Raw genomic sequence first — 44,929 nt, forward strand, 5'->3', positions numbered from 1 at the left:
TCGGGCGGGCACCACGACCCGCCCCGCCCGTGTGACGGGGCCCACCCGGGGGCCGCGTGCGCGCATGTCCGGTGGCGGGGTACGCTGGTCCTACCGACGCGGGGTGGAGCAGCTCGGTAGCTCGCTGGGCTCATAACCCAGAGGTCGCAGGTTCGAATCCTGCCCCCGCTACCACAGGACAGGGGCCCTCACAGTGACTGTGAGGGCCCCTGTCGTATGCGCCCGGATCTGCGCAGTTGCCTGATCACGCAGTTGCCTGATCTCGTCGGTGACGTCCCTCCGGCGCCGACGTGGGTCAGGTCAGGCTCGCGGCAGCCTCCGGCGCTCCCCGCCACCGATCGCCCTCCGCGGTGGCGTAGTGCTCCCAGACGTATCGCCACGGGACGACGGCCACGACGATGACGACCAGCGAGCAGCTGAAGATCATGTCGCTCGTGGCCTGGTCCACGTCGCCGGCCACCAGCGCCGGCAGGGCCACGACCGACAGCCAGACCAGCTTCCACAGGGTCTCGAACAGCAGGATCGGCAGCAGCCGGACCGGATACCGCAGCCCCAGGAACGCCAGGAGCGACATCGCGGTGAGCAGGACGGCCACGGCGCCCTCGTACAGCGGCGTGGAGCGGTCGTAGCCGATGACCACCGGCCACTTCACCACGACGAGGCCGAGGCCCATCACCAGGTATCCGATCCGCATCAGGTGGAGGCGGTACAGCGGCAGCTCCGCGACGGCGCTGCGGGACGGGGAGGACCGTGCGCGTCGGTCGAGCTCCCCGGGTCCGGTGACGGGGTCCGGTCCGACGGCGGCGCGGGTCGTGGAGCGCTGGGTGAGTGGGTCGGTGGAGGTCATGCGTTGAAGCGTGCTGCCGGGCGCGGGGCTGCCACATCGGTCCTCGGTCGGCGCCTGCTCGACCGAAGACGAGATCACGTCGACTTCCGTCTGATGTGGCGGGGGGCTGCCCGGCCCTAGCCTCGGCTCGTGTCCACTTCGGCCGGGCCCCCGCGCCGCGCGCCCACCGCGACGCGGGCGACCTGGGCCTACCTGCTCTTCGCGGTGGTCGTCGGGGGGCTGAACTGGTTGACGACCGCCGGTGCCCAGTGGCACTCGGCGCGGGCGCTGTTCTGGACCGACCTGGCGCTCGCCGTCGCTGCACTGCTGGTCGTGCCGTTCCGCCGTCGGCGGCCGTTGCTCGTCACCACCCTGACGGTGGCCGCGACCGCGCTCTCGGCCGGCGCGGTCGGCGCCTGGATCGTCTGCCAGGGTTCACTGGCCACCCGCCGCCGCTGGCGGGAGATCCTGCCCACCGCGGGGCTGTCCGTCCTGACCAGCCAGGTCTACCTGGCCGTGGAGCCCGACCCACGTCAGACCTGGAACCTCGCCTGGGGCGCGCTCGCGACCGCCGTCGTCGTCGCCGTCGGCATGTACGTCGGTGCACGGCGCGACCTCGCCGCCGCGCGCCGCGACCGCGCCGAACGCGCCGAACGCGAACAGGTACTGCAGGTCGCCACCGCCCGGGCCAACGAGCGCACGCGCATCGCCCGGGAGATGCACGACGTGCTGGCGCACCGGCTCTCGCTGGTCACCCTGCACGCCGGGGCGCTGGCGTTCCGCACCGACCTCACGCCGGCGCAGACCCGGGAGACGGCGGGCGTCATCCAGGCCAACTCCCAGCGCGCCCTGGCCGACCTGCGGGAGATCCTCGGCCTGCTGCGGGACACCGAGCGCGGGATCGACGCGACCGGCCACCGGCCGCAGCCGACGCTCGGCGACCTGAGCGCGTTGCTCGACGACGAGCGCGCCGCCGGCGCGCACATCACCCTCCGCTCCGACCTCGCGGACCTCGACGCGCTGCCGGCGTCGACCGGCCGCAGCGCCTACCGGATCGTCCAGGAGGGCCTGACCAACGCCCGCAAGCACGCACCGCACGCCGCCGTGACCGTCGAGCTGACCGGCGGACCCGGGACCGGCCTCGACCTCGCCGTCCGCAACCCCCTGCCCGTCGGGCACCAGCACCGGGCCGACGTCAGTGGCGGTTACGGCCTGGTCGGACTGGCCGAGCGGGCGGCGGCCGGCCACGGCCGCTTGCAGCACGGCCCGACCGCGGACGGGCAGTTCCTCATCCGAGCGTGGCTGCCGTGGGACCGGTGAGCGACCGGCCCATCCGGGTCGTCATCGTCGACGACGACCCGCTGGTCCGCGCCGGACTCGGCCTGATGCTGGGCGGCGCGCCGCAGCTGGAGATCGTCGGCGAGGCCGGTGACGGCGCTGAGGGCCTGGAGCTGGTCGACCGGGCGCGCCCGGACGTCGTGCTGATGGACATCCGCATGCCGCGGATGGACGGCCTGGTGGCCACCCAGCGGCTCTCCGAGCGCGCCGCTCCGCCGAAGGTCATCGTGCTGACCACCTTCGACGCCGACGAGTACGTCGTCCGGGCACTGGCCCACGGCGCAACCGGGTTCCTGCTGAAGGACACGTCCCCGCCGGCCATCATCGAGGCGATCGAGAAGGTCGCCGCCGGTGAGCCGATGCTGTCGCCGAGCGTCACCGCCCAGTTGATCCGCAGGGTCGTCGACGATGCCGCCCCAGGCGCGGACCCCGGTCGGTCGAGCGCCGCGACGGCACGGTTGGGCGCCTTGAGCGAGCGGGAACGGCAGGTCGCCGTCGCGGTCGGGCAGGGCAGGTCCAACGCCGAGATCGCCGGCGAGCTCTACATGAGCCTGGCCACGGTCAAGGCCCACGTCTCCCACATCCTCGTCAAGCTCGAGCTGACCAACCGGGTCCAGATCGCGATCTGCGTCCACGACGCCGGCCTGGTGTGACCCCTCGCGGGTGACCTCACGGCCGGACCGGCCTGCGGCACACTGCGCGGGCACCGCCGGAAGGGGAGCGATGGACAGGCCCGTGCTGATGGCAGTGGACGACCCGGACCCCGTGCGGCCGGTGGAGGAGGACCTGCGCAAGCGCTACGGAACCGACTACGACGTCCGCTGCCCGACCTCGCCGGAGGAGGCGCTGCGCGACCTCGGCGACGTCCGGCACGGGGCGGTGAAGCGGGTGGCCTCCGCCGTCGGCGAGGGCGCCGTCGCCATTCGCATGGTCCACGACCACCTCAGCCCAGGGTGAGGTCGTCCCGCGAGGCGTGGCGCCCGGGTCCGGGGACGGTGTCCGGTCAGGCCGGTGACAGCTCGGGGTCGCGGTCACCGGCGCCGGAGCGGAGAGCGGCGACGGCTGCAGGCTTGAAACCCTTGACGGTCAGGTAGACGCCGAGCGAGAACTCCCAGACCGCGATGGGGAGCGCGGCGAGAGCGATCGGGCCCGTCCGGTCGACGACGCCGAAGAAGATCGCGATGTCGGCGGCCAGCAGCAGCGGGGCGCCGACGAGCCCGATGGTGGGCAGGATGCGCGGCACGAGGCCGGACCGGTACAGCACGTAGCCCAGGCACAGCGCGTTGAAGACCGGCGCGAGGCTCTGGCTGAGCAGGAACGTCCAGCCGTGGGTCGCGGCCAGGGTGTGGCCGGTGGTGACCAGCGACGCCGGGTCCGCGTCTGCGGTGCCGGCGACCTCGTTCCTCAGGGTGATGAGAGAGAGGACGCTGACGACGCCGACGATGATGAGCGCGCCCTCCACCACGTGGGAGGTGACGAACCCGAGGGCGGCGGTCTCGCTGACCCGCTTCGCCACCGGGAACAGCACCACGGCGGTGCCGATGCCGGCCAGGGCGACGACGACCTCGGAGAAGGCGCCCAGCAGCACGCCGGTGTCGCTGCCGGCGCCCAGGACGAAGGCGGCGCCGTTCCGCACCGGCTGGAACACGATGAGGGTGGGGACCGACACGAACGTGACGAGGTACAGGATCCCGGCGGCCAGGGAGGTCCGGCGCATCGGATCGAGCGACGGTCGGGTGGTGGCGGGGGTGCGCGCGGTGGTGGTCATGGCGCGTCCTTCCGGGGACTGGCGGGGTGGGTGGGAGGTGTGCGGTTGCGCTCGTCGAGCCGAGTGACTGCGAGCAGGGGCAGGCCCAGGTCGCGGACCTTGTGGAGCACCCCGTGCAGTGCGGCCTGGTCGAGCGCCGTACCGGTGAGGACGGTGTCTCCGTCGTCGTCGGTGAGGGTCATCCCGTCGAACCAGGCAGCCCAGCGGGGGTCGAGATGGCCCCCGACGCGGATCTCGTAGCGGCTGGAGTCGGCGGAGCGGCCGGTCGTCCGACTCGTCATCGAGTCCCCCTGTCCGGTCCCCGGGGTCTACGGGCAGGGTCGGTGTGTGTTCACCGCGCCGGCGCGGCCGGGGCCGGAGGTGCGGTCGCCGGCCCGCCGACGGGGGCGGGCGGCTCGGGTGTTGCGGGCACCGACCCGGGGTCGGTTCCGCCCTGGTCGAGCCGGAACGGCGGGTAGCGGTCGGTCATCAGCGCGGTGTACGCGGCCACCCGCAGCACCCAGCGGTCCACGCCCAGGATGAAGTCGTACAGCGGCTCGGGGTAGCGGCCGGTGAACAGCAGCACGATCGCGGCGATGCACACCAGCAGGGACAGCAGGCTGACGCTCGCCTCCCAGGTGCTGTCGCCGTCACCGGTCTGGGTGGCCAGCCAGATCCCGCCGCCGACGAAGACCGACACGATCAGGTAGTGGGGGATGGCCAGCAGCCACCACTTCACCAGCACCAGCCCGCGGGAGAGCCGCTCGGGATGGACGACGTCGAGGTGTGCGGGGTAGTCCGGCACGTCGGCGAGGGTGAACGGCGGGTAGCGGTCGGTGCCCAGCGCCCAGTACCCGTAGTAGTGCACCCGCCAGCTCCACCGGAGCACGCCGACGTTGAAGTCGAACAGCGCCCGCGGATAGCGCGCGGTGAACAGGATGGCGAAGAACGCGATCACGCCGACCACGTAGAAGGCCAGCCACAGGAACACCAACACGACGAAGTGCGGGATGAGCAGCAGCCACTTCACCAGCCACAGTCCTCGGGACGGCCCGTCCTCCGACGCATCGACGCGGACCGGGTACGGCGTTCGGTTCTCCGTCACATCTCCTCCTCACACGGCGTGTGCTGTCCCCCCGTGGCGTGCGCGGTCGGTCGCCGCGGGGCACCCCGGTCGTCACGGCCGGCGGTCCGGCGTGTGCCGGTGCGGAGAACGTAGGAAGGGGGGTGGGGAGAGCGGATCACCATGTCTGGTGATCCGGATGGTGATCCGGGACCGAGCGGAACGCGGTGAGCAGGCGGGAGCCTGCCTGCCCGGCAGCGAGCCGGACGGCCGCCGGTGTCCTACCGGTCGGAGCCGGCGGGCGCGGGGGAGCGGTCGTGCCGCGACATCAGGTCGAGTTCCTCGCCCCGGCGGACGGCCGCGCGGCGGTTGGTCACGCCGAGCTTGGCGTAGATGTTCTTGGTGTGGGTCCGGACGGTGTTGACCGACACGAACAGCTGGCGGGCGATGTCCGGGCCGTCGAGGTCGCTGCCGAGCAGCCGCAGCACGTCCAGCTCGCGGGCGCTCAGCGGGTCCACCAGGCCCACCGGGACCGCCGTCCGGTCCTTGCCCGTCTCCAGGGCCGCCAGGAGACGACGGGCGTAACCAGCGGCGCTGTCGGCTGCGACCGTTCGCAGCAGGACGCCCAGGCGTGGTCCCTCGTCGGTGAAGATCCGGAGGTGGCCCTGCGGTTCGGCCAGCGCCAGCGCGCGTCGCAGCGCCGCGAGCGCAGCGGCTACGTCGCCGCGCGCCTGCTCGGCGAGCGCCTGCACCACCAGCACGTCGAGCAGGCTGCCCGTCCTGCCGCCCTCCTCCGCCGCGTGTCGGAGTCGCGCCAGCAGCTGCACGACCACGGGGACCGACCGTTCGTCGCCCTCGGCGGCGTACCGGGCCACGAGCGCTCGGGCCAGCGTGAGGTGCTCGAACTCGTGCAGGTAGTCCACCTCGTCGGTGGCCGACAGCCCTCGCTCCTGCGCCCAGGCGAGCGCGTCGGCCCACCGACCGTGGCGGGTGAGGACGCGTGCGGTCAGTGCCGCGACCGGCCGCACCTCGGGGAAGTAGTCACCGACGTACCGGCGCTGCGCCTCGTCGAGCAGGGCCAGCGCCCCGTCGGCGTCGCCCTCCGCCTCACGGAGGCGGGCCATCACGACCCGCCAGCGGTACGGGTTCTGCGGCAGACCGGCGTGCTCGCCCAGGTCCCTGCTCGTCAGCAGGTGCCGCCGGGCGGCCTCGAGATCACCGCGCTCGGTGAGCACTCCGGCGATGCCCACGTGCATGTCCGCCGCGCCGCGCAGCACGGGCCCGGTCTCCGGGGTCACCAGCCGCAGCGCTCTCTCGAGCGTGTGCATCGCCTCGCCGAGCCGGCCCTGGGCGAGGCGGATGTCGGCCAGCGCGATCGCGCACCCCGTCACGTCGGACAGGTGCCCGCCCCTCTCCAGGCTGGCCGCGCCCTCGGCGTACCACCGGTGCCCGGCGTCCAAGTCCCCGCTCGCCCAGTACGCGAGGCCGAGCAGGGCGGCTGGGCCGCCGCGGCCGAGGTGGTCCCCAGCGTCGGCGAGGTCGAGCGCCCGCCGGGCATGCGCCACGGTGCCGGCCACGTCGCCGGACAGCAGGGCCTGCCCGGCCCGGTACATCGCGATCGCGTTGGGCAGCCGGCGGAACCCCGCGTCGTCCACCACCACCATCTCCGTGGCCGGCGTCAGGGGGTCGTGGCCGCCGTCTGGGGTCGGGGTCAGCCACCGTTCGGCGTCCCGCAGGCGCTCCTCGACGCGCCCGACCTGGCCGCTGACCATGAGCACCGCGGCGTAGCCGACGCTGAGCACCGGCCGGGCCCGGATCACCTCGTCCGGCAGCGCCTCCAGCCAGCGGCGCATGGTGGCCTCCTGGCGACCCTTCTGCAGCGCCGGCAGCGCCAGCTCCACCAGGTCCGCCGCGCGCGCGACGTCCCCGCCGGCCAGCGCGTGGCGGACCGCCTCGGCCCTCTCCCCGCTCCGCTCGTACCACTCGCCGGCCCGCCGGTGCAGGCCGCCGACGGCGTCGGGTTGCTCGGCCTGCAGGCGCACGTGGAGGACGTCGGCGAACAGGTGGTGGTAGCGGTACCACCGACGCCGGTCGTCCAGCGGTACCAAGAACAGGTTGGCGCGGTCGAGTGCCTCCAGCATCGCCGTGCCGCCGTCCTGGCCGGTGACGGCATCGCAGAGGGGGCCGGTCAGCCGGCTCAGGATCGAGGTCTGCAGCAGGAAGCTGCGGACCCGCTCGGGCTGGCGCTGCAGGACTTCTTCGGCCAGGTAGTCGACGATGTAGCGGTCGTCTCCGGCGAAGCCGGCGATGAAGCCGGCAACGTCGTCCCGGCCCCGCAGGGACAGCGCGGCCAGTTGCAGCGCGGCGATCCAGCCCTCGGTCCGCTGCTCCAGGGTCGCGACGTCCTCCGCCGTGAGGGGCAGTCCCATCGCGACGGTGAGGTAGGCCGCGGCCTCGTCCGCCGTGAAGCGCAGATCGGCGGCGCGCAGCTCGGCGAGTTCACCGCGCGCCCGGAACCGCGCCAGCGGCAGCGCCGGATCGGCGCGCCCGGCGATCACCAGGTGGACCTGCGCGGGCAGGTGTTCCACCAGGAACGACATCCCGACCTGCACGTCGGGCGCCTCGATGACGTGGAAGTCGTCGAGCACCAGTACGAGGTCGTCCGGGAGGGCGGAGAGGTCGTTGAGCAGCGGCGCGAGGACCGCCTCCGTCGACGACTGGCGCGACTGCAGGAGGGCCAGCGCGGCCGCGCCCACCTCCGGCGCCGCGGTCCGCAGCGCGGCGACCAGGTACGTCCAGAACACCGCCGGATCGTTGTCCCGCTGGTCGAGCGACAGCCACGCCACCGACCGCCCTTCCTCGGCGACGGAGGCCAGCCACTCCGTCAGCACCGTGGTCTTCCCGAACCCGGCCGGGGCGGAGACCAGCGTGAGCGCGGCCTCCGTCCCGCGGCTCAGGCGCTCGTGCAGCCTGGGACGCGCGACCAGGCCGCGTCGCCGCCGGGGCACCCGGAGCTTCGTCTGGAGCAGTGGGCCCACCATGACCATCTCCCTGAGCGGCCGGCATGCACCTGCCGTCGACCCGGCGCGCACAGCCAGCGACACAACCGTGGGCTCCCGGCTCATCGTGTCAGCGCGGCTGGTGGGTGTCGATGGACTCGGGGCCGCCGAACGCGCCACCCGGACCGGACCCCCTGCCGCCGGAGGAGCGGGGTCCTTGCCGCTGCCCGGGTACTCCGCGACAGTCGGGTGCGACCGGGCACCAGTCTGTGCAGGTCAGACGAGGGAGCATGTCGACGTTGACGCCTGAAACGGCCACCGCCGTCCGCCCGCCGTGGGCCTTCCTCCGAGGGGTGGCCGGCGCGGGGTTGCCGGGCGGGTCGGCGACCGCCGACCAGGTGACCGAGGCCGACCTGGTCGCGCTGCCGCCGGTGGTGGCGCGGTACCTGCGGGCGATGGGCGTGGTCGGCCGGCCGCGTGGCTGGTCGCTGCGGGCGCACTTCACCGGCCGGTTCCGCCGTGGGCCGGACCAGCCGTGGCTGCCGCTGGACGCCTGGCAGTACAACTCGGGCGTCGAGGTGACCCGGTTGTTCCGGATGCGGCTGCTGGTCGCCCGGGTGGTGCCGATGTGGGGCTGGGACACCTACCGGGCGGGCGTGGGCCGGATGCTGGGCAGGGCGCTGGGGTTGGTGACCGTCGCCGACGGGTCCGGGCCGGAGTTCGACGTCGGCGAGCTGACCACCTGGCTCAACGACGCGGTGCTGCTGGCGCCGGGCATGCTGCTGCACCCGCGCACCGCGTGGGAGGCCGCCGGGGACGACGGCTTCCGGGTGTCGGTGACCGACGCCGGCCGCACGGTGAGCGCGGAGGTGTTCCTCGACGAGGCGGGCCGGCCGCGGGACTTCCGCAGCGAGGACCGCTGGGCCGACCTGCCCGGCGGGCCGGTGCGGGCGCCGTGGAGCACCCCGGTGGCGGGCTGGACGGTCGTCGACGGCCGGCCGCGGATGACCGGCGGGGCGGCGGTGTGGCACCTGCCCGGAGGGGAGTACCGCTACGCCGAGATGACCCTGCGGAGCCTGGACCTCGACGTGCCCCCCGGAAGGTGACCCGCATGCTGCGTCCGCTCCTCCTCGCCGCCGGCGTGGCGGCTCTCGGCCTGCAGGCCCTTCACGCCCGCCGTCACTGGGGCGCCACCGCCGACGAGGTGGCCGCGGTGCTGCCCGGCGACGAGTTCGTGCCTGATCCGGCCGAGAGCACGACGCTGGCGGTGACCGTCGCCGCTCCTCCCGGGCAGGTGTGGCCCTGGCTGGTGCAGATGGGGCAGGACCGCGGCGGGATGTACAGCTACGACTGGCTGGAGAACGTCATCGGCCTGCACATCCACAGCACCGACGAGATCCACGAGGAGTGGCAGCACCTGGCCGTCGGCGACCGCGTCGTGGTCGTCCCCCAGGGCTACGGCCCGATGCCCGCCGGCTACGCCTTCCGGGTGGCGCGGGTGGACCCGCCGCGGGCGCTGGTGCTGCGCCAGGCGCCGCCGGAGCACCCGTGGAACGGCGTGTGGTCCTTCCACGTCGTCCCGGCCGGTGAGGGGCGTTGCCGGCTGCTGGCCCGCTCGCGCACCGAGGTGCAGCCGCAGGCCGGCCTGCGCCTCGCCACCCGGGTGGGAGAGCCGGTGACGCTGGTGATGGCCCGGCGGATGCTGCACGGCATCCGGCAGCGCGCCGAGCGGCGGGCCGCTGCCGCCGGCTCGTGGGCCCAGGGCAGGTCGGAGGAGGCCGGGCACATGATCTCGCGCCAGCCGTCCGACAGGTCCACGTGATGGCCGGCACGGGAACCGGCTCCGGCCGTTCCCGTGCCGTGGAGGTGCTGCCCTTCCCGTCCAGCCGCCGGCGGTCACCGCGGCGGTCCGGGCCGGCCGGCGGATCGTGTCGATGCACGGCCTGCTCGAGGTCGACGTGACCGAGGCCCGCCGCCGCCGGATGGAGAACGCCGCCACGGAGGTCGGTCCGTGACCCCACGTGGACGGGCACCGTCCCGACCGGCGTGTGACGCTGACCGGCGGATCCCGCCGGACGACGCTGGAGGTACACCGTGCAAGCAGCTCACCCTGCCGACGCCACCGACGAGCAGCGATCCCGGGAGGCGGTCGCGTTTGCGCCGCCCTACGAGCGGGACGGCGCGAGCGTGATCACCGCAACCGCGGTCCGCACGCACACCGCAACGCGAGGCGACGGCGCCGTCGCGAAGCGATCCCGGTTCGACGCCGAGATGTCCGGCAGCCGCCCGATGGGCGCTTTCGTCGTCCGCGACGGCCGGGTGCGCTGGCACCCGGCCGTGGACTGGACCCGCGTGATCACCACCGCGGAGGTCATGGCCGGTGGCGTGCTGATCGCCCGCCGCCTCGCCGCCCGGCCCAGCGCGGCGAAGGCCCGGGTCACGATGGGCCCCGGCGGGTGGGTCAGCATGAAGGGCGGGGTGATGGCCGTGCGCCCGGCCGAGCGCGGCTGGCGTCGGCGGCGCGCTCACCCACCGGCCGTCGTGCCGCGGACCCGACGGCCCTGGTGGGCACGTCTGCTCGCCGCCACGACCCTGGAGTCACTGCTGGGGTAGCGGAGAACAGCCGACGCCCACGGCGGCCACGCCGTCGGACCGCCCCACCGACCGCAGGGAGCCAGCGCATGCAGCCGCCCACCCTGACGTTCGCCTGTGAGCTGGACGTCACCCGACTCACGGCCCTGTTCGACGACCCCGCAGTGCTGGCCGATCTGCAGGCCCTGCGGGCCCGCGTCGTGCTCATGCTGTCGGACTACCACCCCCAGCGCGCCGGCGTCGTGGGGAGGCTCAACGACGCCGGGATCCCGGTCGTCGGGGTGCCGCTGCTCCCGGCCGACCAGGGCTACTACTTCACGCCGGACAACGTGCCCGAGGCTCGGGCCAGCTACGCCCGGTTCACCGACTGGACGAAGGAGCACGGTCTCGTCTGGGACGCCGTCGGACTCGACATCGAACCCGACGTCGCCGTCTACCGGCAGCTGAGCCGCGATCCCTGGGGGCTGGTCCGCGTGCTCGCTCCGCGGCTGACGGACACCACTCGGCCGGCCCGCGCGCGGGCCGACTACGCCGCCCTGGTCGAGCGCATCCACGCCGACGGCTGGTCGGTGGAGAACTACCAGTTCCCGCCGATCGCCGACGAGCGCCGGGCTGGCTCCACCCTGCTGCAGCGCGTGCTCGGCCTGGTCGACGTGCGCACCGACCGCGAGGTGTACATGCAGTACACCTCGTTCATGCGCCGGATCGGACCCGGGCTGCTGTGGAGCTACGGACCCGAGGCAACCGCCATCGCGGTCGGCACCACCGGCGGTGGCCCCGACATCCCCGGACATCCGCAGATGCCCACCCAGACCTGGGCGGAGTTCGCGCGCGACCTGCGCCTGGCCCGGCAGTTCACCGACCAGGTCTACGTGCACAGCCTCGAGGGCTGCGTCTGGCAGGGCTTCCTCGGCCGGCTGCGGACCTTCGACTGGACACCCGCGCACACACCGCCCCCCTCCGCGCGGCAGGCCGACCTGCTGCGCCGCACCCTGCGCGCCGCCCTGTGGGCCAGCGCCCACCCGTGGCTCGTGGCCGGCACCGCCGCCGGCGCAGCGATGCTGCGGGGTCGTCCCTGGCGGGGCTCAGCCGGCGTGTGACGCCGGACCGGTGTGGAGTCACTCCTTGCCGCAGCGGCGTCCGGTCGGGTGAGGATGGCCGGCGACGAGCGCGTGGCGTTCGGACGGCCTGCCGCCGGCGCTGCTGCTGGTCTGCGGCAGCGTCGCGGCGTGGGTGGGCGGAGAGTCCCCGGCGGACCTGGACTGGTCGGCCTTGGGGCAGTCGGAGGAGTTCGCCGTGCTGCCGGTGGGCGTGTTCTGGGCCGCGGACCTGGTGTTCTCCGGCTTCGGGGAGGAGATCGGCTGGCGCGGGTTCCTGCAGCCGCACCTGGAGCGCCGCTACCCGCCGGTGACCGTGGCCGACGTCGTGGCCATCGTCTGGGCTGGCTGGTACCTTCCTCTGTTCGGGATCACACCCAGCTACCGGGAGATGCCCGCCATCGGGTTCGTCGGGTTCGCCGCGAGCATCTGGGTCGCGTCGTGGATCTTCGCGTGGCTGTCCCGGACCGGCCGCGGCAGCCTGCTCGTCGTCGCGGTGTCCCACACCTGGTTCGACATCGCCACCACGTCTCCGCTGGGCCCCGACGTGCTGCCGACCGCGATGGGAGCCGGGGTGACCCTGATCGGGCTCCTGCTGCTGCGCGACCTGCTCGCACGCAGGAGGCCGCCACACCCCCGGCCGCGGCGCCGCGAAGGCCGGACGAGCCGACATCCGACACCGCAGGCCGCTCCACCGCGTGATCCTCTGAGGCGCAGCCGCTGGCGTCCAGCGGCACCGGCACGACCGTCCTGCGGTGGCCGCGCACCGGGCGCCGGTCGGTCAGGCGGCCGGCGCAGGCGGCGACGACCTCCACTCGGGTCAGCGCCCGCGACAGCACGGTCACGCGGCCTACAGCGAGGACCTGGCGTGGTGACCCGCGGAGGATCAGCGGCCGGCCGGGGCGCTCTGGGTCGGGAGGACGGCGGTCACCGCGTCGGCGATCGCGTCGGAATGGGCCATGTGGATGTTGTGCCAGCGGTCGTCGAAGACGAGGTGGGTCCCGCGGCGGGAGCGGGTGGCCAGTTCACGCTGCATCGCCACCCACTTCCCGCCCCACGCACGGCTGGTGAGCACGACCAGCGGCAGGTCGCCGAACTGCGGTTGGACCACACCGGTGGTGCGCCGCCGCGCCTCGCGGGCGCAGGACAGCACCGAGCGCAGCTCGGCTGCGGCCGCGCCCCGGAGCCCGAAGCTGCGGGTGACCGCGGCGACCCACTCGCGGCGCTGCTCGGCGCTGAGCCGGGTCTCGAACGCACGTTGCTCCGGGTAGAGGGGAAACGCCCGCAGGCGCAGGAGTGCCCGCACCACCCCGATCGGCGCGAGGCCCTGCAGCAGATGGGCGAGCCCGCCGGAGACGGCGAAGCCGATCCGCACCGACCGGTCGTCCGCGATCTGCTCCGGGGTGGCGTCGACCTGCACGAGGCCGGCCAGCCGGTCGGGGTGCTGTTGCGCGTGCAGGCGTGTGACGAGACCGCCGAGGGAGTGCCCGGCCAGCACGTAGCGGCCTTCGGGCAGGCAGGCGTCGAGCACGGCCTGCAACTCGTCGAGGTAGCCCTGCACGGTCGGAGCCGGACCGGGTCGGCTGCCGCCCAGGCCGGCACGGTCGTAGCTGATCACGCGGGTGTGCTGCGCCAGCCGGTCGGCGACCGGTGTCCAGGAGGCCTGGCAGTCCCCGGCGCCGGCGACGAGGACCACGGCCGCCGTGGCTGGGGTGGGACGGGTGCCGCGGACGGTGACCGCCACCAGGTGACCACCGGCGTCGACGCAGCGACGCACTGCGTGGTGAGAGCTGCCCGGTCCGGCGGGTACGGCCGGCCCTGCTCCCTGGGACGGTGCCGGCTCGGCCCTCATCGGTCGTGCTCCCGCGCTGCGCTGTGGACGACCTCCGAGGTGTAGAGGCCGGGGAGGGGGTGGCCGTCTGGGCGTCGATCGCGGCGAACTCGGGGCTGCTGACGGCGGACGGCGGTGCTCATGGGTCCTCCTCGTGTGCGGCCGTCGGAGGTCAGGCGGTGGGAGCCGGCTGGGGCCGGGTGTGCGAGTGGGCGGAGCGGGCGACGAGGTAGCCGACCGCGGCCGCCCAGGCGAGCAGGAGCAGCAGGGAGACCTCGAGCACCGGCATCAGGGCGTCGACGCCGACCAGCGCCGCGCTGCCCACCAGCAGCAGGAGGACCAGGACGGCTGCGGTGATCTGCAGCCAGCGGGGCGCGGCGCCGGCCCGCGCGGCCGCGGTGGTCGCGACCGCGGCGAAGGCCGCGAGCAGGGCGATCTTCAGGACGTCGACGGAGTCGATGCCGAGCAGCAGCGCGCGGCTGGTCGTGGCGGCGTGCTCGCCGACGACCGCGGCGACGGCGAGGACGAACTGCAGGAGGGACAACGCCGCCGCGGCCGAGCCGGTCCCGACCACGGCCCGGCGCAGCCCGCCGCGGACGCCGGTGACCCGGGGGAGCCCCACCGCGAGTCCGGCGAGGGCGAGGCCGGCGGTTCCGTGCACGAGCAGCGCGGAGGACACCACGGCCGGTCCGTGCTCGGCGTAGAAGCCGGCGATCTCCGCGGGAGGCGCGTCGCGCCCCGGCGCGACCGGCGCCAGCAGCAGACCGGCGATCCAGGACAGCACGTAGGCAGCGGCCGCAACCGCGGGAGCGTTCGGGGAACGCACGGCGACGAGGGTGGGGACGGTGGTGGGCACGGCGGATCTCCTCCGGGTGGGGTGTCTCACTGGTTCCAGACGGCGAGCAGCACGGTGTTGCCGACGGCGAGCGCGGCCACCGCAGCGGTGGTGGGCAGGCGGGCACCGAGCCCCCGGAGGGCGGTGAGGCCGAGGCCCTGCGCTGCGGTGAGCATGCGGGAACGGTGCCGCCGGCGCGCCGTCGGATCGTCGGCGCGCGGGTGGGTCTTCGGCGTCCACCCGTGGGTGGAGACTGTCGCCCGTGCACGGGCAGCCGCGGTGGGTCTTGCCGGTCGGGCTCGCCGTCGTCGTGCTGGTGGTGGTCGCCAACGCCGGCAGCAGGGTCGGGCTGGGGACCTCCGGTGACGCGCTGGTCGTCACGCTGGCGGTGGCGGTCTACGCCGCGGCAGCCCTGGTCTTCCTGTTGTGGTTCGACGCGCCGGTCGGGATCACCGCAGCGCTGCTGCTGGTCATGGCCGTGGCCTCGGCCGCCGCCCGCCACGGCGACCCCACCGGCACCGGCGGCATCGGGCTCTACCTCGGCGTCGCCTACGCACCGCTGCGGCTGCCGCGGCGCACGGCCGTGGCCGTCGCCGCGGTGAGCGTGCTCCTGTTCGACGTCGTGCTCGCGCTCGAGGCGCCGAACGCGGCGGTGTTCATCACCGTGGTGACCGGCGGCGCGGCGCTGTTCTTCCTGTTCGGCCTGCTGCTGCGCAGCGAGCAGGAGCAGCGCGCGCGGGCCGACCAGCTCGTCGTGCAGCTCCGACGCAGCCGCGAGGCGGAGAAGGCCTCCGCCGCGCTCGCCGAGCGAACCCGGATCTCCCGGGAGATGCACGACGTCCTCGCGCACACGCTGTCCGCGCTGGTCCTCCAGCTGGAAGCCCTCGCCGTCCGGGCCGAGCGCGCCGCCGACCCCCTGGCCGCCGGCCTGGCCCGCGCGCACGAGCTGGCGCGCGGCGGGCTGGTCGAGGCCCGGCAGGCGGTCTCCACGCTGCGGGGAGACGTCGTGCCCGGTCCCGACGCGCTGCCGGAGCTGCTCGCGCAGCACGAGGCGGCCACCGGGACGCGGTGCACCCTCGACGTCCGCGGCGGACCGGTACCGCTGGCCCCCGAGGCGTCGCTGGCCGTCTACCGCACCGTGCAGGAGGCGCTGACCAACGCCCGCAAGCACGCGGCCGGCGCTCCGGTGCACGTCCAGCTGGACTGGCGGCCCGACGGCGCGGTGGTCGAGGTCCACGACGGCGGCGGCCGGGAGCGGGCCGCGCTGCACGAGACCGGCGGCGGGCGCGGCCTCTCCGGCCTGGCCGAGCGCGCTGCCCTGCTCGGCGGGCGGCTGCACGCGGGACCGGTCGACGACGGGTTCCGCGTCCGGCTCGAGGTCCCGGCGTGATCCGCGTCCTGGTCGTCGACGACCAGCGCCTGGTGCGCGAGGGGCTGACCGCGCTGCTCGAGCTGGTCGACGACCTGGAGCTCGTCGGCGTCGCCGAGGACGGCGCGCAAGCGGTCGACCAGGTCGCCGATCGGCAGCCCGACGTCGTGCTGATGGACCTGCGGATGCCAGTGATGGACGGTGTCGAGGCCACCCGCCGGATCCGCCGGGACCACCCCGGTGTCGAAGTCGTGGTGCTGACCACGCACGCCGACGACGAATCGGTCCTCGCCGCCCTGCGCGCCGGCGCCCGCGGCTACCTGACGAAGGACGCCGGGATGGCCGAGATCGCCCGCGCCGTCGCCGCCGCCGACGCCGGCCAGGCGCTGCTCGACCCGCACGTGCAGGCCCGGGTACTGCAGGGCCTCAGCGCCGGAGACCGTCCGGCGCCGCTCACCGACCGGGAGACCGAGGTGCTGGCGCTCATCGCCGACGGGTTGTCCAACGCCGAGATCGCCACCCGGCTGGTCGTCTCCGAGGCGACGGTCAAGACGCACATCAACCGGATCTTCGCCAAGATCTCTGCGCGCGACCGCGCCCAGGCAGTGAGATGGGCCTACCGGCACGGGGTCGCCCAGCCGTAGCCGGTCGTCTCGCAGTCCTCCGGTGGTCTCGTCCGCGGTGGTCCCACGGGCGGGGTCGTCCCCCGTCGCGCTGCCGTGCGGACCCGCTGGGGGTGTGGTCGCGAACTCAGACGGTCCTGCGGTGCCCGTCGGTCGTCCAGCCGTGCCCGCCGCGCAGCTCAGTGACCAGGCGCGAACCCGAGGTCGCCCTCGCCGGGTCACGGCCGACGGCAGGACCGAGCGGTTGCTCGGCCGGCGGGCTGCTCACCGCGCGTTCCACGACCACCCGTCGTCTTGCTGCCGGGTCGCGAGGGCGGAGGCCCTGCGGCACCCCGCCGATTGGGGACCGGGCGCCCCACCAGGAGGGCTGCCCGACCCGCCGGCGACCCGTCACGCTCTGGGAGTCCGCTCCCCGACGTTGAACCGACAGCGCGGGGGGACGTGCACCAGGGGGAGCGCTCCATGCCGACGGTCCTCATCGTCGACGACCACCGCCTCATCCGCGACGCCCTCACCGACCTGTTCGCGGAGACCCCGGACATCCAGGTGGTGGGCCAGTGCGCCGACGGCGACGAGGTGGTCGCCGCCGTCGGCCGGACGCGACCGGACGTGGTCCTGATGGACCTGCAGATGCCCCGGGTCGACGGGCTGACCGCCGCCCGCGCCGTCCTGGCCGCCCACCCCTGGGTGCGTGTCGTCGTCCTGACCGGCGGCCTCACCCACGGCAGCGCCTGCGAGGCCAGGGCCATCGGTGTGGCCGGGTACCTGCTCAAGGACGACGACCCCGCCGAGCTCCCCGGCCACGTCAGGGTCGTGGCCGCAGGCGGGACGGCGTGGCACCGGATGACCGGGGCGCTGTTCGAGGAGTCCGCGGACCCGCCGGCGGCGCGGTCCGCAGCCGGGGGGTCGTCGCCGCACGTCGACGCGTGCCCGGAGCAGTTCCGCTGACGGTCAGCCGGCGGCGGTCAGCCACTCGACGAGCCCGGACCGACGGGGCGCAGGGACAGCGGCCGGTGCCGGGCCAGGGGCGGTCGCCGGGAGCAGCGGGTGCCGGCCGGTATCGCCGTCCGCGGTGGGTCGGGTGGTGGTCCCGGCGGGGTCCGGGCCGGTCCGGGGCGCCGGCACGGCGGCGGGCGCGGGATCGGTCGCCGGCGACGGAGCCGGTGCAGCGGCGGGGGTGGGGAGCCGCAGGTGCGTGAGGTCGGTCCAGGCGGTGTGGCGCAGTCCGCCCACGATGCAGCGCACGCGGACGCGGCAGGTGCCGGTCTCGTCGAACCGCCAGCCGAGGAGGTCGCCGGGGAACCAGGCGCCGGCGTGGAAGACCTCCACCGGTTGCGGCTCGCCGAGGAAGCTGCTGGTCGCCACCTCCGCCGCCACGACCGCGACTGTAAGTCGTCAGGCGGCAGCGGAGGGTGAGGCGCACACGATGACCCGGAGGTCGGGGCGTGGATCCCGGGGCGTGTATGGTGGAGGTGCGACGCGGGGTGGAGCAGCTCGGTAGCTCGCTGGGCTCATAACCCAGAGGTCGCAGGTTCGAATCCTGCCCCCGCTACTCCTGCAGAGGGCCCGGTCACCACGGTGACCGGGCCCTCTGTCGTCCCGTCGGTCGCCCCGGCGCCGGGTGTGTTGTGTGTCACCCCGCGTTCTCTCTAGCGTGACGGTCACCGCTGACCGTCCGCGAGGAGGGCCCCTGTGTCCGTCGAGGCCGTCACCCCCGTTCCCGTCGACCTGGACGCCGTCGACCTCTCCGACCGGGACTGGTGGGCGGGGCCGCCGTCGATACGACACGCGACGTTCGCCGCGCTCCGCCGCGAGCGGCCGTTCGCCTTCTACGCCGAGCCGGTCATGCCGATGCTGCCCGTCGGGCCGGGCTACCACGCGGTCACCCGGTACGCCGACGTGGAGGCGATCAGCTCCCAGCCGGCGGTCTTCTGCTCCGGGCAGGGGGCGGTCTCGATCCAGGACATCCCGGCCGACCTCAACGAGTTCTACGGGTCGCTCATCAGCATGGACGACCCCCGGCACGCCAAGATCCGCCGGATCGTCTCGAAGACCTTCACCCCGCGGATGCTCGAGCAGGTGCTCGACTCGGTGCGCGCCGTCGTCGACGACGTCCTGGCCCGGGCCCGGCGGACGGCGGCGGCGAACGGCGGCGCGATCGACGTCGTCGCCGACATCGCGGCGCCCATCCCGCTGCGGGTCATCTGCGACATGATGGGCATCCCCGAGGAGCACCGCGCGAGCGTGCTGGCGCAGTCGACCATCATCCTGTCCGGCGGGGACCCGGACCTCATCGAGGACCAGGACGACCCCCTCAACGCCTTCCTGCTCGCCGGCATGGAGCTGGCCGGGCTCATGGAGCGGCTGGCCGCCGAGCGCCTGGAGCGCCCCCGCCAGGACCTCACCACCGCGCTGGTGACCACCGAGGTGGACGGCGAGCGGCTGTCCCACCAGGAGATCGCCTCGTTCTTCATCCTGCTGCTGGTCGCGGGGAACGAGACCACCCGCAACGCCATCTCGCAGGGCGTCCTCGCACTGCACGAGCACCCCGAGCAGCGGGCGCGCTGGATGGCCGACCCCGGCCTGGACCGCACCGCCGTCGAGGAGATCGTGCGCTGGACCAGCCCGGTCACCTGGATGCGCCGGACGGCGACCCGGGACGGCGAGGTGAACGGGCACCGGTTCTCCGCCGGTGACAAGTTCCTGCTCTTCTACGCCTCGGCCAACCGCGACCCCCAGGTCTTCCGCGACCCCGAGGTGTTCGACCTCGCCCGCGACCCCAACCCGCACGTCGGCTTCGGCTCCAAGGGACCGCACTTCTGCCTGGGCGCGCACCTGGCCCGGCGGGAGCTGGCGGTCACCTTCCGCGCGCTGTTCGACCAGCTGCCCGACCTGGAGGTGACCGGGGAGCCCGACCGGCTGCGCTCCTCCTTCGTGAACGGGATCAAGCGGCTGCCGGCCCGGCTGACGGGGATCGGCTGATGCGGGTCACGGCCGACCTCGAGCGCTGCGTGGGCTCCGGGGCCTGTGAGGCGCTGGCCCCCGACGTCTTCGAGGTCGGCGACGACGGCGTGGTCACGGTGCTGCGGCCCGAGCCGGGCCCGCAGGAGGAGTCCGACGTCCGGGAGGCCGTCGCCCAGTGCCCGACCCGGGCCCTGACCCTGACCGACACCGTCTGAACCGGCGGAACAGCACCGGGCCGGCGGCGGTTGCCGCGACCATGGAGCTGACCGTCCGGGACGTCCCGGGAGCCGACCGCTACGAGATCCGCCACGGGGACCGCGTCCTCGGTCTGGCCGCCTACCAGCGCGAGGGGGACCGGGTCGTGTTCACCCACACGGAGGTCGACCCGGACCAGGAGGGTGAGGGCGTGGGCAGCACGCTGGCCCGCGGGGCGCTGGACGACGTCCGGGCGCGCGGGCTGCGGGCCGTGCCGCGCTGCTCGTTCATCCGGGGCTGGATCGAGCGGCACCAGGAGTACGCCGACCTCGTCGACGCCGCGCGCTGACGTCGACGCCGCCGCGTCCGGGACCCCGCCCCCAGGGGGCGAGGGCCGGTCCTGGCTCAGAGCACCGTGGACCCGTACATCTCACCGAGCGGGTCGGCGATGAGCTCGATACGGGCGCCGTCGGGGTCACGGAAGTAGACCGAGACGCCGCTGTGCACCTCGTGCTGGACGCCGGCATCGGACAGCCGCTGCACCAGCTCCTGCCAGCGCTCGGGGTCGACGCTGATCGCCATGTGGTGCAGGCCGCCCAGGACCTCGGCGTAGGGGCCGACGTCGAGTCCGGGGAAGTCGAAGAACGCGATGAGGTTGCCGTTGCCGATGTCGAAGAAGAAGTGCGAGGACCCGGGGTAGTCGCGGTTCTCGATCAGCTCGGTCAGCGGGAAGCCGAGGACGTCCTGGTAGAAGCGGACGGTGCGCTCGACGTCGCTGCTGATCAGCGCGGTGTGGTGCAGCCCGCGGGCGGTGGAGGCGGGCCGCTCACCGGCCGGGTGCAGGTGGGCGGCGCGGATGCGGGCGCGCTCCTGCTCCGCGGCGGCGGGGTCGATGGCGCTGTCGGTGCTGCTCACGGGGGCATCCTCCTCGGGACGGGCTGCGCTGGGCACAACCGCCGGGACGTGGATCTCGTTCCCCGGACGCCGCCGACGGACGGACCCGCCTGGTCCCCCGGGCCGCCGCCCGGCTGACCGGGGCGGGAGGATGTCGGCATGATCGAACTGCGGACCCCGGGCGAGCTGGACGCGATGCGCGCCGCGGGGGCGGTCGTCGCCGACATGCTCGCCGCCGTCCGTGCCGCGACGGCGCCCGGCGTCCGGCTCACCCAGCTCGACGAGGTGGCCCGCCAGGTGCTGGCCGACGCCGGCGCCGGCTCGCCGTTCCTGGGCTACGCCCCGCTGCCCACCACCCCACCGTTCCCGGGCGTGGTGTGCCTGTCGGTGAACGACGTCGCGCTGCACGGGATCCCGACGCCGCAGGAACTGGAGGACGGCGACCTGCTCAGCGTCGACGCCGGGGCGACCCTCGACGGCTGGGTCGGCGACGCGGCGACCACCTTCCCGGTCGGCGTCCCCCGGCCGGAGGACCTCCACCTCGTCGCCACCGCGGAGCGGGCGCTGCAGGCCGGGATCGCCGCCGCGGTGCCGGGGAACCGTGTCGGGGACGTCTCGGCCGCCATCGGCGCCGTCGGCCGGGCCGGTGGGTGCGGGATCAACACCGACCAGGGCGGCCACGGGGTGGGCCGGACCATGCACGAGGCGCCGCACGTCCCCAACGAGGGACGGGCCGGCCGCGGGGTGCGGCTGCGCCCCGGCCTGGTCATCGCGATCGAGCCGTGGTTCCTGGCCGGCGGCCGGGACGACTACCGGGTGGACGCCGACGGCTGGACGCTGCGCAGCAGCGACGGCAGCCGGGCCGCGCACGTGGAGCACACGGTCGCGGTCACCGACGACGGCCCCCGCATCCTCACCGCGCCGCGCTGACGCAGCGTCCTCAGTGCAGCGCCTGCTCGAGGTCGGCCAGGAGGTCCTCGACGTCCTCGATGCCCACCGAGAGCCGCACCAGGTCGGCGGGCACCTCCAGCGGTGAGCCCGCGGCGCTGGCGTGCGTCATCCGCCCCGGGTGCTCGATCAGCGACTCCACGCCGCCCAGGGACTCCGCGAGCGTGAACACCCGCGCCCGGTCGCAGACCCGCAGCGCCGCCTCCTCGCCGCCGGTCAGCCGGAAGGACAGCATCCCGCCGAACCCGGACATCTGCTTCGCGGCGATGTCGTGCCCGGGGTGGTCGGGCAGGCCCGGGTAGAGCACCGAGGCGACGGCATCGGAGCCGAGCAGGAACTCGGTGATGCGGGCGGCGTTGGCCTGGTGGCGGTCCATGCGGACGCCGAGCGTCTTGATGCCGCGCAGCACCAGCCAGGCGTCGAACGGGCCGGCGACCGCGCCCATCGCGTTCTGGGAGTAGGCCAGCTGCTCGGCGAGCTCCGGGTCGGAGACGACCAGGGCCCCGCCGACGACGTCGGAGTGCCCGCCCAGGTACTTCGTCGTCGAGTGCACGACGACGTCCGCCCCCAGCGTCAGCGGCTGCTGCAGGTAGGGGGAGGCGAAGGTGTTGTCGACGACGAGCAGCGCGCCGGCGTCGTGCGCGACCTCGGCGAGCAGGGCGATGTCGGCGATGTTGAGCAACGGGTTGGTCGGCGTCTCGCACCAGATCAGCCGGGTCCCCGGCCGGATCGCCGCCCGCAGCGCGTCGACGTCGTTGAGGTCGACCGGCGTGTGCTCGACGCCCCAGCGCGAGGCCACCCTCGAGATCAGCCGGAACGTGCCGCCGTAGGCGTCCCCGCCGAGGACGACGTGGCTGCCCGGCTCGCAGACCGTGCGCAGCAGGGTGTCCTCGGCGGCCAGGCCCGAGGCGAACGCCATCCCGTGCTGACCCTGCTCGAGGGCGGCGAGCGCCTCCTGCAGCGCCGTCCGGGTCGGGTTGCCGCTGCGGCTGTACTCGTACCCGCCGCGCAGCCCGCCCACGCCGTCCTGCTTGTAGGTCGTCGTCAGGTGCACCGGGACGATGACCGCCCCGGTGGCCGGGTCGGGCTCCTGCCCGGCATGGATCGCGCGGGTGTTGAAACCGGTCATGCGCCGACCGTAGGCGTCAGCCCGGCCAGGTGCCCCAGCACGTCCTGCCGGGTGACGACGCCGGCCGGCTTGCCGTCGACGTGGACCAGCAGCGCGTCGGCCGAGCCGAGCGCGGCGACCGCGGCGTTGACCGCCTCGCCCGAGCCGATGATGGGCAGCGGCGCCGACATGTGCGTCTCCACCCGGTCGCCCAGCCGCGCCCGGCCCTCGAAGAGGGCGTCGAGCAGCGTCTTCTCGTCGACCGAGCCGACCACCTCGCCGGCGGTCACCGGCGGCTCGGCGCGGACCACCGGCAGCTGGCTGACGCCGTACTCGCGGAGGATGTCGATCGCCTCGCGCACGGTCTCGTTGGGGTGGGTGTGCACCAGCGTCGGCGTCTCGCCGGACTTGGTCCGCAGCAGCTCGCCCACGGTCTCCCCGCTGGCGGCGTCGAGGAAGCCGTAGTCGGCCATCCAGTCGTCGTTGAAGATCTTGCCGAGGTAGCCGCGGCCGCCGTCGGGCAGCAGGACGACGAGGACGTCGTCCCTGGTGAGCCGCTCGGCGGCGCGCAGCGCGGCGACGACCGCCATCCCGCACGAGCCGCCCACCAGCAGGCCCTCCTCGCGGGCCAGCCGCCGCGTCATCGCGAAGGAGTCGCCGTCGCTGACGGCGATCACCTCGTCGGCGATCGTGCGGTCGTAGGTGGAGGGCCAGAAGTCCTCACCGACGCCCTCGACCAGGTAGGGCCGGCCGGTGCCGCCGGAGTACACCGAGCCGACCGGGTCGGCGCCGATCACCCGCACCCGCCCGCCGGAGACCTCCTTGAGGTAGCGCCCGGTGCCGCTGATGGTGCCGCCGGTACCCATACCCGTCACGAAGGAGGTGATCCGGCCCTCCGTCTGCGCCCAGATCTCCGGGCCGGTGGTCTCGTAGTGCGACTGCGGGTTGGCCGGGTTGGAGTACTGGTCGGGCTTCCAGCCGCCGGGGGTCTCGCGGGTGAGCCGGTCGGAGACCGAGTAGTACGAACGCGGGTCGGCCGGGTCGACCGCCGTCGGGCAGACGACGACCTCCGCGCCGTAGGCCTTGAGCACGTTGATCTTCTCCTGCCCGACCTTGTCGGGGCAGACGAAGACGCACCGGTAGCCGCGCTGCTGGGCCACCAGGGCCAGCCCGATGCCGGTGTTGCCGCTGGTCGGCTCGACGATCGTGCCGCCCGGCTGCAGGGCGCCGCTGGCCTCCGCGGCGTCGACCATGCGCACGGCGATCCGGTCCTTCACCGAGCCCCCCGGGTTGAGGTACTCGACCTTGGCGAGCACCAGGGGCGCGTCGGGGCCCAGGTCGCGGGTGACGGAGGACAGCCGCACCAGCGGGGTGTTCCCGACCAGGTCGATCACGGACTCGGCGTACTGCACGGGGCCCTCCTCGGCGGGCGCCGACCGCCGGCGCCCTCGACGTCCCCATCCCACCAGACCACGCGCGGGTCCCCGCCCGCCCGGTCGCCGGGACCGGCACGCGCGTCGGCGAGCAGCAGGCCACCGCAGGGGTACGGGCCGGTGGGCGGCGTGCAGCCGTACCGGGGCGGCCGTGGCGCGGGCGGTTCCCGACCGGCGTCCCGCGCGAGCCCGCTCGGAACGGCGCACCGGGAACCACCCGGACCGTGCCCGCGGGGCCAGGATGGCAGGGTCCTGACACCGCCACGGGGGCCGTGCACCGGAGGGCGCCATGCCGACTCCACCCGCCACCACCACCGTCATGACGAGGGCCCAGATGGACGAGCTGGTCGACGGTCACTACCGGGCCGAGGAGACCGTCGACCTCGACTCGCTCGTCGCCGGTTTCGCGCCGGACGCCGAGCACGACGTCGTCGGTCGTCCCGGTGGACCGCTGCACGGCACCGGGCAGATCGCGGAGTTCTACCGGAACCTGTTCGCCGACCTGCGGATCGACCGGTTCGAGCCGGTCCGGCGGTGGCACGGGCCCGACCACGTCGCCGACGAGTCCCTCCTGCACGCCACGGCCGTGGGACGGCCGTTCGGCCTCGACGGTCGCGGGCGCCCGGTGCGGGTCCGGTTCCTGCACGTCTTCGACTTCCGCGACGGCCGGATCAGCCGGGAGAGCGCCTGGATCGACCTGGCCGCGATCCAGCAGCAGCTCGGCGGCTGAGGGCAGCCCCCGTGCCGGGTGTCGGCCGGCCGGGTCCCGGGAACCGGACCGCCCATGACCGACACCGTCCCCGCCGTGCCGCTCGCCGGCGGCGGCACCATGCCGCTGCTCGGCCTCGGCACGTGGCAGATGACCGGGTCCACCTGCTACGACGCCGTCCGCACCGCCCTGGACGCCGGCTACCGGCACCTGGACACCGCGACGATGTACCGCAACGAGGCCGAGGTCGGACGGGCGCTGCGCGACTCGGGCGTCGACCGCGACGAGGTCTTCGTGACCACCAAGCTCCCGCCCCGCGAGGCCGGCCGGGCCGACCAGACGCTGGCGGCGTCACTCGAGGCGCTCGGGGTCGACGCGGTCGACCTGTGGCTCGTCCACTGGCCGCCCGGCGGCGCGGGCGAGGACGTGTGGCTGCGCTTCGTCGCCGCGCGCGAGGCCGGCCGGGCCCGGGCGATCGGCGTCAGCAACTACTCGCTGGACCAGGTCGACCGGCTCACCCGGGTCAGCGGCGTGACGCCGCAGGTCAACCAGGTGAGCTGGGCGCCGTCGCGCTACGACGCCGCCGTCGAGGCCGGGCACCGGGAGCGCCGCGTCGTCCTGGAGGGTTACAGCCCGTTCAAGAACACCGACCTCGGCGACCCGGTCCTGCGCGAGGTCGCCGATGCCCACGGCGTGACCCCCGCGCAGGTGGTGCTGCGCTGGCACGTGGAGCACGGCGTCGTGGTCATCCCCAAGTCGGCCACCCCGGAGCGGATCCGGGCCAACCTGGCGATCGGGGACTTCGCGTTGACCGACGACGAGGTGGCGCGCATCGACGGCCTGGAGGAGGTGTCCTGAGGTGACCCGGGCCGACGCGTCGCCGTTCGAGGGCTCCTTCTGGCGGGACCCGTATCCGGCCTACGAACGGCTGCGCACGCAGGCCCCGGTGCGCGAGGTGGCGCTGCCCCGGGGCGGCACCACGTGGATGATCACCCGCTACGACGACGTGCGCGCGGCCTTCACCGATCCCCGCCTCGTCAAGGACCACCGCGCCACCCTGCCGCCGGAGGTCCGCGCGCAGGCGCCCCGCCTGCCGAGCCCGTTCGGCTCGATGATGATCCTGCTGGACCCGCCCGACCACACCCGCCTGCGGCGGCTGGTCTCCCGGGCCTTCACCCCGCGGCGCACCGCCGAGCTGCGCCCGCGCATCGAGGCACTGGCCGCCGGCCTGCTCGACGCCCTGCCCGAGGGGGCGGTCGACCTGCTGGCCACCTACGCGGTGCCGCTGCCCATGGCCGTCATCTGCGAGCTGCTCGGGGTGCCCGACACCGACCGCGACGCCTTCGGAGCGTGGTCGCGCGCGCTGGTCGACGACCACGACGACGCGGACGAGCAGCGGGCCACCGCGGGGCTGGCGGAGTACCTGTCCGCCCTCGTCGAGACCAAGCGGCACTCCCCGGACGGCGCTCTCCTCTCCGCCCTGGTCGAGGTCTCCGAGGCCGGGGACCAGCTCAGCACCGAGGAGGTCGTGGCGATGGGCGTGCTGCTGCTCATCGCCGGCCACGAGACCACGGCCAACCTCATCGGCAACGCGGTGCTGGGCGTGGTCACCGACGCCGCGCTGCGCGAGCACCTGCTCGACGACCCGCAGCGCATCCCCGCGGCGGTCGAGGAGTTCCTGCGCTGGGACGGCCCCGTGCACAACGCCCCGCTGCGCTTCGCCGCCGAGGACGTCGAGTACTCGGGCACCACCATCCCCGCAGGATCGGTGGTCACGCTGTCGGTGGGCGCGGCCAACCGCGACCCGGGACGCTTCGACCGGCCCGAGCTGCTCGACCCCGACCGCGACACCGGTGGGCACCTGGCGTTCGGCCACGGCGTGCACTTCTGCCTCGGTGCCCCGCTGGCGCGACTGGAGGCGGAGGTGGCCCTGCGGTCCCTGCTCGGCCGGTTCCCCGGCCTGCGCCTGGCCGTGCCACCGGAGGACCTCCGTCACCGGCGCAGCGTCATCGTGCACGGCCTGGAGCGGCTGCCGGTGCTGCTGCAGTAGGGGAGGGCCCCCGTCGTCCCCACTCCTCGTGCGCTCGGAGCGGCACCGGGACGGGGCCGGCCGGTCCGGGAGCGGCCCGGCGGTGGCGGCCCGGCGTGGGGCAGGGCGAGGATGCGCGGATGACCTCCAACGCCTCTGTCGGAACCCGCACGCTCGGCCGCGACGGCCTGGTCGTCTCCACCCTCGGTCTCGGCTGCATGGGGATGAGCCAGAGCTACGGCGCCGCCGACCGCGACGAGTCGGTCGCGACCATCCACCGGGCACTGGACCTCGGCGTCACCTTCCTCGACACCTCCGACGTGTACGGCGACGGGCACAACGAGGAGCTCGTCGGCGAGGCGATCGCCGGTCGACGGGACCAGGTCCAGCTGGCCACGAAGTTCTCGATCTCCCGCCGGGACGGCGCCATGGTCATCGACGGCCGTCCGGAGAACGTCCGGGCCTGTGCCGAGGCGAGCCTGCGCCGGCTCGGTGTCGACGTGATCGACCTCTACTACCAGCACCGGGTCGACCCCCGGGTGCCGATCGAGGACACCGTCGGCGCGATGGCCGAGCTGGTCCGGCAGGGCAAGGTCCGGTACCTGGGGTTGTCGGAGGCCAGTGCCACCTCCATCCGCCGCGCGGTCGCCGTCCACCCGGTCGCGGCGCTGCAGAGCGAGTGGTCGCTGTGGACCCGCGACCTGGAGGGCGAGGTGCTGGGCGTCGCCCGCGAGCACGGCATCGGGATCGTGCCGTTCAGCCCGCTGGGCCGGGGCTTCCTCACCGGGGCGATCACCAGCCCGGAGGACTTCGCGGAGGACGACTTCCGGCGTGGCCACCCGCGCTTCACCGGGGACGCCTTCGCCGCCAACCTGCGGCTGGTCGACGCCGTCCGGGCGATGGCGGAGGAGAAGGGCTGCACCGCCGGCCAGCTGGCGCTGGCGTGGGTGCTGGCGCAGGGCGACGACGTCGTCCCGATCCCCGGCACGAAGCGTCGGTCCTACCTGGAGGAGAACGTCGGCGCGGCGGCCGTCGAGCTGTCGGACGACGAGCTGGCGCGGCTGTCGGCGATCGCCCCGCCGGGGGTGGCCGAGGGCAGCCGGTACGCCGACGCGTCCTACGGCTACGGCGACAGCCCGGAGCGGCCGCGATGACCGCCGACCCGAACTGCGGGGTGGCCCACGGCGCGCCGGCCGGTGAGGTGACCGGGCGCGTGCTGGTCGCGGTCTTCGCCTCGCCGGTGGCCGACGTGCTCGCCCGCTGGGCACCCGAGCTCGGCTTCCGCACCGTGCTCCTCGACCCGGACCCGGCGTGCGGCGCCGAGGTCACCGGGTTCGGCGACCTGGACGGCGACCTCGCCGACGCCGACGTCGTCGTCACCGACCACCACCGGCCCGAGCTGGGCGAGGTGCTCCGCGACGCCCTGGCCCGGCCCGTCCGCTGGGTGGGCGTGATGGGCAACCCGCGGCACGAGGGCCCGCACGTCGCGGCGCTGGCCGCCCTCGGGGTCCCGCCGGAGGAGGTGGCCCGGGTGCACCGGCCGATCGGGCTGGACATCGGCTCGCGGACCCCCGCCGAGATCGCGGTGAGCACGCTCGCCGGGCTGCTGGCCGACCGCAACGGCCGCAGCGGCGGCCTCGCCCACGGCCGCGGTGCCGGCGCCGCCCCCGCCTCCCGGTGACGGCCGTCCTGCTCGGTGCCGACGTCGGCACCAGCGGGCTCAAGCTCGTCGCGCTGGACGGGACCGGGGAGGTGGTCGCCGAGGGGGAGTCCGGCTACGAGCTGGACCGCCCGCGTCCCGGGTGGGCCGAGACCGACCCCGCGGTCTGGCGGCGGGCCCTGGACGACGCGCTGGCGCGGGTCGCTCCCGCGCTGGCCGGCCGCCGGGTGGCCGGGCTGGGCCTGTCCGGGCAGATGCACGGCGCCGTGCTCGTGGACGAGGCCGGCGTCCCGCTGGCCCCGGCCGTGCTGTGGCCGGACTCCCGGGCCACCGCGGAGGTGGCCCGCTGGCGGGCGCTGCCCGACGACGCCCGGGCCGCGCTGGCCAACCCGCTGGCGCCGGGGATGACCGGCCCGGTGCTGGCCTGGCTCGCCACGCACCGGGCCGAGCTGCTGGCACGGGCCGCGACGGTGCTGCTCCCCAAGGACGCGGTCCGCGCCACGCTCGTCCCCGGCGCGGACCCGCGGGTCACCGACCGCAGCGACGCCTCCGCCACGCTGCTGTGGGACGTCGTCGCCGACGGCTGGTCGCCCGCCGCGACCGCCGCCGCGGGCATCGATCCGGGCCGGCTGCCCGCGGTGCGTCCCTCAGCCGAGGTCGTGGGCTCGGCCGCGCTGCCGATCGGCGAGGTGCCCGTGGTGGTGGGCGGTGCGGACACCCCGCTGGCGCTGCTGGCCGCGGGCGCCGGCACGGCGCGGCAGGTGAACCTCGGCACCGGCGCGCAGGTGCTCGCACCGGGGCGCGCACCCGAGCCGGCCGACGACCCACCGGTGCACTGCTACGCCGACGTCGACGACGGCTGGTACGGGATGGCCGCCCTGCAGAACGGCGGATCGGCCTGGACGTGGGCGGCCGGCGTGCTCGGGCTCAGCGCCGCGGAGCTGGTCGAGGCGGCCGCCGCCGCGCCCGCCGGCGCCGGGGGGGTGCTCTTCCGTCCCTTTCTCACCGGGGAGCGCGGGGGTGTGGCCGGGCCGGCCGACCGGGGCAGCTGGACCGGGCTGTCGGCGGGCACCAACCGTGCCGACCTCGCCCGGGCGGCGGTCGAGGGTGTGGTGTTCGCGGTCGGTGCCGCCGCCGAGCTGCTCGGCGGCGAGGGGCCGGTGCTGCTCAGCGGGGGCGGCGGGCGGTCGCCGGTGGTCGGTCAGCTGGTCGCCGACGTGCTCGGGGTGCCGGTGCGGTACCTGCCGATCAGGAGCGCCTCGGCCGTGGGCGCCGCCCTGCTCGCGGCCCGCGGCGCGGGGCTCGACGTCGTCCCCCGTCGGGCGCCGGGCCGGCTGGTGGAGCCGCGGCCCCACCCCGCGCTGCTGGACGCCGCCCGCCGCTGGCGTGGGGAGTGAGCCGGAACGGCCCGGCCGGCCGGCCCGTTGGGACGGTCAGCGGGACCGCCCGACGGTCCCCACCGATGGGAGGGAGACCCGTTCCATGGCGTCGATGTTCACCAAGCTCACCCAGCTCGCCAACAGCCCGAAGGGCAAGGAGGCCATCCGGCAGGTGACCGAGAAGGCCCAGCAGATGGCGAAGGACCCGAAGACCCGCGCCAAGATCGACGAGGCCCGCCGCAGGTTCCAGGGCGGCCGCGGTTCCGGCACCGACCGCGGGTGGGGCACCGGCCACTGAGGCAGGCCCTGCCCCGCCGGCCACGGACCCTGCAGGGGGCGCCGCCCGGCCGGCCCAGGCGGGCCGGCCGGGGCCGTGGGTCAGGCCGGCTGCGCCGGGCCGAGCAGGCCGAGCGCGGCGTCGTGCAGGGCACCGTTGGTCGCCAGCGCGCTGCCGCCGGCCGGGCCGGGTGCCCCGGTCAGGTCGGTGAAGCGGCCACCGGCCTCACGGACGATGACGTCCAACGCCGCGAGGTCCCACAGCGACACCTCCGGCTCGCAGGCGACGTCGACCGCCCCCTCGGCCAGCAGCACGTAGCTCCAGAAGTCGCCGTAGGCGCGGGTGCGCCACACCGACCGCGTGAGGTCGAGGAAGCCCCCGAGCAGGCCGCGTTCCTCCCAGCCCGACAGGCTCGAGTACGACAGGCTCGCGTCGGCCAGCGCGGCCACCTGCGAGACGGTGCAGCGCGTGGCCGACTCCAGCCGCCGGCCGGTCCAGGCCCCGACGCCCTTGGCCGCCCACCAGCGCCGGTTGAGCGCCGGCGCCGAGACCAGCCCGACCACCGGCTCGTCGCCGTCGAACAGCGCGATGAGCGTCGCCCACACCGGCACGCCGCGGACGAAGTTCTTCGTCCCGTCGATGGGGTCGAGCACCCAGCGCCGCGGCCCGTGACCGGTCACGCCCATCTCCTCGCCGAGCACCGCGTCGCGGGTGCGCGCGCGGGCGAGGGTGATGCGCAGCTGCTCCTCGACCGCCCGGTCGGCGTCGGTGACCGGCGTGAGGTCCGGCTTCGTGTCGACCTGGAGGTCCAGCGCGCGGAACCGGTCCATGCTGATCGAGTCGGCCTGGTCGGCGAGCACGTGCGCCAGGTGCATGTCACCCGTGTAGTCCCGGCCCGGTGTCATGGGCACCGAACCTAGCGGGCGGTCAGTCGAACACCGCGGAGCTGACCCCGCTGGGCCCCTCGTACTCGCGGTCCTCGATGCCCTGCAGCGCGTCGAGGACCTCCTTGTCGCTCCCCTTGGCGTGGTCGAGGATCTGGTCCTTCGTCGCCGGGTAGTCCATGCCCTTCAGGGCCTTCTGGATGTCGATGGGGCTCACCATGCCCCCGGGCTACCCGCGCCCCGGCCCGGGGATGCGCGGATACCGTCGGGGACGTGGACGCCGCGACGATCGCCGGGCTGCTCGCCGACCCGGCCCGACTCAAGGTGGTGGCCGCGCTGGCGCTGGGCGCCGGGACCATCGAGGAGGTCGCGCAGGCCACCGGCCTGTCCCTCAAGGACGTCGCGCTCGCCGCCCGCCGGCTGGCCCGCGCCGGGCTGGTGCGGCGGGACCGGCACGACCTGGAGCTGCTGACCGACCGCTTCGGCGCCGCCGCCCGGGCCGCCGCGCGGTCCGCCCCGCCGCCCGAGCCGCTGTCGGACGACCCGGCGGAGGACGCCGTGCTGTCGGCGTTCGTGCGCGACGGGCGACTGGTCTCGATCCCGGCGCAGCACAGCAAGCGTCGGGTGGTGCTGGAGCACCTGGTGCGGGTCTTCGACGTCGGCGTCCGGTACCCCGAGCGGGAGGTGAACGCGCTGCTGGCCGTGTGGCACCCCGACACCGCCGCGCTGCGTCGCCACCTCGTGGACGAGGGGCTGCTCACCCGGGAGGCCGGTCTGTACTGGCGCAGCGGGGGCTGGGTCGACGTCTGAGGGAGGCCCCGTCCTCCGCTCCGCTCGCAGGCTCGCAGCGCGCGTCCGGACGGGCCGGGAACCCGGTGGTGGGCCGAGGGGCGGATCCCCGACACTCCACCCGTGCCCGACGCCGACGCCTTCCGCGCCCTCGCCCGGTCCTCGCCGTGGCGCTGGTCGACGCTGCGGTTCACCGTGCGCTGGCGCGGGGAGCACGCGCTGGAGCCGGTGCGGGCCTGGCTGCGCCGGCCGGACGCGCTGCGGGTCGAGTCCCTCGACGGCCGGTTCCTCCAGGTCGTCCGGGAGCAGCGGCAGCAGGTCGGCGTCCTGACCACCGACGGCGGACGCACCGTGTCGCTGCCCTGGCCCGCCGAGGGCCCTGCGCCCGTGCTCCGGCCGGACGGGCTGGTCGCCGAGCGCCCCGACGGTCTGTCCTACGACGACCCGATGTACCAGAGCTACTCCTGGGTGGCGCTGCTCGACCCCGTGGAGCTCGCCGACGGCCGGGACCACGAGACCGGCACGCTCGCCGGACCGGCGCTGGAGGTGGAGGCCGTGCGGGTGGTGGAGCACGGCGGGCGGCCTGCGTGGGAGGCCCTGGTCCGGACGACGACGCGCTACGAGCCCCGCTGCGCCTGCTGCCCGCTGCTGCGCGACGCGGAGATCGACCGGCTGGAGTACGGCGAGCGGTGGGAGGGCGCGGAGTACCCGTCCGCCTCACTCGTCCGGCTCGACGCCGGCACCGGGGTCTGCCTGTGGACCGAGGCGCTCGACGGCAGCTTCGCCGGCGACGGCCACGACGTGCGGATCGAGGACGTCGACGAGCCGATGGACGACACCCTGTTCCCCTGAGCGTTCCCCTGAGCCTCTTTCAGTAGCCGGGGCCGAGCTGGCCGACGGCATCGAGCAGGCGACGCAGGCTCTCCAGCCGCTCCCGGCGGGCCGGGGGGCCGGCATCGGCCCAGGCGTCCAGGACGCAGTCGGGGTCCTCGGCGGTGTGCCCGCAGCCGGGCGGGCAGTCGACGGCGGCCTCGGCGACGTCGTCGAACGCGGCCACGACGTCCTCCGCGGTGACGTGCGCGAGCCCGAACGAGCGGATGCCGGGGGTGTCGATGACGGTGCCGCCGCCGGGGAGGTCCAGCAGCACCGCCGAGGACGACGTGTGCCGGCCCTTGCCCACCTTGGTGACCTCGCCGGTGGCCCGGAACGCATCCGGCACCAGCCGGTTGACCAGCGTCGACTTGCCCACGCCGGACTGGCCGACCAGCACGCTCATCCGCCCGTCGAGGCGGGCCAGCAGCTCGTCCAGCGGCGTCTCCCGCGACATGGGGACGGCGTCGACGTCCAGGCCCGCGTAGCGGTCCAGCAGCGGCTGCGGGCTGGCCAGGTCGGTCTTGGTCAGGCACAGCAGCGGTTGCAGCCCGCCGGCGTAGGCGGCCACCAGGCAGCGGTCGAGGAAGCCCAGCGCCGGCTCCGGGTCGGCGACGGCGGTGACGACGACGAGCTGGTCGGCGTTGGCCACCACGACCCGCTCGGTGGGGTCGGTGTCGTCGGCGGTGCGCCGCAACGACGTCGTCCGCTCCTCGATGACGACGATGCGGGCCAGGGTGTCGGTGCGGCCGCTGGTGTCACCGACCAGCCGCACCCGGTCGCCGACGACGACCCCGTGCCGGCCCAGCTCCCGGGCCCGCATCGCGGTGACCTCCACCGGCGCACCGTCCGGGCCGTCGACGCGCACCGTCATGCGACCCCGGTCGACGGCGACCACCAGTCCGGGGACGGCGTCGTCGTGGGTGGGGCGGGTGCGGGTGCGCGGCCGGGAACCGCGGCGGCTGGGTCGGACCCGGATGTCGTCCTCGTCGGACCGGCGGTCGTGCCGGCGGCTCAGCGCGCGCTCCCGAGCATCGAGGACCACCGCTCGGCGAAGTCCGGCAGCGTCTTGCCGACCGCACCGGGGTCGGCCACCTCGACGCCCTCGACGGCCAGCCCCAGCACCGCGGCGGCCATGACCATGCGGTGGTCGGCGTAGGAGTCCAGGCGGGCCGGCCGCCGCGGGCCGGGGGTGACCACGAGCCCGTCGGGAAGCTGCTCCACCGTCGCGCCGACCGCGGTGAGCACCTCGTCGAGCGCCTGCAACCGGTCGGTCTCGTGCCCGCGCAGGTGCCCGATGCCGGTCAGCCGGGAGGGGCCGTCGGCCAGGGCGCAGAGCGCGGCCAGCACCGGTGTGAGCTCGCCGACCTCGCCGAGATCGGCCACCAGCGGCCGGATCGCGCCGGTGCCGGCGACCTGCAGGCCGCCGTCGACGCGGACCACCTCGGCGCCCATCTCGCCGAGCAGCACGTCGAGCCGGCCGCCGGGCTGCGTGGTGGCCTCCGGCCAGTCGCGGACGGTGACCCGCCCGCCGGTCACCAGCGCCGCAGCGAGGAAGGGGGCGGCGTTGGAGAGGTCGGGCTCGAGCACCTCGTCGCGGGCGGCGATCGGGCCGGGGGAGACCCGCCAGCCGCGGTCGGTCGTCGCGACGTCGACGCCGTGCTCGCGGAGGGACTCCACGGTCATCTCGACGTGCGGCATCGAGGGCAGCCCGCCGGCGAGGGTCAGGTCGAGCCCCTCGTCGAAGCGGGCGGCGGCGAGCAGCAGCCCGGAGACGATCTGCGAGGACTCGCTCGCGTCGACCGTCACCGCGCCGCCGCGCACCCGGCCGGTGCCGTGCACGGTGAACGGCGCCCGCCCGCGGCCGCCGTCGTCGACCCGCACCCCGAGGTCGCGCAGCGCCGCGATCAGGCCGGCGTTGGGGCGCTCGCGCAGCCGGGGGTCGCCGTCCAGCCGGACCGGGCCGGTGGCCAGGGCCGCCACCGGGGGCAGGAAGCGCAGCACGGTGCCGGCCAGCCCGGCGTCGACCTCGGCCGGGCCGCGCAGCTCGCCGGGGGTGACCAGCCAGTCGTCGCCGTCCTCGGCCACCTGCACGCCCATCGCGCGCAGGGCGGCGGCCATGAGGTCGGTGTCGCGGGCGCGCAGCGGGCGCACCAGCCGGCTCGGCCCGTCGGAGAGCGCGGCCAGCACCAGCGCGCGGGCGGTCAGCGACTTGGAGCCGGGCAGGGCCACGACGGCGTCCACGGGGGTCGTGGGGTGCGGCGTCGTCCAGACCTGCGTCACGGCCCCCAGTGTGCCCTGCCCGCGTCAGCCCTCCAGCAGCGTGGCGACGGCCGCGGCCACCCGGCGCTCCCGCGTGGCCGCGGCCTTGGCCCCCTCCACGGCGAGGACGTGCCGCCGCTGGTGGCTGTAGGACAGGGCGTCGAAGCGGCGGCGCGCCTCGGGCTCGGCGTCCAGGGCCCGGGCGAGGTCGGCCGGGACCTCGACCACGCGCGGGGCGGTGTCCAGCTCGAGGTCCACCTCGACGGTGTCTCCGGCGGCGACACCGGCCGCAGCCCGGTTCTCCGCCGCCAGCGGCACGAGGAACCGGCCGCCCATCGTCGCCACGGTGCTGCGGTAGGAGTGCCCGGCGAGGGTCACGGTCACCGCCGGCCGGCGCCCCGAGCCGAGGGCCTCGACGACGCCGGGCGGCACCTCGAACCCCGTCGCGGTCTTGCCACCCAGCTCGATCGTCGTCGTGAACCTCATGGCCGGAGCCTGGCAGCCCGGGCCCCGTCGCGACAGGACCCGGGCCGCCGAGGGGTCAGCCGGCGGCCGCGGCGTCGGCCGGCCGGGCCTTCTTGGCCCCGGCGGTGCGGACCAGCCTGCGGTTGGCGAACTCGAACATGCCCAGCTCCGAGAGCTCGCGGCCGTAGCCGGAGCGCTTTACGCCGCCGAACGGCAGCTCCGCCGAGGTGCCCGAGGGCGAGTTGATCCAGACCATGCCGGACTCCACCTGGTCGGCGACCTTGCGGGCCCGCTCGACGTCGCTGCTGAACACCGTCGCCGACAGCCCGTACGGGGTGTCGTTGGCCAGCTGCACGGCCTCCTCCTCGCTGGAGACCCGGTAGACCACGCCGACCGGGCCGAACAGCTCCTCGCGGTAGGCCCGCATGTCGGGGGTGACGTCGGCCAGCAGCGTGGCGTTGACGTAGGCGCCCTCGCGGTCGGGGCGGTCACCACCGGCGAGCACGGTGGCACCCTTGTCGATCGCGTCCTGCACCTGGGCGGTGAGGTCGGCCGCGGCGCGCTCGGAGGACAGCGGGCCCAGCCGCGTGGACGGGTCGCTCGGGTCGCCGGGCTGCAGGCCCTTGAAGACGTCGGCCAGGCCGGAGACGAACTCGTCGTAGACGTCGTCCATGACGATGAACCGCTTGGCGGCGATGCACGCCTGACCGGCGTTCATGGTCCGCGACATCGCGGCGGCCTTGACCGTCTTCTGCACCTCGGGGGCGTCCAGGACGATGAACGGGTCGCTGCCGCCGAGCTCGAGCACCGACTTCTTGAGGTACTTGCCCGCCAGCGAGGCCACGGCGCTGCCGGCCCGGTCGCTGCCGGTGAGCGTCACACCCGCCACGTGCGGGTGGGCGATGACCTCCTCGACGTCGGAGATCCGCAGGAACAGGTTGGTGTAGACCCCCTCGGGGACGCCGGCGTCGTGGAACAGCTGCTCCAGCGCCAGGGCGGTCTGCGGGTTGTTCTCGGCGTGCTTGAGCAGGATCGCGTTGCCCAGCACCAGGTTGGGCGCGGCCACGCGGGCCACCTGGTACAGCGGGAAGTTCCACGGCTCGATGGCCAGCAGGACGCCGGTCGGCTCGTTGACGACGACCGCCTCGCCGTCCATGACGTCGATCGGCCGCGGCTCGAGGAAGCGCGGGCCGTTCTCGGCGTAGTAGGCGAAGATGCTGGCCACCAGCATCGCCTCGCCGGCCGCCTCGCGGATCGGCTTGCCCATCTCGGTGGTGATGAGGGCGGCGAGCTGGTCACGGCGCTCGAGCACCAGCTCGCCGATCCGCGCCACGATGCCCGCGCGCTCCTCGACGGGACGGCGGCGCCACTCCAGGAACGCGGCGTGCGCCCGCTCGACGACGCCGTCGACCTCCCCGCTGTCGAGGAAGGGGAACTCCTTCTCCGTCTTCCCGGTGGCCGGGTTGATGGTCGCGTACGGCCGGTCGCCCGCGTCGCTGGCGGTCTTGCCGGCCGGCGCGGTGTCGGTGCTGGTCACTTCGGATGTCCTCCGTGCGCTCTTCGGGTCGGGTCCGCCCCATCCCTACCCGCGCCTCCGGCGGGCACGCCAGGGGAGGGCGCGGTGCGGGAGACGGATCTAGGCTCGCTGCCACCGGGTCGCCGGACCGGGGGCGTCCGTCGTCCCGGCCCCCGGGGAGGAGGGAGTTCCGCCGTGTGTGGCCGCTACGCCGCCAGCCGCCGTCCCGAGGACCTCGTCCTCGAGTTCGAGGCGGTCCGCGCCTCGGGGCAGCCCGATCTCCCGGCCGACTACAACGTCGCCCCGACCAAGGACGTCTACGTGGTCCGGCACAAGAAGGAGCGGGACGCCGGGGGCCGGCCGACCGGCGAGGGGCACCGGGAGCTGCGCGCGGTCCGCTGGGGGCTGGTGCCCTCGTGGGCCAAGGACGTCTCGATCGGCAACCGGATGCTCAACGCCCGGGTGGAGTCGCTCACGGAGAAGCCGGCGTTCCGGGCGGCGGCCCGCTCCCGGCGCTGCCTGGTCCCCGCCGACGGCTGGTACGAGTGGGCCAAGCGGCTGGACGGGCCCGGCAAGCAGCCGTACTACGTCACCCCGCAGGACGGCTCGGTGCTGGCCTTCGCCGGCCTGTGGGAGGTGTGGGGCAAGGGCGAGGACCGCCTCTACACCTGCACGATCGTCACCGAGCCCGCCGTCGGGGCGCTCACGGAGATCCACGACCGGATGCCGCTGGTGCTGCCCCGCGAGCGCTGGGCCGACTGGCTCGACCCCGAGCGCGACGACGTCGAGGCCCTGACCGCCCCCACCCCGCCGGAGCTGGTGGAGCGGCTGGAGCTGCGTCCGGTGGCCACCGCGGTGAACAACGTGGCACACAACGGCGCCGAGCTCACCGCCCGCGTCGAGTCGGTCAGCCCGCCGGCCGACCAGCCCGCGCTGTTCTGAGGTGGCCGACACCGAGGAGGCGGTCCAGCGGACCGCCGGGTCGGCCGCGCTGCCCGGCTGGGTGGCCGCCGCCGTCACGTTCCTGAGCTCCGGCGCCGTGCTCGTGCTCGAGATCGCCGGGCTGCGCCTGATCGCCCCGTACGTCGGCATCACGCTGCAGACCAACACCGCGGTCATCGGCTTCGCACTGGCCGCGATCGCGCTCGGCGCGTGGTCCGGCGGCGCGGTGGCCGACCGCACCGACCCCCGACGGCTGATCGCGCCGCTCATGGTCGCCGGCGGCGCCCTCGTGGTCGCCGTCCTGCCCCTGGTGCGCTTCGCCGGGTCGTGGCTGAGCGGCGCCGACGCCGGCAGCGTGCTGCTGCTCGCGGCGGTCGCCGTCGTCGTCCCCGCGGCCCTGCTCTCGGCGGTGCCGCCGATGGTGGTCAAGCTGCAGCTGGGCAGCCTGGCCGAGACCGGCGCGGTGGTGGGCCGGCTCTCCGGCATCGGCACGCTCGGTGGGATCGCGGCCACCTTCGTCACCGGGTTCCTGCTCATCGCCGTCTTCCCGACCAGCGGCATCCTCGTCGGCACCGGTGTCGTGACCGTGCTGGCCGGGGGAGCGGTGGGCCTGCTGCTGCGCCGGCGGGCCGGCGGTGGCGCCGGGCGGGTGCCGGCCGGGCTGTTCGTCCTCGCGCTGGCCGGCTCGCTGCTGGCCGCGATCGCCCCGACGCCCTGCGAGGCGGAGACCGCCTACCACTGCGCACGGGTGGTCGCCGACCCGCAGCGGGACGGCGGCCGCGTGCTGGTGCTCGACACGCTGCGGCACTCCTACGTCGACCTCGACGACCCCACGCACCTGGAGTTCGAGTACGTGCGGGCGATCGCCGCGGTCACCGACGTCGTGGCCCCCGAGGGGCAGCCGCTGTCGGCGCTGCACCTCGGCGGGGGCGGGGCCACCGTGCCGCGCTACCTCGCGGAGGTCCGGCCGGGTACCAGCAGTCTGGTGCTGGAGGTGGACCCCGGTGTGGTGCAGATGGACCGGGAACAACTGGGCCTGGCCGAGTCCGACGACCTGCGGGTGCGGGTGGCCGACGCCCGTGTGGGTCTGGCCGACGAGGCGGCGGGGGAGCGCGACCTCGTCGTGGGCGACGCCTTCGGCGGCCTGTCGGTGCCCTGGCAGCTGACGACGGTGGAGGCGCTCGAGCTGGTCGACCGGGCGCTGTCCGACGACGGCGTCTACGTCGCCAACCTCATCGACAACCCGCCGATGGGATTCGTCCGTGCGGAGCTGGCCACGCTGCGCTCGGTGTTCGACTCGGTCCTGCTGCTGGCCCGGGAGCCGGTGCTGGCGGGGCAGGACGGCGGCAACGTCGTCGCGGTCGCCTCGCAGGGGCCGCTGCCGGCCGACGCGATCGCCGGCGCGCTGCGCGGGCACGGCTCGACCTGGCAGGTGGCCGAGGGCGGGCAGCTCGGCGACTTCATCGGGGACGCCGAGGTGCTCACCGACGACCACGCCCCGGTCGACCAGCTGCTCACGCCGTACGCGGCTCCCGGCGCCTGACCGGCCCCGCGCGGGGGCCCGCCGCGGTCCCGCGGGCGGTGGGGGCGAGGGGTCCCTCAGCAGCGGCCGATGGGGGCGGTGCGGGCCCGGGTGAGCCGCACCAGGTCGTCCGGCGCCAGCTCCACCTGCAACCCGCGGCGTCCGGCGCTCACCAGGACGGTGCCGAAGTCGAGCGCCGAGTCGTCGACCACGGTCGGCAGGGCCTTGCGCTGGCCCAGCGGGCTGATCCCGCCCAGCACGTAGCCCGTCGTCCGCTCGGCGTCGGCGGGGTCGGCCATCGCGGCCTTCCGGCCACCGGCCGCTGCGGCCAGCGCCTTGAGGTCGAGGCTGCCGCTCACCGGGACGACCGCGACGGTCAGCTCGCCGTCGACCCGGGTCACCAGCGTCTTGAACACCTGACGCGGGTCGGCGCCCAGCGCGGCCACCGCGGCCTCGCCGTGCCCCTGGTCGGAGGGGTGCTCGGGGTCGTAGGGGTGCAGGGTGTGCGCCACGCGGGCCTTCTCGAGGGCCCGCACCGCCGGGGTCGCCGCCACGGCGCGGCAGCGTAGCCGCGACCGGCCGGGGGCGGCGACGGAGATGCCGGTCGCACGGGGAATGGGCGCCCGCGTCGCGACGGTTGGACAGGCCGTGAGCAGCACCCTCGCCTCCAGCGCCCGCCAGCGGGCCGCGCACCGGCGGCCCCCGGGCCGCCCCGACGCTGCGCGGCTAGGATCGTCCGAGGCGGTGCCCCGCGTCCGGGGGCCGCAGAGAGGACGGTCGGTGCCTGAGGAGTCCGCGGACCTGAACCCCGAGACCGCCCCGGTGGAGATCCCCGAGGCGCGCGCAGGTGGCAGCCGTACCGAGCTGGCCGAGACCCGCGCCGAGCGTGACGCCCGCTTCGAGCGCGACGCGCTGCCCTTCCTCGACCAGCTCTACCCGGCGGCCCTGCGGATGACCCGCAACCCCGCCGACGCCGAGGACCTCGTCCAGGAGACCTTCGTCAAGGCCTACTCCGCGTTCCACCAGTTCGCCGAGGGGACCAACCTCAAGGCCTGGCTGTACCGGATCCTGACGAACACCTACATCAACAGCTACCGCAAGAAGCAGCGCCAGCCGCAGCAGTACCCCACCGACCAGGTGCAGGACTGGCAGCTGTACGCGGCCGAGGAGCACAGCTCCAGCGGCCTGCGCTCGGCCGAGATCGAGGCGCTGGACCACCTGCCGGACACCGACATCAAGGAGGCCCTGCAGCAGCTGCCGGAGGACTTCCGGCTGGCGGTGTACCTCGCCGACGTCGAGGGCTTCGCCTACAAGGAGATCGCCGAGATCATGGGCACGCCCATCGGCACGGTGATGTCCCGGCTGCACCGCGGTCGCCGCGGGCTGCAGAAGCTGCTGGCCGACTACGCACGGGAGCGTGGCTTCGTCCGCGCCGGCGCCGGGGAGGAGGCGAGCCACTCGTGACCGACGACGACCGCGGGCCCGGCGAGCCGATCGAGATCAACTCCTGTGACGACGTCCTGTCCCACGTCTTCGAGTTCCTCGACCACGAGACCGACGACGCCCGGCGTGACGTCATCGCCGAGCACCTCGAGGACTGCTCGCCCTGCCTGCGCCAGTTCGGCATCGAGCAGGAGTTCAAGGCGCTGGTCCGTCGCCGGTGCGGTGGCGACACCCCGCCCCCGGGCCTGCGCGACCGGATCAAGTTCCAGCTGACCACCGTCTCCTTCGAGGAGGACGGCACCCAGGTCAGCGTCGAGAGGCTGACCGTGGAGCACACCCAGGAACGCCCCACCGCCTGACGCGCGGAACGCCAGAGGCCCAGGACCCCGCGGGGTCCTGGGCCTCTCGCACACGCCCACGTCCCCGCGTCCGGCCCCTGCAGGGGCTCGTCCACGGGTGACGGGCAGGGGCCTGCCTCAGGCGTTGGGCCGCTTGCCGTGATTGGCCTTGTTCCCCTTGCGGGAGCGCCGCTTGCGTCCACGCTTGGACATCGCTGCCCTCCTCTCCTCATCGCCGGTGCGGGCCCGCGCCGGGCCCTCGGTGCCGCCGGGCAGCCCGGACCCGCGCGTGCGCGGTACCGGGAGACCCGTCAAGCTGACGCCTCCCAGCCTCTCACGCCCGCGGACCGGGCCGTCCCCCTGTGGCGGTCGGGCCGTGCGGCGGGTCAGGCTGTGAGTGGCACATCGCACCACTGGGGAGGCCGGCACGGTGGCACAGGTCGGGATCGAGAGCGTCCTCGTGGCGGGCCGGGGGCCCGCCGCGTGCGCCGTGGTGGCGGCCTGCTCGCGGCTGGGGGTCAAGGCCGTCGCCGTCCACTCCGAGGCCGACCGGTCCGCACGGCACGTCCGGCTCGCCGACGACGCGGTGCTGCTGGGGCCCGCGCCGGCCGCGGAGTCCTACCTGGCCGTCGACCGCATCGTGGAGGCGGCCCGGCGCAGCGGGGTGAGCGCGGTGCTCCCGGTGCCACCGGCGCTCGCCGGCAACGCCCGGCTGGCCGGGGCGGTGGTCGCCGCCGGCCTGACCTGGGTCGGGCCCTCGGCGGCGGTGCTGGAGCGGCTGGGTGGTGACGGGGTGGAGCCGGCCAGCGAGCGGGGCTTCCTCGCCTGGGTCACCGACTCCGGCCTGCACCACACGACGCCGGTCTGCCGTGACCGCGCCGCCGGCATCGCCCGCGTCTCGTGGACGCCGGACGAGCCGGTCGAGCTGCCGGCGGCGGCCAAGCGGCTGGCCGACGTGGGCTGGCGCGGGCTGGTGACCGTCGGCATCGCCCCCGACGGGGAGCTGGCGGAGGTGGCGGCCGGTTTCTCCCTCGACATGGCCGTCCTGGAACGCGCGCACGGGGTGGACGCCGTCGAGCTCGCCCTGCGCAGTGCCGTCGGTGGCCGCGCCGCCGCCGATCCCGGGCCGGGGCGGGCGCCGCGCAAGGCGGTCGCCGTCCAGCTGCGCTCGACGCTGCCGCCCGGGGAGGCGGGCCGGGTCACCGGTCGGCTCCCCGAGTCCGGACGGCGCCGGGACGGGGCCGACGGCGTCGAGGTGGTGGCCGTCAGCGGCTACGACCCGGGGGACCGGCTCGACGGCTGGTACGACGCCCTGCTGGCCACGGTGAGCGCCAGCGGGCCCGACACCGCGACCGCCGCCCGCGCGGCCAGCGACGTGCTCACGGGCCTCCCGGAGACCGGCGTGCCGCACGACGGACCCGAGATCTGCCCGGTGCTCGACCGGCTGGCCAGCGGCACCACGCCGGGCGGCTGACCGCCGCGGCCTGCGTGCTTGGATGGACACAGGTCAGCCAGGGAGGTGCCGGTGGCGGTCGAGGAGATCCACGCCGAGATGGTGTCGAGCGTCTGGAAGGTGCTCGTGCAGCCGGGCAGCGAGGTGGCTGCCGGCGACACCCTGGTGGTCCTCGAGTCGATGAAGATGGAGATCCCGGTCCTGACCGAGCGGTCCGGCACCGTGCGCGAGCTGCACGTCGTCGAGGGCGAGGTGCTCCAGGAGGGCGACCTCATCGCGACCGTCGTCCCCGCCTGAGGGCACCCCCGCCGGGTCCCGCGGCGAGCCCGCCGGTGGGTGGGGCGGGGGCGTTGCTCAGAGGTCCAGTGCGTAGACCATCAGGTCGACCCCGGGCGCCGGTGACCAGTCCCGGGCGGGGACCCGCGTGAAGCCGAGCCGGGCGTAGAGCCGGTGGGCCGCGGTCATCCGCGGGTCCGTCGACAGCACCATGCGTCGCTTGCCGGCGGCCCGCGCCCGCTGCAGGCAGGCGGTCACGAGCAGCGTCCCCACGCCCTGACCCTGGACCGCGGGGTCGACGACCAGCATCCGGAAGGCCGCCTCGTCGTCGGACTCGGTCACCTCGCCGAAGTCGCCGTCCAGCACCAGGGCCACGGCGCCGACGACGTGTCCGCCCCGGTCCCGGGCCACCAGCAGCTCGGCGCGGGAGGCCCGGCCGGCGACGTCGGCCAGCTGCCGGCCGTACTGGGCCGAGGCCAGACCGCCCCCGACGTAGACGTCGACGGTGAGGTCCGCGATGCGGGCGTAGTCGGCCGGGGTGGCGTTCTCGACGGTCACGGACGGGGCGTCGGCGCGGGAGACCACGACCTCGAGCCTAGGCGGGGCCCCTCCGGCAGCGTCGGTCCACGGTGGGGGGCGGGAGCGGGCCGGTCTCTACGCTCGGAGCACGATGAACAGCCTCTCCGAGCGCCTCACCCGCGGCGCGGCCTCCACCCCCGCCCAGGTCGACCACGCCCGCCGGCTGGTCGCCGACTGGCAGCTGCTGGCCGACCTCTCCTTCGCCGACCTCACGCTGTGGGTGCCGCTGCCCACCGGCGCCTGGTGGTGCGTGGCGCAGGTGCGGCCGCTGACGGCGCCCACCAGCCAGCCGGAGGACCTCGTCGGCTCGGAGGTGCAGGGCCCGTCCGCGGAGCCGTTCGACGTCGCCCACCGGGAGGGGCGCCCGGTCACGGAGGGGGAACCGGACTGGTCGGGCGTGGCCCCGCGCCGCCGCGAGGTCGTCCCGGTGCGGCACGACGGCGTCGTGGTCGCCGTCCTCGCGCGCGACACCAACCTGGCGGTGACCCGGTCGCCGTCCACCCTGGAGCTGACCTACCTCGACATCGCCGCCGACCTGTGCCTCATGGTGTCGGCGGGCACCTTCCCGCCGGAGAAGCTGCTGGACGCCGAGCTGAGCCCCCGGGTGGGCGACGGGCTGGTGCGCCTGGACGGGTCCGGTCACGCGGTCTACGCCAGCCCCAACGCCCTGTCGGCCTACCGCCGCATGGGCGTGACGGGGGACGTCGTCGGCGCGGACCTGGCCCGGCTGACCCGCGACGCGGCGGCCGACCGGGTGGCGGGGGAGGCGGTGGCGGCGGGGATCCGCGCTGCCGTCGCCGGGCGGTTCCCCGACCCGATGGACGTCGAGGGGCCGGCGGCCACGATGCTGGTGCGGGCGCTGCCCCTGCAGGCCCCCGGCGGCGAGGAGGCGGCGCTGGTGCTGGTACGCGACGTCACCGACGTCCGCCGCCGGGACCGCGCGCTGCTCACCAAGGACGCCACCATCCGGGAGATCCACCACCGGGTGAAGAACAACCTGCAGACGGTCGCCGCGCTGCTGCGACTGCAGGCGCGCCGGATGACGGTGCCCGAGGCGCGGGCGGCCCTGGAGGAGTCGGTGCGCCGGGTGGCGTCGATCGCCGTGGTGCACGAGACGCTGGCCGGCAGCCGGGAGGACGTCGTCGACGTCGACGACGTGCTCGACCAGGTGCTGCCGATGCTGGGCGACCTGACGTCGGTCGGCCCGGCCGCCCGTACCAGGCGCGTGGGCCAGTTCGGGGAGCTGCCCGCCGTGGCGGCGACCCCGCTGGTGCTGGCCGTCACCGAGCTGCTGCACAACGCCGCCGAGCACGCGTTCCCGGAGGGGCACCCCGGCAGCATCGAGCTGGTCGCCGAGCGCGACGGCGACGACCTCGTCGTCCGGGTCCGGGACGACGGGCGTGGCCTGCCGGAGGGCTTCGACGACTCCGCCGGGGACGGGCTGGGGCTGCAGATCGTGCGGACCCTCGTCACCAGCGAGCTCGGCGGCAGCCTCAGCATGGGGAGCCGGCCCTCCGGTCGCCCGGGGACCGAGGTGGTGCTGACGCTGCCCGGAGCCGGTCGGCTCCGGCGCTGAACGGCCGCGGGGGGGGGGGGGGGGGGGGGGGGGGGGGGGGGGGGGGGGGGGGGGGGGGGGGGGGGGGGGGGGGGGGGGGGGGGGGGGGGGGGGGGGGG

51 protein-coding genes, 2 tRNA genes and 1 pseudogene are annotated in these 44,929 nt (G+C 75.2%); 33 read left to right on the forward strand and 21 right to left on the reverse strand.

Features of this window, described 5'->3' with window-relative positions; all coding sequences use genetic code 11:
- Nucleotides 1-97 precede the first annotated feature (97 nt).
- Nucleotides 98-174: transfer RNA gene (locus tag ACI78V_RS19920), tRNA-Met, on the forward strand.
- Between the two features lie 121 nt (nt 175-295).
- On the opposite strand, the gene ACI78V_RS19925 is transcribed toward ACI78V_RS19920, so the two are convergent.
- Nucleotides 296-847, reverse strand: a complete 552-nt coding sequence (locus ACI78V_RS19925) for a hypothetical protein (RefSeq protein ID WP_456853894.1) — start codon at nt 845-847, stop codon at nt 296-298.
- A gap of 129 nt (nt 848-976) precedes the next feature.
- Here ACI78V_RS19925 and ACI78V_RS19930 point away from each other — a divergent pair, with 129 nt between their 5' ends.
- The 3 genes from ACI78V_RS19930 (at nt 977) to ACI78V_RS19940 (ending at nt 3,121) form a co-directional block, all read left to right on the forward strand.
- Entirely contained in the window at nt 977-2,146 is a 1,170-nt protein-coding gene (locus ACI78V_RS19930) for a sensor histidine kinase (protein WP_456853896.1), read from the forward strand.
- Complete coding sequence (locus ACI78V_RS19935) at nt 2,143-2,817, forward strand: response regulator (protein ID WP_456853898.1); 675 nt, start codon at nt 2,143-2,145, stop codon at nt 2,815-2,817. Before ACI78V_RS19930 ends, ACI78V_RS19935 begins: the two co-directional genes overlap by 4 nt.
- A gap of 82 nt (nt 2,818-2,899) precedes the next feature.
- Nucleotides 2,900-3,121 (forward strand): hypothetical protein, encoded by a 222-nt coding sequence (locus tag ACI78V_RS19940; RefSeq protein ID WP_456853900.1) that lies wholly within the window; start codon nt 2,900-2,902, stop codon nt 3,119-3,121.
- Nucleotides 3,122-3,167: 46 nt separating this feature from the next.
- On the opposite strand, the gene ACI78V_RS19945 is transcribed toward ACI78V_RS19940, so the two are convergent.
- From ACI78V_RS19945 to ACI78V_RS19960, 4 genes are all read right to left on the reverse strand, one after another.
- Nucleotides 3,168-3,932: a DUF4386 domain-containing protein gene (locus ACI78V_RS19945; RefSeq protein WP_456853902.1), complete on the reverse strand. Its 765-nt coding sequence runs from the start codon at nt 3,930-3,932 to the stop codon at nt 3,168-3,170.
- Nucleotides 3,929-4,213 carry a hypothetical protein gene (locus tag ACI78V_RS19950; RefSeq protein ID WP_456853904.1) on the reverse strand — a complete coding sequence of 95 codons (285 nt, stop codon included), beginning with the start codon at nt 4,211-4,213 and terminating at the stop codon, nt 3,929-3,931. The genes ACI78V_RS19945 and ACI78V_RS19950 overlap by 4 nt, the downstream gene beginning before the upstream one ends.
- Nucleotides 4,214-4,263: 50 nt before the next feature.
- Nucleotides 4,264-5,016 carry a DUF4389 domain-containing protein gene (locus tag ACI78V_RS19955; RefSeq protein WP_456853905.1) on the reverse strand — a complete coding sequence of 251 codons (753 nt, stop codon included), beginning with the start codon at nt 5,014-5,016 and terminating at the stop codon, nt 4,264-4,266.
- 239 nt (nt 5,017-5,255) lie between these two features.
- Nucleotides 5,256-8,015 (reverse strand): LuxR C-terminal-related transcriptional regulator, encoded by a 2,760-nt coding sequence (locus ACI78V_RS19960; RefSeq protein ID WP_456853907.1) that lies wholly within the window; start codon nt 8,013-8,015, stop codon nt 5,256-5,258.
- A gap of 248 nt (nt 8,016-8,263) precedes the next feature.
- Here ACI78V_RS19960 and ACI78V_RS19965 point away from each other — a divergent pair, with 248 nt between their 5' ends.
- The 5 genes and pseudogenes from ACI78V_RS19965 to ACI78V_RS19985 form a co-directional block, all read left to right on the forward strand.
- Nucleotides 8,264-9,079, forward strand: coding sequence for a DUF6544 family protein (locus ACI78V_RS19965; protein ID WP_456853909.1), 816 nt, complete (start codon nt 8,264-8,266; stop codon nt 9,077-9,079).
- A gap of 5 nt (nt 9,080-9,084) precedes the next feature.
- Nucleotides 9,085-9,795 (forward strand): hypothetical protein, encoded by a 711-nt coding sequence (locus ACI78V_RS19970; RefSeq protein ID WP_456853911.1) that lies wholly within the window; start codon nt 9,085-9,087, stop codon nt 9,793-9,795.
- A gap of 365 nt (nt 9,796-10,160) precedes the next feature.
- Nucleotides 10,161-10,586: a hypothetical protein gene (locus ACI78V_RS19975; RefSeq protein WP_456853913.1), complete on the forward strand. Its 426-nt coding sequence runs from the start codon at nt 10,161-10,163 to the stop codon at nt 10,584-10,586.
- A gap of 68 nt (nt 10,587-10,654) precedes the next feature.
- Nucleotides 10,655-11,665 carry a hypothetical protein gene (locus ACI78V_RS19980; RefSeq protein ID WP_456853915.1) on the forward strand — a complete coding sequence of 337 codons (1,011 nt, stop codon included), beginning with the start codon at nt 10,655-10,657 and terminating at the stop codon, nt 11,663-11,665.
- A gap of 232 nt (nt 11,666-11,897) precedes the next feature.
- Nucleotides 11,898-12,122, forward strand: a pseudogene (locus tag ACI78V_RS19985) (CPBP family glutamic-type intramembrane protease); the annotation flags it as partial.
- Nucleotides 12,123-12,548: 426 nt separating this feature from the next.
- On the opposite strand, the gene ACI78V_RS19990 reads toward ACI78V_RS19985, so the two are convergent.
- The 3 genes from ACI78V_RS19990 to ACI78V_RS20000 form a co-directional block, all read right to left on the reverse strand.
- A complete protein-coding gene (locus tag ACI78V_RS19990; protein WP_456853917.1) occupies nt 12,549-13,406 on the reverse strand; it encodes an alpha/beta fold hydrolase in 858 nt (285 codons plus the stop codon).
- A 259-nt stretch (nt 13,407-13,665) separates the two neighbouring features.
- The gene (locus tag ACI78V_RS19995) at nt 13,666-14,349 is read right to left on the reverse strand and encodes a hypothetical protein (protein WP_456853918.1); all 684 of its coding nucleotides are present in this window, start codon (nt 14,347-14,349) and stop codon (nt 13,666-13,668) included.
- Between the two features lie 26 nt (nt 14,350-14,375).
- The gene (locus ACI78V_RS20000) at nt 14,376-14,504 is read right to left on the reverse strand and encodes a hypothetical protein (RefSeq protein ID WP_456853920.1); all 129 of its coding nucleotides are present in this window, start codon (nt 14,502-14,504) and stop codon (nt 14,376-14,378) included.
- A gap of 86 nt (nt 14,505-14,590) precedes the next feature.
- Here ACI78V_RS20000 and ACI78V_RS20005 point away from each other — a divergent pair, with 86 nt between their 5' ends.
- The 3 genes from ACI78V_RS20005 to ACI78V_RS20015 all read left to right on the forward strand — a co-directional run bounded on the left by ACI78V_RS20005 (nt 14,591) and on the right by ACI78V_RS20015 (nt 17,268).
- Complete coding sequence (locus ACI78V_RS20005) at nt 14,591-15,718, forward strand: sensor histidine kinase (protein WP_456853922.1); 1,128 nt, start codon at nt 14,591-14,593, stop codon at nt 15,716-15,718.
- Complete coding sequence (locus ACI78V_RS20010) at nt 15,715-16,341, forward strand: response regulator (protein ID WP_456853924.1); 627 nt, start codon at nt 15,715-15,717, stop codon at nt 16,339-16,341. The genes ACI78V_RS20005 and ACI78V_RS20010 overlap by 4 nt, the downstream gene beginning before the upstream one ends.
- 441 nt (nt 16,342-16,782) lie before the next feature.
- Nucleotides 16,783-17,268: a response regulator gene (locus ACI78V_RS20015; RefSeq protein WP_456853926.1), complete on the forward strand. Its 486-nt coding sequence runs from the start codon at nt 16,783-16,785 to the stop codon at nt 17,266-17,268.
- Between the two features lie 3 nt (nt 17,269-17,271).
- Here the strand turns inward: ACI78V_RS20015 and ACI78V_RS20020 are convergent, their stop codons facing one another.
- Complete coding sequence (locus ACI78V_RS20020; RefSeq protein WP_456853928.1) at nt 17,272-17,697, reverse strand: hypothetical protein; 426 nt, start codon at nt 17,695-17,697, stop codon at nt 17,272-17,274.
- A gap of 101 nt (nt 17,698-17,798) precedes the next feature.
- Here ACI78V_RS20020 and ACI78V_RS20025 point away from each other — a divergent pair.
- The 4 genes from ACI78V_RS20025 (at nt 17,799) to ACI78V_RS20040 (ending at nt 19,828) form a co-directional block, all read left to right on the forward strand.
- Nucleotides 17,799-17,872 (forward strand) — tRNA-Met (locus ACI78V_RS20025).
- Between the two features lie 140 nt (nt 17,873-18,012).
- Nucleotides 18,013-19,302: a cytochrome P450 gene (locus tag ACI78V_RS20030; protein WP_456853929.1), complete on the forward strand. Its 1,290-nt coding sequence runs from the start codon at nt 18,013-18,015 to the stop codon at nt 19,300-19,302.
- On the forward strand, nt 19,302-19,499 hold the full coding sequence (locus tag ACI78V_RS20035) for a ferredoxin (RefSeq protein ID WP_456853931.1): 198 nt from the start codon (nt 19,302-19,304) through the stop codon (nt 19,497-19,499). Before ACI78V_RS20030 ends, ACI78V_RS20035 begins: the two co-directional genes overlap by 1 nt.
- A 41-nt stretch (nt 19,500-19,540) precedes the next feature.
- A complete protein-coding gene (locus tag ACI78V_RS20040; protein WP_456853933.1) occupies nt 19,541-19,828 on the forward strand; it encodes a GNAT family N-acetyltransferase in 288 nt (95 codons plus the stop codon).
- 56 nt (nt 19,829-19,884) lie between these two features.
- Here ACI78V_RS20040 and ACI78V_RS20045 read toward each other — a convergent pair whose 3' ends face one another.
- Nucleotides 19,885-20,394, reverse strand: coding sequence for a VOC family protein (locus tag ACI78V_RS20045; RefSeq protein ID WP_456853935.1), 510 nt, complete (start codon nt 20,392-20,394; stop codon nt 19,885-19,887).
- 138 nt (nt 20,395-20,532) lie between these two features.
- Here ACI78V_RS20045 and map point away from each other — a divergent pair, with 138 nt between their 5' ends.
- Complete coding sequence (gene map / locus ACI78V_RS20050; RefSeq protein WP_456853937.1) at nt 20,533-21,303, forward strand: type I methionyl aminopeptidase; 771 nt, start codon at nt 20,533-20,535, stop codon at nt 21,301-21,303.
- 10 nt (nt 21,304-21,313) lie between these two features.
- Here map and ACI78V_RS20055 read toward each other — a convergent pair whose 3' ends face one another.
- Both ACI78V_RS20055 and ACI78V_RS20060 read right to left on the reverse strand, forming a co-directional pair.
- Entirely contained in the window at nt 21,314-22,450 is a 1,137-nt protein-coding gene (locus tag ACI78V_RS20055; protein WP_456853939.1) for a cystathionine gamma-synthase, read from the reverse strand.
- Complete coding sequence (locus ACI78V_RS20060; protein ID WP_456853941.1) at nt 22,447-23,841, reverse strand: cystathionine beta-synthase; 1,395 nt, start codon at nt 23,839-23,841, stop codon at nt 22,447-22,449. The genes ACI78V_RS20055 and ACI78V_RS20060 overlap by 4 nt, the downstream gene beginning before the upstream one ends.
- Nucleotides 23,842-24,151: 310 nt before the next feature.
- On the opposite strand from ACI78V_RS20060, the gene ACI78V_RS20065 reads away from it, so the two are divergent.
- From ACI78V_RS20065 to ACI78V_RS20095, 7 genes are all read left to right on the forward strand, one after another.
- Nucleotides 24,152-24,592, forward strand: a complete 441-nt coding sequence (locus ACI78V_RS20065) for a nuclear transport factor 2 family protein (RefSeq protein ID WP_456853943.1) — start codon at nt 24,152-24,154, stop codon at nt 24,590-24,592.
- 54 nt (nt 24,593-24,646) lie between these two features.
- Nucleotides 24,647-25,429 (forward strand): aldo/keto reductase, encoded by a 783-nt coding sequence (locus tag ACI78V_RS20070; RefSeq protein WP_456853945.1) that lies wholly within the window; start codon nt 24,647-24,649, stop codon nt 25,427-25,429.
- Nucleotide 25,430: 1 nt separating this feature from the next.
- Nucleotides 25,431-26,621, forward strand: a complete 1,191-nt coding sequence (locus ACI78V_RS20075; RefSeq protein ID WP_456853947.1) for a cytochrome P450 family protein — start codon at nt 25,431-25,433, stop codon at nt 26,619-26,621.
- Between the two features lie 119 nt (nt 26,622-26,740).
- Nucleotides 26,741-27,754, forward strand: coding sequence for an aldo/keto reductase (locus ACI78V_RS20080; protein ID WP_456853949.1), 1,014 nt, complete (start codon nt 26,741-26,743; stop codon nt 27,752-27,754).
- The gene (locus ACI78V_RS20085) at nt 27,751-28,281 is read left to right on the forward strand and encodes an XdhC family protein (RefSeq protein WP_456853951.1); all 531 of its coding nucleotides are present in this window, start codon (nt 27,751-27,753) and stop codon (nt 28,279-28,281) included. Before ACI78V_RS20080 ends, ACI78V_RS20085 begins: the two co-directional genes overlap by 4 nt.
- Nucleotides 28,278-29,657 carry an FGGY family carbohydrate kinase gene (locus tag ACI78V_RS20090; protein ID WP_456853953.1) on the forward strand — a complete coding sequence of 460 codons (1,380 nt, stop codon included), beginning with the start codon at nt 28,278-28,280 and terminating at the stop codon, nt 29,655-29,657. The genes ACI78V_RS20085 and ACI78V_RS20090 overlap by 4 nt, the downstream gene beginning before the upstream one ends.
- Before the next feature lie 85 nt (nt 29,658-29,742).
- On the forward strand, nt 29,743-29,937 hold the full coding sequence (locus ACI78V_RS20095) for a hypothetical protein (protein WP_456853955.1): 195 nt from the start codon (nt 29,743-29,745) through the stop codon (nt 29,935-29,937).
- 80 nt (nt 29,938-30,017) lie between these two features.
- Here the strand turns inward: ACI78V_RS20095 and hisN are convergent, their stop codons facing one another.
- Nucleotides 30,018-30,821 (reverse strand): histidinol-phosphatase, encoded by an 804-nt coding sequence (hisN, locus tag ACI78V_RS20100; RefSeq protein WP_456853957.1) that lies wholly within the window; start codon nt 30,819-30,821, stop codon nt 30,018-30,020.
- 22 nt (nt 30,822-30,843) lie between these two features.
- Nucleotides 30,844-31,020: a DUF2795 domain-containing protein gene (locus ACI78V_RS20105; protein WP_456853959.1), complete on the reverse strand. Its 177-nt coding sequence runs from the start codon at nt 31,018-31,020 to the stop codon at nt 30,844-30,846.
- A gap of 53 nt (nt 31,021-31,073) precedes the next feature.
- On the opposite strand from ACI78V_RS20105, the gene ACI78V_RS20110 reads away from it, so the two are divergent.
- Together ACI78V_RS20110 and ACI78V_RS20115 are read left to right on the forward strand one after the other, a co-directional pair.
- Nucleotides 31,074-31,610: a DUF2087 domain-containing protein gene (locus ACI78V_RS20110; RefSeq protein WP_456853961.1), complete on the forward strand. Its 537-nt coding sequence runs from the start codon at nt 31,074-31,076 to the stop codon at nt 31,608-31,610.
- A 102-nt stretch (nt 31,611-31,712) separates the two neighbouring features.
- Nucleotides 31,713-32,441 (forward strand): hypothetical protein, encoded by a 729-nt coding sequence (locus ACI78V_RS20115; RefSeq protein WP_456853963.1) that lies wholly within the window; start codon nt 31,713-31,715, stop codon nt 32,439-32,441.
- A 19-nt stretch (nt 32,442-32,460) separates the two neighbouring features.
- Here the strand turns inward: ACI78V_RS20115 and rsgA are convergent, their stop codons facing one another.
- Genes rsgA through ACI78V_RS20135 form a run of 4 tightly spaced genes read right to left on the reverse strand, consistent with a single transcriptional unit; the run spans nt 32,461 to nt 36,723 of the window.
- A complete protein-coding gene (rsgA, locus tag ACI78V_RS20120; RefSeq protein WP_456853965.1) occupies nt 32,461-33,504 on the reverse strand; it encodes a ribosome small subunit-dependent GTPase A in 1,044 nt (347 codons plus the stop codon).
- Nucleotides 33,474-34,742, reverse strand: coding sequence for a 3-phosphoshikimate 1-carboxyvinyltransferase (gene aroA / locus ACI78V_RS20125; protein ID WP_456853967.1), 1,269 nt, complete (start codon nt 34,740-34,742; stop codon nt 33,474-33,476). The genes rsgA and aroA overlap by 31 nt, the downstream gene beginning before the upstream one ends.
- 24 nt (nt 34,743-34,766) lie before the next feature.
- Entirely contained in the window at nt 34,767-35,207 is a 441-nt protein-coding gene (locus tag ACI78V_RS20130; RefSeq protein WP_456853969.1) for a YdeI/OmpD-associated family protein, read from the reverse strand.
- 55 nt (nt 35,208-35,262) lie between these two features.
- Nucleotides 35,263-36,723: an NAD-dependent succinate-semialdehyde dehydrogenase gene (locus tag ACI78V_RS20135; protein ID WP_456853971.1), complete on the reverse strand. Its 1,461-nt coding sequence runs from the start codon at nt 36,721-36,723 to the stop codon at nt 35,263-35,265.
- A 174-nt stretch (nt 36,724-36,897) separates the two neighbouring features.
- Here ACI78V_RS20135 and ACI78V_RS20140 point away from each other — a divergent pair, with 174 nt between their 5' ends.
- Nucleotides 36,898-37,644: an SOS response-associated peptidase gene (locus tag ACI78V_RS20140; protein ID WP_456853972.1), complete on the forward strand. Its 747-nt coding sequence runs from the start codon at nt 36,898-36,900 to the stop codon at nt 37,642-37,644.
- Nucleotide 37,645: 1 nt separating this feature from the next.
- Nucleotides 37,646-39,187: a fused MFS/spermidine synthase gene (locus ACI78V_RS20145; RefSeq protein ID WP_456853974.1), complete on the forward strand. Its 1,542-nt coding sequence runs from the start codon at nt 37,646-37,648 to the stop codon at nt 39,185-39,187.
- Between the two features lie 56 nt (nt 39,188-39,243).
- On the opposite strand, the gene ybaK is transcribed toward ACI78V_RS20145, so the two are convergent.
- On the reverse strand, nt 39,244-39,720 hold the full coding sequence (gene ybaK, locus ACI78V_RS20150) for a Cys-tRNA(Pro) deacylase (protein WP_456853976.1): 477 nt from the start codon (nt 39,718-39,720) through the stop codon (nt 39,244-39,246).
- A 226-nt stretch (nt 39,721-39,946) separates the two neighbouring features.
- On the opposite strand from ybaK, the gene ACI78V_RS20155 reads away from it, so the two are divergent.
- Nucleotides 39,947-40,630, forward strand: a complete 684-nt coding sequence (locus tag ACI78V_RS20155; RefSeq protein ID WP_456853978.1) for a sigma-70 family RNA polymerase sigma factor — start codon at nt 39,947-39,949, stop codon at nt 40,628-40,630.
- Complete coding sequence (gene rsrA, locus ACI78V_RS20160) at nt 40,627-40,968, forward strand: mycothiol system anti-sigma-R factor (protein ID WP_456853980.1); 342 nt, start codon at nt 40,627-40,629, stop codon at nt 40,966-40,968. The genes ACI78V_RS20155 and rsrA overlap by 4 nt, the downstream gene beginning before the upstream one ends.
- Nucleotides 40,969-41,085: 117 nt before the next feature.
- Here the strand turns inward: rsrA and ACI78V_RS20165 are convergent, their stop codons facing one another.
- Nucleotides 41,086-41,160, reverse strand: coding sequence for a 50S ribosomal protein bL37 (locus tag ACI78V_RS20165; RefSeq protein ID WP_014377707.1), 75 nt, complete (start codon nt 41,158-41,160; stop codon nt 41,086-41,088).
- Between the two features lie 217 nt (nt 41,161-41,377).
- Between ACI78V_RS20165 and ACI78V_RS20170 the strand changes: the two genes are divergently transcribed.
- Together ACI78V_RS20170 and ACI78V_RS20175 are read left to right on the forward strand one after the other, a co-directional pair.
- Nucleotides 41,378-42,421, forward strand: coding sequence for a biotin carboxylase N-terminal domain-containing protein (locus ACI78V_RS20170; protein WP_456853982.1), 1,044 nt, complete (start codon nt 41,378-41,380; stop codon nt 42,419-42,421).
- 51 nt (nt 42,422-42,472) lie between these two features.
- A complete protein-coding gene (locus ACI78V_RS20175; protein WP_456853984.1) occupies nt 42,473-42,697 on the forward strand; it encodes a biotin/lipoyl-binding carrier protein in 225 nt (74 codons plus the stop codon).
- Nucleotides 42,698-42,754: 57 nt separating this feature from the next.
- On the opposite strand, the gene ACI78V_RS20180 is transcribed toward ACI78V_RS20175, so the two are convergent.
- The gene (locus ACI78V_RS20180) at nt 42,755-43,261 is read right to left on the reverse strand and encodes a GNAT family N-acetyltransferase (RefSeq protein ID WP_456853985.1); all 507 of its coding nucleotides are present in this window, start codon (nt 43,259-43,261) and stop codon (nt 42,755-42,757) included.
- 85 nt (nt 43,262-43,346) lie between these two features.
- On the opposite strand from ACI78V_RS20180, the gene ACI78V_RS20185 reads away from it, so the two are divergent.
- Entirely contained in the window at nt 43,347-44,831 is a 1,485-nt protein-coding gene (locus ACI78V_RS20185) for a sensor histidine kinase (RefSeq protein ID WP_456853987.1), read from the forward strand.
- Nucleotides 44,832-44,929 lie beyond the last annotated feature (98 nt).

The organism is Geodermatophilus sp. SYSU D00742, from assembly GCF_054049935.1.

Bases quoted from the DNA above. Each gene is read 5' to 3' on its own strand.
- ACI78V_RS19925 (WP_456853894.1), bottom strand. From the start codon at position 847: ATGACCTCCACCGACCCACTCACCCAGCGCTCCACGACCCGCGCCGCC.
- ACI78V_RS19945 (WP_456853902.1), bottom strand. From the start codon at position 3,932: ATGACCACCACCGCGCGCACCCCCGCCACCACCCGACCGTCGCTCGAT.
- ACI78V_RS19950 (WP_456853904.1), bottom strand. From the start codon at position 4,213: ATGACGAGTCGGACGACCGGCCGCTCCGCCGACTCCAGCCGCTACGAG.
- ACI78V_RS19960 (WP_456853907.1), bottom strand. From the start codon at position 8,015: ATGGTGGGCCCACTGCTCCAGACGAAGCTCCGGGTGCCCCGGCGGCGA.
- ACI78V_RS19965 (WP_456853909.1), top strand. From the start codon at position 8,264: ATGTCGACGTTGACGCCTGAAACGGCCACCGCCGTCCGCCCGCCGTGG.
- ACI78V_RS19970 (WP_456853911.1), top strand. From the start codon at position 9,085: ATGCTGCGTCCGCTCCTCCTCGCCGCCGGCGTGGCGGCTCTCGGCCTG.
- ACI78V_RS19980 (WP_456853915.1), top strand. From the start codon at position 10,655: ATGCAGCCGCCCACCCTGACGTTCGCCTGTGAGCTGGACGTCACCCGA.
- ACI78V_RS20000 (WP_456853920.1), bottom strand. From the start codon at position 14,504: ATGCTCACCGCAGCGCAGGGCCTCGGCCTCACCGCCCTCCGGGGGCTC.
- ACI78V_RS20015 (WP_456853926.1), top strand. From the start codon at position 16,783: ATGCCGACGGTCCTCATCGTCGACGACCACCGCCTCATCCGCGACGCC.
- ACI78V_RS20035 (WP_456853931.1), top strand. From the start codon at position 19,302: ATGCGGGTCACGGCCGACCTCGAGCGCTGCGTGGGCTCCGGGGCCTGT.
- ACI78V_RS20040 (WP_456853933.1), top strand. From the start codon at position 19,541: ATGGAGCTGACCGTCCGGGACGTCCCGGGAGCCGACCGCTACGAGATC.
- map (WP_456853937.1), top strand. From the start codon at position 20,533: ATGATCGAACTGCGGACCCCGGGCGAGCTGGACGCGATGCGCGCCGCG.
- ACI78V_RS20055 (WP_456853939.1), bottom strand. From the start codon at position 22,450: ATGACCGGTTTCAACACCCGCGCGATCCATGCCGGGCAGGAGCCCGAC.
- ACI78V_RS20065 (WP_456853943.1), top strand. From the start codon at position 24,152: ATGCCGACTCCACCCGCCACCACCACCGTCATGACGAGGGCCCAGATG.
- ACI78V_RS20070 (WP_456853945.1), top strand. From the start codon at position 24,647: ATGACCGACACCGTCCCCGCCGTGCCGCTCGCCGGCGGCGGCACCATG.
- ACI78V_RS20080 (WP_456853949.1), top strand. From the start codon at position 26,741: ATGACCTCCAACGCCTCTGTCGGAACCCGCACGCTCGGCCGCGACGGC.
- ACI78V_RS20085 (WP_456853951.1), top strand. From the start codon at position 27,751: ATGACCGCCGACCCGAACTGCGGGGTGGCCCACGGCGCGCCGGCCGGT.
- ACI78V_RS20095 (WP_456853955.1), top strand. From the start codon at position 29,743: ATGGCGTCGATGTTCACCAAGCTCACCCAGCTCGCCAACAGCCCGAAG.
- hisN (WP_456853957.1), bottom strand. From the start codon at position 30,821: ATGACACCGGGCCGGGACTACACGGGTGACATGCACCTGGCGCACGTG.
- ACI78V_RS20105 (WP_456853959.1), bottom strand. From the start codon at position 31,020: ATGGTGAGCCCCATCGACATCCAGAAGGCCCTGAAGGGCATGGACTAC.
- ACI78V_RS20130 (WP_456853969.1), bottom strand. From the start codon at position 35,207: ATGAGGTTCACGACGACGATCGAGCTGGGTGGCAAGACCGCGACGGGG.
- ACI78V_RS20185 (WP_456853987.1), top strand. From the start codon at position 43,347: ATGAACAGCCTCTCCGAGCGCCTCACCCGCGGCGCGGCCTCCACCCCC.